The sequence below is a fragment of the Clavibacter rahimiani genome, assembly GCF_052654495.1.
In genome coordinates this window covers 777,860-834,312 of sequence record NZ_CP199790.1, presented here as the reverse complement: position 1 = coordinate 834,312, position 56,453 = coordinate 777,860, and the positions used below count along the sequence as shown (strand labels likewise).

General features: G+C 73.9%; 46 protein-coding genes and 3 tRNA genes (2 of these 49 running past the window's edge). 12 read left to right on the top strand and 37 right to left on the bottom strand.

What is annotated here, in order from left to right; translation table 11 throughout:
* On the bottom strand, window positions 1–700 hold the 5' portion of the coding sequence (locus ACT7CP_RS04120) for an ABC transporter substrate-binding protein (RefSeq protein WP_413964267.1). It extends 665 nt beyond the left edge of the window; 700 of the gene's 1,365 nt are visible here — the first part of the coding sequence; the start codon lies at window positions 698–700; its stop codon lies beyond the left edge, outside the window.
* A gap of 312 nt (window positions 701–1,012) precedes the next feature.
* Here ACT7CP_RS04120 and ACT7CP_RS04115 point away from each other — a divergent pair, with 312 nt between their 5' ends.
* Entirely contained in the window at window positions 1,013–2,038 is a 1,026-nt protein-coding gene (locus ACT7CP_RS04115) for a LacI family DNA-binding transcriptional regulator (RefSeq protein WP_445443483.1), read from the top strand.
* Window positions 2,039–2,095: 57 nt separating this feature from the next.
* On the opposite strand, the gene ACT7CP_RS04110 is transcribed toward ACT7CP_RS04115, so the two are convergent.
* Both ACT7CP_RS04110 and ACT7CP_RS04105 read right to left on the bottom strand, forming a co-directional pair.
* Window positions 2,096–3,328: an MFS transporter gene (locus ACT7CP_RS04110; RefSeq protein WP_445443482.1), complete on the bottom strand. Its 1,233-nt coding sequence runs from the start codon at window positions 3,326–3,328 to the stop codon at window positions 2,096–2,098.
* A 54-nt stretch (window positions 3,329–3,382) separates the two neighbouring features.
* Window positions 3,383–3,856 carry a MarR family winged helix-turn-helix transcriptional regulator gene (locus tag ACT7CP_RS04105; protein ID WP_445443481.1) on the bottom strand — a complete coding sequence of 158 codons (474 nt, stop codon included), beginning with the start codon at window positions 3,854–3,856 and terminating at the stop codon, window positions 3,383–3,385.
* A 164-nt stretch (window positions 3,857–4,020) separates the two neighbouring features.
* Here ACT7CP_RS04105 and ACT7CP_RS04100 point away from each other — a divergent pair, with 164 nt between their 5' ends.
* Complete coding sequence (locus tag ACT7CP_RS04100) at window positions 4,021–5,652, top strand: LuxR C-terminal-related transcriptional regulator (RefSeq protein ID WP_445443480.1); 1,632 nt, start codon at window positions 4,021–4,023, stop codon at window positions 5,650–5,652.
* A 76-nt stretch (window positions 5,653–5,728) separates the two neighbouring features.
* On the opposite strand, the gene rplL is transcribed toward ACT7CP_RS04100, so the two are convergent.
* From rplL to tilS, 20 genes are all read right to left on the bottom strand, one after another.
* A complete protein-coding gene (rplL, locus tag ACT7CP_RS04095; protein ID WP_307503170.1) occupies window positions 5,729–6,112 on the bottom strand; it encodes a 50S ribosomal protein L7/L12 in 384 nt (127 codons plus the stop codon).
* Window positions 6,113–6,186: 74 nt separating this feature from the next.
* Entirely contained in the window at window positions 6,187–6,702 is a 516-nt protein-coding gene (rplJ, locus tag ACT7CP_RS04090; RefSeq protein WP_087196496.1) for a 50S ribosomal protein L10, read from the bottom strand.
* A 303-nt stretch (window positions 6,703–7,005) separates the two neighbouring features.
* Complete coding sequence (locus ACT7CP_RS04085) at window positions 7,006–7,983, bottom strand: aldo/keto reductase (protein WP_445443479.1); 978 nt, start codon at window positions 7,981–7,983, stop codon at window positions 7,006–7,008.
* A gap of 10 nt (window positions 7,984–7,993) precedes the next feature.
* Window positions 7,994–8,881: an NAD-dependent epimerase/dehydratase family protein gene (locus ACT7CP_RS04080; protein WP_445443478.1), complete on the bottom strand. Its 888-nt coding sequence runs from the start codon at window positions 8,879–8,881 to the stop codon at window positions 7,994–7,996.
* A 159-nt stretch (window positions 8,882–9,040) separates the two neighbouring features.
* A complete protein-coding gene (locus ACT7CP_RS04075) occupies window positions 9,041–11,551 on the bottom strand; it encodes an ATP-dependent Clp protease ATP-binding subunit (RefSeq protein ID WP_307503178.1) in 2,511 nt (836 codons plus the stop codon).
* A gap of 161 nt (window positions 11,552–11,712) precedes the next feature.
* Window positions 11,713–11,895, bottom strand: coding sequence for a hypothetical protein (locus tag ACT7CP_RS04070; RefSeq protein WP_413964260.1), 183 nt, complete (start codon window positions 11,893–11,895; stop codon window positions 11,713–11,715).
* 21 nt (window positions 11,896–11,916) lie between these two features.
* Entirely contained in the window at window positions 11,917–12,042 is a 126-nt protein-coding gene (locus ACT7CP_RS04065) for a hypothetical protein (protein WP_268904803.1), read from the bottom strand.
* Between the two features lie 6 nt (window positions 12,043–12,048).
* On the bottom strand, window positions 12,049–13,584 hold the full coding sequence (lysS, locus tag ACT7CP_RS04060) for a lysine--tRNA ligase (RefSeq protein WP_445443477.1): 1,536 nt from the start codon (window positions 13,582–13,584) through the stop codon (window positions 12,049–12,051).
* 182 nt (window positions 13,585–13,766) lie between these two features.
* Entirely contained in the window at window positions 13,767–14,645 is an 879-nt protein-coding gene (gene panC / locus ACT7CP_RS04055) for a pantoate--beta-alanine ligase (RefSeq protein ID WP_445443476.1), read from the bottom strand.
* A gap of 42 nt (window positions 14,646–14,687) precedes the next feature.
* Window positions 14,688–15,449, bottom strand: a complete 762-nt coding sequence (locus ACT7CP_RS04050; protein WP_413964257.1) for a Rossmann-like and DUF2520 domain-containing protein — start codon at window positions 15,447–15,449, stop codon at window positions 14,688–14,690.
* Entirely contained in the window at window positions 15,446–17,245 is a 1,800-nt protein-coding gene (locus ACT7CP_RS04045; RefSeq protein ID WP_445443475.1) for a PH domain-containing protein, read from the bottom strand. The genes ACT7CP_RS04050 and ACT7CP_RS04045 overlap by 4 nt, the downstream gene beginning before the upstream one ends.
* On the bottom strand, window positions 17,242–17,730 hold the full coding sequence (locus tag ACT7CP_RS04040) for a PH domain-containing protein (RefSeq protein ID WP_445443474.1): 489 nt from the start codon (window positions 17,728–17,730) through the stop codon (window positions 17,242–17,244). Before ACT7CP_RS04040 ends, ACT7CP_RS04045 begins: the two co-directional genes overlap by 4 nt.
* Before the next feature lie 28 nt (window positions 17,731–17,758).
* Window positions 17,759–18,241 (bottom strand): DUF3180 domain-containing protein, encoded by a 483-nt coding sequence (locus ACT7CP_RS04035; protein WP_307503198.1) that lies wholly within the window; start codon window positions 18,239–18,241, stop codon window positions 17,759–17,761.
* Window positions 18,238–19,149: a 2-amino-4-hydroxy-6-hydroxymethyldihydropteridine diphosphokinase gene (gene folK / locus ACT7CP_RS04030; protein ID WP_445443473.1), complete on the bottom strand. Its 912-nt coding sequence runs from the start codon at window positions 19,147–19,149 to the stop codon at window positions 18,238–18,240. Before folK ends, ACT7CP_RS04035 begins: the two co-directional genes overlap by 4 nt.
* A complete protein-coding gene (locus ACT7CP_RS04025) occupies window positions 19,143–19,853 on the bottom strand; it encodes a DUF3592 domain-containing protein (RefSeq protein ID WP_445443472.1) in 711 nt (236 codons plus the stop codon). The genes folK and ACT7CP_RS04025 overlap by 7 nt, the downstream gene beginning before the upstream one ends.
* Window positions 19,854–19,857: 4 nt before the next feature.
* Window positions 19,858–20,712 carry a dihydropteroate synthase gene (gene folP / locus ACT7CP_RS04020; protein WP_445444011.1) on the bottom strand — a complete coding sequence of 285 codons (855 nt, stop codon included), beginning with the start codon at window positions 20,710–20,712 and terminating at the stop codon, window positions 19,858–19,860.
* A 38-nt stretch (window positions 20,713–20,750) separates the two neighbouring features.
* Window positions 20,751–21,335: a GTP cyclohydrolase I gene (folE, locus tag ACT7CP_RS04015; RefSeq protein ID WP_445443471.1), complete on the bottom strand. Its 585-nt coding sequence runs from the start codon at window positions 21,333–21,335 to the stop codon at window positions 20,751–20,753.
* A gap of 4 nt (window positions 21,336–21,339) precedes the next feature.
* Complete coding sequence (ftsH, locus tag ACT7CP_RS04010) at window positions 21,340–23,340, bottom strand: ATP-dependent zinc metalloprotease FtsH (RefSeq protein WP_413964251.1); 2,001 nt, start codon at window positions 23,338–23,340, stop codon at window positions 21,340–21,342.
* 157 nt (window positions 23,341–23,497) lie between these two features.
* Window positions 23,498–24,049, bottom strand: coding sequence for a hypoxanthine phosphoribosyltransferase (gene hpt, locus ACT7CP_RS04005; RefSeq protein WP_445443470.1), 552 nt, complete (start codon window positions 24,047–24,049; stop codon window positions 23,498–23,500).
* Between the two features lies 1 nt (window position 24,050).
* Entirely contained in the window at window positions 24,051–25,076 is a 1,026-nt protein-coding gene (gene tilS, locus ACT7CP_RS04000) for a tRNA lysidine(34) synthetase TilS (RefSeq protein ID WP_445443469.1), read from the bottom strand.
* A gap of 54 nt (window positions 25,077–25,130) precedes the next feature.
* Here tilS and ACT7CP_RS03995 point away from each other — a divergent pair, with 54 nt between their 5' ends.
* Complete coding sequence (locus ACT7CP_RS03995; RefSeq protein ID WP_413964248.1) at window positions 25,131–25,658, top strand: inorganic diphosphatase; 528 nt, start codon at window positions 25,131–25,133, stop codon at window positions 25,656–25,658.
* An 84-nt stretch (window positions 25,659–25,742) separates the two neighbouring features.
* On the opposite strand, the gene ACT7CP_RS03990 is transcribed toward ACT7CP_RS03995, so the two are convergent.
* Entirely contained in the window at window positions 25,743–27,164 is a 1,422-nt protein-coding gene (locus ACT7CP_RS03990) for a C40 family peptidase (RefSeq protein ID WP_445443468.1), read from the bottom strand.
* 13 nt (window positions 27,165–27,177) lie between these two features.
* Window positions 27,178–28,473, bottom strand: a complete 1,296-nt coding sequence (locus ACT7CP_RS03985) for a peptidoglycan DD-metalloendopeptidase family protein (protein ID WP_445443467.1) — start codon at window positions 28,471–28,473, stop codon at window positions 27,178–27,180.
* A 425-nt stretch (window positions 28,474–28,898) separates the two neighbouring features.
* Between ACT7CP_RS03985 and ACT7CP_RS03980 the strand changes: the two genes are divergently transcribed.
* From ACT7CP_RS03980 to ACT7CP_RS03970, 3 genes are all read left to right on the top strand, one after another.
* Window positions 28,899–28,974: transfer RNA gene (locus ACT7CP_RS03980), tRNA-Glu, on the top strand.
* 19 nt (window positions 28,975–28,993) lie between these two features.
* Window positions 28,994–29,070 (top strand) — tRNA-Asp (locus ACT7CP_RS03975).
* A gap of 69 nt (window positions 29,071–29,139) precedes the next feature.
* Window positions 29,140–29,215 (top strand) — tRNA-Phe (locus tag ACT7CP_RS03970).
* A gap of 79 nt (window positions 29,216–29,294) precedes the next feature.
* On the opposite strand, the gene ACT7CP_RS03965 is transcribed toward ACT7CP_RS03970, so the two are convergent.
* Entirely contained in the window at window positions 29,295–29,828 is a 534-nt protein-coding gene (locus tag ACT7CP_RS03965; RefSeq protein ID WP_413964245.1) for an O-acetyl-ADP-ribose deacetylase, read from the bottom strand.
* Between the two features lie 265 nt (window positions 29,829–30,093).
* Here ACT7CP_RS03965 and ACT7CP_RS03960 point away from each other — a divergent pair, with 265 nt between their 5' ends.
* Window positions 30,094–31,929 carry a glycoside hydrolase family 15 protein gene (locus ACT7CP_RS03960; protein ID WP_413964244.1) on the top strand — a complete coding sequence of 612 codons (1,836 nt, stop codon included), beginning with the start codon at window positions 30,094–30,096 and terminating at the stop codon, window positions 31,927–31,929.
* Between the two features lie 48 nt (window positions 31,930–31,977).
* On the opposite strand, the gene ACT7CP_RS03955 is transcribed toward ACT7CP_RS03960, so the two are convergent.
* Window positions 31,978–32,718, bottom strand: coding sequence for a YqjF family protein (locus tag ACT7CP_RS03955; protein WP_445443466.1), 741 nt, complete (start codon window positions 32,716–32,718; stop codon window positions 31,978–31,980).
* A complete protein-coding gene (locus ACT7CP_RS03950) occupies window positions 32,715–33,200 on the bottom strand; it encodes a MarR family winged helix-turn-helix transcriptional regulator (RefSeq protein ID WP_445443465.1) in 486 nt (161 codons plus the stop codon). The genes ACT7CP_RS03955 and ACT7CP_RS03950 overlap by 4 nt, the downstream gene beginning before the upstream one ends.
* 75 nt (window positions 33,201–33,275) lie before the next feature.
* Between ACT7CP_RS03950 and ACT7CP_RS03945 the strand changes: the two genes are divergently transcribed.
* Window positions 33,276–34,091 carry a TspO/MBR family protein gene (locus tag ACT7CP_RS03945; protein WP_445443464.1) on the top strand — a complete coding sequence of 272 codons (816 nt, stop codon included), beginning with the start codon at window positions 33,276–33,278 and terminating at the stop codon, window positions 34,089–34,091.
* A gap of 51 nt (window positions 34,092–34,142) precedes the next feature.
* Here the strand turns inward: ACT7CP_RS03945 and ACT7CP_RS03940 are convergent, their stop codons facing one another.
* Window positions 34,143–35,189, bottom strand: coding sequence for an NAD-dependent epimerase/dehydratase family protein (locus tag ACT7CP_RS03940; RefSeq protein WP_445443463.1), 1,047 nt, complete (start codon window positions 35,187–35,189; stop codon window positions 34,143–34,145).
* A gap of 251 nt (window positions 35,190–35,440) precedes the next feature.
* Between ACT7CP_RS03940 and ACT7CP_RS03935 the strand changes: the two genes are divergently transcribed.
* Together ACT7CP_RS03935 and ACT7CP_RS03930 are read left to right on the top strand one after the other, a co-directional pair.
* Window positions 35,441–36,736, top strand: coding sequence for an endo-1,4-beta-xylanase (locus ACT7CP_RS03935; RefSeq protein ID WP_445443462.1), 1,296 nt, complete (start codon window positions 35,441–35,443; stop codon window positions 36,734–36,736).
* A 140-nt stretch (window positions 36,737–36,876) separates the two neighbouring features.
* Window positions 36,877–38,616 carry a sensor histidine kinase gene (locus ACT7CP_RS03930; RefSeq protein WP_445443461.1) on the top strand — a complete coding sequence of 580 codons (1,740 nt, stop codon included), beginning with the start codon at window positions 36,877–36,879 and terminating at the stop codon, window positions 38,614–38,616.
* Window positions 38,617–38,638: 22 nt separating this feature from the next.
* Here the strand turns inward: ACT7CP_RS03930 and ACT7CP_RS03925 are convergent, their stop codons facing one another.
* The 4 genes from ACT7CP_RS03925 to ACT7CP_RS03910 form a co-directional block, all read right to left on the bottom strand.
* Window positions 38,639–40,198, bottom strand: a complete 1,560-nt coding sequence (locus ACT7CP_RS03925) for a lipopolysaccharide biosynthesis protein (RefSeq protein WP_445443460.1) — start codon at window positions 40,196–40,198, stop codon at window positions 38,639–38,641.
* Complete coding sequence (locus ACT7CP_RS03920) at window positions 40,195–41,409, bottom strand: Coenzyme F420 hydrogenase/dehydrogenase, beta subunit C-terminal domain (protein ID WP_445443459.1); 1,215 nt, start codon at window positions 41,407–41,409, stop codon at window positions 40,195–40,197. The genes ACT7CP_RS03925 and ACT7CP_RS03920 overlap by 4 nt, the downstream gene beginning before the upstream one ends.
* Window positions 41,406–42,479 carry a polysaccharide pyruvyl transferase family protein gene (locus tag ACT7CP_RS03915; RefSeq protein WP_445443458.1) on the bottom strand — a complete coding sequence of 358 codons (1,074 nt, stop codon included), beginning with the start codon at window positions 42,477–42,479 and terminating at the stop codon, window positions 41,406–41,408. Before ACT7CP_RS03915 ends, ACT7CP_RS03920 begins: the two co-directional genes overlap by 4 nt.
* A 169-nt stretch (window positions 42,480–42,648) precedes the next feature.
* Window positions 42,649–43,698, bottom strand: a complete 1,050-nt coding sequence (locus ACT7CP_RS03910; RefSeq protein ID WP_445443457.1) for a glycosyltransferase family protein — start codon at window positions 43,696–43,698, stop codon at window positions 42,649–42,651.
* Between the two features lie 138 nt (window positions 43,699–43,836).
* Here ACT7CP_RS03910 and ACT7CP_RS03905 point away from each other — a divergent pair, with 138 nt between their 5' ends.
* The gene (locus ACT7CP_RS03905) at window positions 43,837–45,804 is read left to right on the top strand and encodes a glycosyltransferase family 2 protein (RefSeq protein ID WP_445443456.1); all 1,968 of its coding nucleotides are present in this window, start codon (window positions 43,837–43,839) and stop codon (window positions 45,802–45,804) included.
* A 220-nt stretch (window positions 45,805–46,024) separates the two neighbouring features.
* Window positions 46,025–46,669, top strand: a complete 645-nt coding sequence (locus ACT7CP_RS03900) for a hypothetical protein (RefSeq protein ID WP_413964234.1) — start codon at window positions 46,025–46,027, stop codon at window positions 46,667–46,669.
* 76 nt (window positions 46,670–46,745) lie between these two features.
* On the opposite strand, the gene ACT7CP_RS03895 is transcribed toward ACT7CP_RS03900, so the two are convergent.
* The 4 genes from ACT7CP_RS03895 to ACT7CP_RS03880 all read right to left on the bottom strand — a co-directional run.
* A complete protein-coding gene (locus tag ACT7CP_RS03895) occupies window positions 46,746–48,137 on the bottom strand; it encodes a tyrosine-protein kinase domain-containing protein (RefSeq protein WP_445443455.1) in 1,392 nt (463 codons plus the stop codon).
* On the bottom strand, window positions 48,134–49,489 hold the full coding sequence (locus tag ACT7CP_RS03890) for a hypothetical protein (protein WP_445443454.1): 1,356 nt from the start codon (window positions 49,487–49,489) through the stop codon (window positions 48,134–48,136). Before ACT7CP_RS03890 ends, ACT7CP_RS03895 begins: the two co-directional genes overlap by 4 nt.
* Window positions 49,490–49,650: 161 nt before the next feature.
* Window positions 49,651–55,548 carry a PKD domain-containing protein gene (locus tag ACT7CP_RS03885; RefSeq protein ID WP_445443453.1) on the bottom strand — a complete coding sequence of 1,966 codons (5,898 nt, stop codon included), beginning with the start codon at window positions 55,546–55,548 and terminating at the stop codon, window positions 49,651–49,653.
* 50 nt (window positions 55,549–55,598) lie between these two features.
* A protein-coding gene (locus tag ACT7CP_RS03880; RefSeq protein ID WP_445443452.1) for a glycosyltransferase family 4 protein crosses the window boundary here: on the bottom strand, window positions 55,599–56,453 show its 3' portion. The gene runs 387 nt beyond the window's last position; only the last 855 of its 1,242 coding nucleotides appear in the window; its start codon lies off the right edge, out of view — the gene reads right to left on this strand; it ends in the stop codon at window positions 55,599–55,601.

Sequence of the window (56,453 nt, the reverse complement as noted above, 5' to 3'; positions counted from 1 at the left end):
CGCCGGCCTGGCGGATGACGAAGCTCTCGACCCAGTCGGTGCCCGGCCAGCCGGTGGCGTCGCCGGAGCCGATGCCGACGCACCACGGCTTGTGGTCGCCCTCGGCCGCGATCTTCGCGGTGAGGTCCATGAGCTCGGCGGTCGACTTCGGGACCTCGTAGCCCTTCTCCTCGAACTCGCTCGGCGAGTACCAGACGTAGCCCTTGACGCTCGCCATGAGCGGCGCGCCGTAGAAGGTGCCGTCGACGGTGCCGTAGCCCTTCCAGTCGGCGGACCAGTTGGCGTCGACGTTCTCCTCGACCGCGGCGGGCGCGGCCTGCAGGTAGCCCTTCGACGCGAGCACGTTGAAGAGGCCCGGCTGCGGGATGATGCCGATGTCGGGAGCCGAGTCGCCCTCCGCGAGGACCGCGATCTGCGCCTCGAACTCCTTGGTGCCCTGGTAGTTCACGGTGATGCCCGTGCAGGTCTGGAAGTCCTTCCAGGACTCGACGAGGCGGTCGGCCTCGTCGTCCTGGATCGTGCCGCCGATGCTGACCTCGGGGCTGCCCTCGAACGTGCCGTACGACTCGTACGCCGAGCAGTCGGTGTCGGCCTTGTCTTCGGCCGCGATGTCGCCCGTGCACCCCGTGAGCGCGAGGCCGGCGATGCCGACCGCTGCGAGGGGTGCCGCGAAGCGACGTCGGAATAGGGCGTGGCCCATGTGCGTCTCCTCTTCATCGAGTGGATGCGGGCTGCCCCGCCGTCCTGTGCGTGCGGCGGCGGGTGAGGCGCCGTCGCCTGACCGGTGTGCTCCCGTAGGGAACCGGTTCCACAGGTCAATCTAGGGGAGCTCGCAGGGGACGGCAAGGCGGGTCAGGTAACGAAACGGTCTACCTTCCAGGCGATGCGCGTGCGCTTCCGGCGCGCATGGTCCATCATCGGACTCGGCCCCGCGCATCCCGGAACCTGGAACCGCTTCCAGTGCGCGCGTCCGGCGCGACGCGGCGCCGCGGGACCCGATGGAGGGAGCGCGATGAGCGCCATCGCCGACGTCGCCCGGCTCGCCGGCGTCTCGAAGGCCACGGCCTCCCGCGCCCTCAGCGGCCGGGGCTACGTCTCCCCCGCCACGCGCGCCCGCGTCGCCGAGGCCGCCGCCGAGATCGGGTACGTCGTCTCCTCGAACGCGTCGAGCCTCGTCACCGGCCAGTCCAAGAACGTGGGCGTCGTGCTGCCGTACATCAACCGGTGGTTCTTCGCGGAGCTGCTGGAGGGGATCGAGGAGGCGCTCATCGAGGCCGACTACGACCTCACGCTCTACCGCCTCACCGCCGACCCCGAGCAGCGCCGCAAGGTGTTCGAGTACTTCCTCGTGCGCAAGCGCGTGGACGCCGTCATCGCGGTGAGCGTCGCGCTGACGCCCGCCGAGGTGGTGCGGCTGCGCTCCCTCGACAAGCCGCTCGTCGGCATCGGCGGGCCGGTCGAGGGCATGAGCACGCTGAGCATCGACGACGAGGCCGCGGCGCGCCTCGCGACCGAGCACCTGCTGAGCCTCGGGCACGCGCGCGTCGTGCACCTCGGCGGCGACCTGCACGCCCAGATGGCGTTCTTCGTGCACGCGAAGCGGCTGGCGGGGTACCGCGCGGCCATGGACGCGGATCCCCGCGGGCTCGAGGCGCGCTTCGCCACGGCCGACTTCACGATCGACGGCGGCTTCCGCTCCGCGATGGCGCTGCTCGCGGATCCGCGGACCCGGCCGACCGCCGTCTTCGCGGCCTCCGACGAGATCGCCATCGGGACGATCCTCGCCGCGCGCCAGCTCGGGATCGCCGTTCCGGCCGAGCTCTCCGTGGCGGGGATCGACGGGCACGCGCTCGCGCCGCTGTTCGGGCTCACGACGGTGGAGCAGCACCCGCGGCTGCAGGGCCGGTCCGCCGTGGGCATGGTGCTCGAGGGGCTGGCGCCGGGCGGCGCCGCGGAGCGCACCGTGACCCTGCCCGTCGACTTCGCGGCCCGCGCCAGCACGACCGCGCCCCCGGCCCCGGCCCCGCCGGCACCGTGAGGGCGGGCGGGGGCGAGGGCGCGGGCGGGGGCGCGGGATCCGGCCGCAGGACGCGCGTCAGGCGTCGCCGGCCGTGACGGCCTGCGCCTCCTCGAGGGCGTCCACGGGGCGGGCGTCGACGCGGCGGAGCCACCGGTGCCCGGCCACCACGATCACGAGGGCGACGAGCACGGATCCGGCCGCCGCGTAGTACGGCGCGGCGTCCGAGAACAGCCGCGCGAGCTCCGTCGCGGCGGGCGGGGCGACGGCGCCGCCGAGGAACCGCACCGACGAGTACGCGGAGGACGCGACGCTGCGCGGGTGGTCCGTCGCCTCCATCACGCACTCGGTGAGGACGGTGTTGAGGACGCCGAGCAGGAGCCCGCCGACGATCACGCAGACGACGAGGCCGGCGGACGAGCGGACCACGAGGCCCGCCGCCGCGAGGTCGGCCGCGAGCAGCGGGAGCACCAGGCGGAGCACGGAGGTGCGGGCCATCCGACGGGTCAGCAGCGGCGCCACCAGCACGGACGTGATCGCGAGGCCCACGCCCCAGCCGAAGAAGGTGAGGCCGAGGCCGATGGCGTCGAAGCCGAGCGGGAACGGCGTGTACGCGAGCAGCACGAAGAAGCCGATGTTGTAGAACAGCGCGGCGGCCGCGAGCACGGCGAGCGCCGGGGTGCGCAGCGCGCGGAGCGGGGCGGAGAGCCGCATGGGCGTGCGCGGGCCGTCGTCCCTGCCGAGGAGGGCGGCGATCGCCAGGAATCCGACCGCCATGAGCGTCGCGGTGCCGAAGAACGGGCCGCGCCAGCTCCAGCTGCCGAGGAGGCCGCCGAGGAGCGGGCCGACCGCGATGCCGAGGCCGAGCGCCGCCTCGTAGAGCATGATCGCGGACGCCGTGCCGCCCGACGCGGATCCCACGATGGTGGCGAGCGCGGTCGAGATGAAGAGGGCGTTGCCGAGGCCCCAGCCGGCGCGGAAGCCGATGACCGACTCCACGTCCTGCGAGAGGCCGGCGGCGGCCGCGAACACGACGATGACGGCCAGGCCGATGAGCAGGGTGCGCTTGGCGCCGATGCGGCTGGAGATCCAGCTCGTGACGAGCATCGCGAGCCCGGTGACGAGCAGGTAGCTGGTGAAGAGGAGCTCGGCCTGGGTGGCGGTCGCGTCGAGGCTCTCCGCGATGGCGGGGAGGATCGGGTCGACGAGGCCGATGCCCATGAACGCGATGACGCACGCGAAGGCGACGGCGAAGACGGAGCGGGGCTGACGGAGGACGTCGCGGAGCGACGCGTGCTGCGGGGTGGACACGGGTGCGGTGTCGCCTCCTGGGATCGGTGCGGATGGGTGGGACGGGGATGCGGCTCAGTCGCCGTCGACGGCGGCGGCCCCCGCGGGCGGCGGCTCGCCGTCGACGCGGGCCATGACCAGCTCGACGGCCCGCGCCAGCAGCGCCACGTCGTCGGCCGGCAGGTCGGCGAAGCGCGGCACGAGCGCGGTCGCCAGGCGATCGCGCCAGTCGTCGAGGGCGGTGCGGCCCGCGGGCGTGATCTCGAGCAGCGTCGCGCGGGCGTCGGACGGATCCGTCACCTGCGCGATCCAGCCCTGGCCGACGAGCGAGCGCACGATCTTGGTGGTCGTGGGCTGCGCGACGCGGCTGCGCTCGGCGAGCGCGCCCAGGCGCATGCCGCCCGGCCAGGTGACGAGCACGGAGAGGGTCCGCCAGATGGCGGGCGAGCTCGTGCCGCCGACCTCGTGCGCGGCGAGGCGGGTGAGCCGGTGCCCGGCGGTGACGAGGTCGCCGAGGACGGCGCGGAGGTCCGGGTCGGGCGTGGTCATGGGTCGATCATATAGCCGAGCTATGGATCTGTCGAGCAGGCCGTGACGCCGCCCCCCCCCCTGAGCTGGGGGTGTCCGCACGCGGGGCGGGAGCGGACATCGACGCGCGGGCGTCCTAGCGTTGCACCCACCGGCCGCGCGCCGGTCCGGCCGCTGGAGGTGCCATGGCCGACGCCCTGACCGTCGAGGCCCTGGAGCGCGCCGTCGACGCGGCGCTGGAGCACGGCGACGCGACCGCGGCGGCGCAGGCGGTGGCGGACGCGTGGCCGCACCACGTCGACCTGCACCCGCACCGGATCCGCGCCCTGTACGACCGCATCGACGCCGCGGCCTGGGAGCACGACGCGTGGATGGTCGCCGGCATGGCCGCCACCTACCGCGGCACCTCCGAGATCGACCGGCGCGCCTCGCTCCCCTACCGCTCCGCCGTCGACCTGCTGCTCACCGCGGATCCGCCGCCCCCGCCCGTCGTCCGCGCCGGCGTGCTCGTGCACCGCGCCGCGGGCGACCGGCGCGTCGGCCGGCTCGCGGAGGCGCGCGCGTCCCTCGCCGAGGCGCGCACGCTGCTCGACACCGAACGCGGCCTCCCCCTCGGCGTCCGCATCTCCCTCCAGGCCGCGGTCGCGCTCCAGGACGGCCTGGTGCTCACGCACCTCGGGGCGTTCACGGCCGCGCGGGACGAGCTCCGGACGGCCGAGGCGCTGTCGGCGCGGCACCTGGTGCTGACCGACCGGCTCGAGTGCCGCGGCGCGCTGGCCTACGTGGCCTACTGCCTCGGGGAGGTCGAGGAGGCCCGCGAGCTCGTCGAGCGGGCGAGGGAGCTGCTGTCGGCCGAGGAGGCCGGCCCCGAGCTCGCGCGGAGCGGGTTCCGCGCGCCGGCCGAGATCGCGGCCACGCTCATCGCCGTCGACGGGACCCGCCGGGACCTCGCCCGCGCACTCGTCGACGACCTGCGCCCCGCCTGCACGGGCACCGACTGGGAGCTGCTCGGCCTCTACGCCGAGGCGACCGTGGCGGCGATCCGCGGGCTCCGTCTCGACGCGCTCGAGGATCTCCGTCGGCTGCACAACCTCGGGACGGCGTGGCACGAGCACGGGCCCCTGCCGGTCATGCGCGACACCCTGCGCGCGTCCCTGCTCGCGCACCTCGGCCAGACGGCGGCGTCCTGGGACCTCGTCCGCACGCTCGCGCCGACCGCGCACCACTCCACGTGCCCCGCCATGGTCGCGGGGCGCCTGCGCGTGCTCGCCGACGACCACGCGGGCGCGCTCGCCGAGATGGCGGACTGCCTCGCGCTGGGCGACGCCCACTCGGGCCGCACCCTCGCGGACGTCCTGCTCGTGGTCGCGGCCGCGCACAGCGGGCTCGGCGACCTGGCGCGGAGCGACCACGCCTACGACCGGGCCGCGCTCCACGCGACCTCGACCGGGATCCTCCGGCCGTTCGCGGTGTTCCCCGCCGCCGCGTCGTCGGCGCTCCTCGCGCGCGCCCTGCAGCGGGAGCAGCCGCCGGAGGTGCGCCGGATGCTCGAGGGCATGCGCGTCGACCGGGCGCCGGTCGAGGCCGTCGCGCCGGTGCGCGTCGACCCCCTGAGCGAGCGCGAGCGGGTCATCGTCGCGTGCCTGGCCGACGGGCTCACGGTCGCGCAGATCGCCGGCCGGCTCTTCATCTCCCCGAACACCGTGAAGTCGCACGTGCGGAGCGTGTACCGAAAGCTCGACGCGTCCACCCGCGCCGAGGCGGTCGACCGCGCGCGGGCGCTGGGCCACGACCTGCGACCGGGCACGTCCGCCTGACCGTCTCACCCGGGGACGACGCAGGGCGCCGACCCCCGGGGGGATCGGCGCCCTGAGCGCTGTGCGGTGGTACGAGCTACTTGACGGTGACCGTCGCGCCCGCGGCCTCGAGCTGGGCCTTCGCCTTGTCGGCGGCCTCCTTGTTGGCGCCCTCCAGGACGGCCTTGGGGGCTCCATCGACGAGGGCCTTCGCCTCACCGAGGCCGAGGCTGGTGAGGGCGCGCACCTCCTTGATGACCTGGATCTTCTTCTCGCCGGCGGCCTCGAGGATGACGTCGAACGCGGTCTTCTCCTCGACCTCCTCGGCGGGGGCAGCGGCGCCGGGGGCGGCGGCAGCGGCGACGGGCGCCGCGGCGGTGACCTCGAAGACCTCCTCGAACTTCTTGACGAAGTCGCTGAGCTCGATGAGCGTGAGCTCCTTGAAGGCCTCGATGAGCTCGTCGTTAGACAGCTTTGCCATGGTGTATCTCCTTGGGTTGGTGTGGTGTCTCGTGGATCAGTGCATCGCGCCCCGGGGATGGGACCCGAGGGGTGCTACTGAGCCGATTCCTGCTTCTCGCGCAGCGCCTCGACGGTGCGTACGGCCTGCGAGAGCGGTGCGTTGAACAGGTACGCCGCGCCGAAGAGCGAGGCCTTGAAGGCGCCGGCGAGCTTGCCCAGCAGCACCTCCCGCGACTCGAGGTCGGCGAGCTTGTTCACCTCGTCCGCCGTCAGGGGGTTGCCGTCGAAGTAACCGCCCTTCACGACGAGAAGAGGGTTGGCCTTGGTGAAGGTGCGCAGCGCCTTCGCGACGGCGACGGTGTCGCCGTGCACGAACGCGATCGCGGACGGGCCGACGAGCTCGTCGTCGAACGACGAGATCCCCGCCTGGTTCGCCGCGATCTTGGTCAGCGTGTTCTTCACCACGGCGTAGGTCGCGTCTGCACTGATGCTCTTCCGCAGCTGCTTGAGCTGGGCAACGGTGAGACCGCGGTACTCGGTGAGCAGTACGGCGTTCGAGCTGCGGAACTTGTCCGCGAGCTCGGCGACCGAGGCTTCCTTGTTCGCCATGGCACTCCTTATCACGTGGTTCCTCATCGCCACGGAAGCGGCGAGAGGTGCTGGCAGCCCCCGGCTGCACACATGAGAAACGCTCCGGCACAGGAGGCCGGAGCGGGAGTGGCGTGCAGGCCCTGAGGGCGATGCACGGTCCTTGCTTCGATCACCTGCGCGGGCCTTCACCTGAGTGAACCTTCGTCCGGCGCATCCCCTCACGGAGGCACGCCGACGACCAGCGGTCTGTGGCTCCGTCCAGAGTAGGGGGTCGGGGATCACCCGCGCAAGTCGGCGGCGCGGGCGATCCCCGGGCGGGCGCTAGAAGCCCGCGACCGCGTGCGGCACGTAGTGCTCCTCGAGCAGGGACACCTCGTCGTCCGTGAGGGCCAGGTCGAGGGACGCCACCGCGTCCTCGATGTGCGCGACCTTCGTGCCGCCCACGATCGGCGCGGTCACGACGGGGTTCCGCGACACCCAGGCGAGCGCCACCTGCGCGCGCGGCACCCCGCGCGCCGCGGCGACCTCCGCGACCGCTGCGGCGACCCGGCGGTCCGAGTCCTCCTGGGCGGCGTAGAGCGTCTTGCCGAACTCGTCCGTCTCGCTGCGGGCCGTCGACGCGTCCCAGTCGCGCGTGAGCCGGCCGCGGGCGAGGGGGCTCCACGGCAGGGATCCCACGCCCTCGTCGGCGCAGAGGGGCAGCATCTCGCGCTCCTCCTCGCGGTTGACCAGGTTGTAGTGGTCCTGCATCGTGACGAAGCGCGACCAGCCGTGCGCCCGCTGCAGGTGCAGCGCCTTCGAGAACTGCCAGGCGTGCATCGACGAGGCGCCCAGGTAGCGCACCTTGCCGGCGCGCACGAGGTCGTCGAGCGCCTCGAGGGTCTCCTCGAGCGGCGTCGCGGGGTCGAACCGGTGGATCTGGTACAGGTCCACGTAGTCGGTCCCGAGGCGGCGGAGGCTCTCGTCGATCTGCCACATGATGTGCTTCCGCGACAGCCCGCGCGAGTTCGGCCCCTCCCCCATGGCGCCGTGCACCTTGGTGGCGATCACGACCTCCTCGCGCCGCGTGTGCGCCTGGAGGGCGCGTCCGGTGATCTCCTCGCTCGAGCCGTCGGAGTACACGTTGGCCGTGTCGAAGAAGGTGATCCCGAGCTCGACGGCCCGGCGGATGAGCGGGATCGAGTCCTCCTCGGAGAGCGTCCACGCGTGGTTGCCGCGCGTCGGCTCGCCGTAGCTCATGCAGCCGAGGGCGATGGCCGAGACCTCCGTGCCCGTGCTGCCCAGGCGGACGTACCTCACGACGCCGCCGTCACGACGGGTGCCCGGCGACGGGGTCGTCGCCCGTGGTGGCCGGCGCGTGGTCACGCCACGTGTGCTCGGGCTCGTAGCCGAGGATCCGCCGGGCCTTGTCGATGGAGAGCAGCGTCTCGTGCTCGCCCAGCTCCTTCGTCACCTCGACGCCCGGGAAGACCTCCGCCGCGAGCTCCGCGCTGGAGCGGCTCATGACGGTGTCCGCGTTCGCGACGATGAAGCGGTCGAAGCCCTTCGCGTCGTGCTCGAGCGCCTTGCGCACCGCCTGGGCGCCGTCGCGGCCGTCGATGTAGCCCCACAGGTTCCACTTGCGCGCGAGCGCGTCCGCGTCGTATCCCGGGAACTGCTCGTAGTCCTCGACGTCCATGACGTTGGAGAAGCGGAGCGCGGTGACCTGCAGCTCCGGATCCCAGCGGCACAGCTCGATGGCCATCTGCTCCTCGAGGTGCTTCACGAGCGAGTAGGTGCTGTTCGGCTGCGCCGGGTACTCCTCGTCGACGGGGATGTACAGCGGCGGCACGTCGAACGGCAGGCCGAGCACGGTCTCGCTCGACGCGTAGACGATCTTCGTGATGCCCGCCCGGCGCGCGGCCTGGAAGACGTTGAAGCTCGTGAGCATGTTGTTGTGGAACGTGGTCACGTCGCTCCGGATCGCGGGGGCCGGGATCGCGGCGAGGTGCACGATGGCGTCGAACCCGTCGTGCAGGTCCTGGACGCCGAACAGCGCGTCGACCACCTGGCCGTAGTCGGTGGTGTCGACGCGGACGAAGCCGGATCCGCGCTCCCCCACCTGGTCGATGTTGGTGACTTCGTGTCCGTGGGCGCGCAGGTCGGCGACGACGTGTCGGCCGAGCTTCCCCGAGCCTCCGGTGACGGCGGTTCTCATCAGCGAGCATCTCCTTCGTGGGGCGGTTCCGCCCCCGTCCATCCTGGCCCGCGTGCCGCGCGCGCGGCACCGCGACCCGGCGGATCGGCAGCCCCCGGACACGGCGACGGCCCGCCGCCCCCTCTCGGGGACGACGGGCCGTCGTGGTGGTGCGTCGCGCTACTCGCTGGTGATGGCGAGGTCCGGGGTGGCCGGACCGGTGCCGATGCCGGCGCCGACCGTGAGCCCCTCGCGCTGCGTGGTGAGGAACGTGAACACGCCGTCCACGTAGTCCACGTGCACGTGGTCGCCCGCGTTGAGCTCGCCCTGCAGGATGCGCTCCGACAGGCGGTCCTCGATCTCGTGCTGCACCGCGCGGCGCAGCGGCCGGGCGCCGAGCGACGGGTCGAAGCCGACCTCGATGAGGCGCTCCTTCGCGGCGGTCTCGAGCGTGATGGTGAGGTCGCGGTCCATCATGCGGTCCGACAGGCGCTTCACGAACAGGTCCACGATCTGGAGCAGCTCGGGCTTCGACAGCTGCGGGAACACGATGGTGTCGTCCACGCGGTTGAGGAACTCGGGCTTGAAGTTCTTCTTCAGCTCCTCGCTGACCTTGCCCTTCATGCGCTCGTAGGAGTTCGCGGCGTTGTTCTCGACCTGGAACCCGACCGGGGCACCCGTGATGTCCTTGGTGCCGAGGTTGGTGGTCATGATGATGACCGTGTTCTTGAAGTCGACCACGCGGCCCTGGCCATCCGTCAGACGTCCCTCCTCCAGGATCTGGAGGAGCGAGTTGAAGATGTCCGGGTGGGCCTTCTCGATCTCGTCGAAGAGCACCACGGAGAACGGCTTGCGGCGCACCTTCTCGGTGAGCTGGCCGCCCTCCTCGAAGCCGACGAATCCGGGAGGGGCGCCGAAGAGGCGGCTCACGGTGTGCTTCTCGCCGTACTCGCTCATGTCGAGCGAGATGAGGGCGTCCTCGTCGTCGAAGAGGAACTCCGCCAGGGCCTTCGCGAGCTCCGTCTTGCCGACGCCCGTGGGGCCGGCGAAGATGAACGATCCCGAGGGACGGCGGGGGTCCTTGAGTCCGGCGCGCGTGCGGCGGATGGTCTTGGACAGGGCCGAGATGGCCTCCTCCTGGCCGATGACGCGCTGGTGCAGGGCCTTCTCCATGAAGACGAGCCGCGAGGACTCCTCCTCCGTGAGCTTGAACACGGGGATGCCCGTGGCCTGCGCCAGCACCTCGGCGATCAGGCCCTCGTCGACCTCGGCGGTGGTGCGGACGTCGCCCGAGCGCCACTGCTTCTCGAGGCGGAGTCGCTCGCCGAGGAGGTTCTTCTCCTCGTCGCGCAGGCTCGCGGCCTTCTCGAAGTCCTGGTCCTCGATCGCCGTCTCCTTGGCCACGCGGACCACGGAGATGCGCTCGTCGAACTCGCGGAGCTCCGGCGGGGCCGACAGGATCGACAGGCGCAGGCGCGCGCCGGCCTCGTCGATCAGGTCGATGGCCTTGTCCGGCAGGAAGCGGTCGGCGATGTAGCGGTCGGCGAGGTTCGCCGCCGAGACGATGGCGCCGTCGGTGATGGACACCTTGTGGAACGCCTCGTACTTGTCGCGCAGCCCCTTGAGGATGTTGATCGTGTGGGGCAGCGAGGGCTCGTGCACCTGGATCGGCTGGAAGCGGCGCTCGAGGGCCGCGTCCTTCTCGAAGTGCTTGCGGTACTCGTCGAGCGTCGTGGCGCCGATGGTCTGCAACTCGCCGCGCGCGAGGAGCGGCTTGAGGATGCTGGCCGCGTCGATCGCGCCCTCGGCGGCACCCGCGCCGACGAGGGTGTGGATCTCGTCGATGAAGGTGATGATGTCGCCGCGGGTGCGGATCTCCTTGGTGACCTTCTTGAGGCGCTCCTCGAAGTCGCCGCGGTAGCGGGACCCGGCGATGAGCGAGCCGAGGTCGAGCGTGTAGAGCTGCTTGTCCTTCAGCGTCTCCGGGACGTCGCCCTTGACGATGGCCTGCGCCAGGCCCTCGACGACGGCGGTCTTGCCGACGCCGGGCTCGCCGATGAGGACGGGGTTGTTCTTCGAACGGCGCGACAGGATCTGCATCACGCGCTCGATCTCCTTCTCGCGCCCGATGACGGGGTCGAGCTTGCCGTCGCGCGCCGCCTGCGTGAGGTTGCGCCCGAACTGGTCGAGGACCGTGGAGCCGGCCTGCTGGCTCTGCTGCTGCTCGCCGCCGACGGCGACGGCCTCCTTGCCCTGGTACCCGGACAGGAGCTGGATGACCTGCTGGCGCACGCGGTTGAGGTCGGCGCCGAGCTTCACGAGGACCTGGGCGGCGACGCCCTCGCCCTCGCGGATCAGGCCGAGCAGGATGTGCTCGGTGCCGATGTAGTTGTGCCCGAGCTGGAGGGCCTCGCGGAGCGACAGCTCCAGGACCTTCTTGGCTCGCGGCGTGAACGGGATGTGACCCGTGGGCTGCTGCTGGCCCTGGCCGATGATGTCCTGGACCTGTTCGCGTACGGCATCGAGGGAGATGCCGAGCGACTCCAGGGCCTTGGCGGCCACGCCTTCGCCCTCGTGGATGAGGCCGAGCAGGATGTGCTCCGTCCCGATGTAGTTGTGGTTGAGCATCTTGGCCTCTTCTTGGGCCAGGACGACGACGCGACGAGCGCGGTCGGTGAATCTCTCGAACATCTGTATCTCCCTGGGCACCGGGGCAGGGGGCCGGTGCCGATATGTAGAGAGTAACGACGGGTCCGGCGAGTGCATGCCCCTGTTCGCCGTGGGCGTGACGCGATGCGGGAGGCGGCGGATACGGGCCCGCGGCGGCGGCCATGCGGCGGGGACCGGGTGGGCTACCGGTCGGCGTCGGCGGCGGGCATGCCCATGCGGGCGCGCTCCTTCGCCTCGATGGCAGCGTAGGCCTCGCGCTCCTGCTTGTCCGCCTGGATGACCGCCCGCATGATGAACCAGAAGATCAGACCCACGCCGAGGGTGGGGAGGAGCGACCAGATCGCGCTCACCCAGAAAGCATCCATGCGAGAAGGATACGCCGCGCTCTACGTGAGGATGCCGACGAGGCCCTGCACGATGAACGCGACGGCGATGCCGCCCACGATGATCCACAGCGCGTAGCGCGCGGTGGTGGGCTTCTTGGGGTCGGTGCCGTTCGGGCCGAGGGGCATGGTCGCCTACTTCACTAGGGGGAACAGGATGGTCTCGCGGATGCCGAGGCCGGTGATGGCCATGAGGAGCCGGTCGACTCCCATGCCCATGCCGCCCGACGGCGGCATGCCGTGCTCGAGCGCGCGGAGGAACTCCTCGTCGAGCGGCATGGCCTCGTCGTCGCCGCGCGCCGACTGGCGGGCCTGGTCGACGAAGCGCTCGCGCTGCACGACGGGATCCACGAGCTCGGAGTAGCCGGTTGCCAGCTCGAAGCCGCGGATGTAGAGGTCCCACTTCTCGACGACGCCCTCGATGGAACGGTGCGCGCGCGTGAGCGGCGACGTCTCCACGGGGAAGTCGAGGACGAAGGTGGGGCGCTCGAGGCCGCCCTTCACGAAGTGCTCCCAGAGCTCCTCGACGAGCTTGCCGTGCGTGCTGAGCGGAACGACGACGCCCTCGCGGTCGGCGATGGCCTGCAGCTCGTCGACGGACGTGGCGGGGGTGACCTCGACGCCGGCCGCCTGGCTGAGCGAGCCGTACATGGAGATGCGGTCCCACTCGCCGCCGAGGTCGTACTCCGTGCCGTCGGCCCACGTGACGACGTGGCTGCCGGCGACCGCCAGGGCCGCGTCCTGCACGAGGGTCTGCGTGAGCTCGGCGATGGAGGTGTAGTCGCCGTAGGCCTCGTACGCCTCGAGCATCGCGAACTCGGGGCTGTGCGTGGAGTCGGCGCCCTCGTTGCGGAAGTTGCGGTTGATCTCGAAGACGCGGTCGATGCCGCCGACCACGGCCCGCTTGAGGTACAGCTCGGGCGCGATGCGGAGGTACATCTCGGTGTCGAAGGCGTTGGAGTGCGTGACGAACGGGCGCGCGGAGGCGCCGCCGTGCATCACCTGGAGCATGGGCGTCTCGACCTCGACGTAGCCGCGCTGGCGGAACGTCTCGCGCATGGACGCGTTGACCTTCGCGCGGTCGAGGACGTTCTTGCGCGCCTGGTCGCGGACGATGAGGTCGAGGTAGCGGCTGCGGACGCGGGTCTCGTCGGAGAGCTCGGAGTGCAGGTTCGGCAGGGGCAGGAGCGCCTTGCTCGCGATGCGCCACTCGCTGGCCATGATCGACAGCTCGCCCTTGCGGCTCGCGATGACGCGGCCGGCGACGAAGACGTGGTCGCCCAGGTCGACGAGCTCCTTCCACGCCGCGAGCGCGTCCTCGCCGACCTCGGCGAGCGAGATCATGGCCTGGATGCGCGTGCCGTCGCCCGCCTGGAGCGTGGCGAAGCAGAGCTTGCCGGTGTTGCGGAAGTGGACGACGCGGCCGGCGATGCCCACCACGTGGTCGGTCTCCTCGCCGGGCTCGAGGTGGCCGTGCTCCGCGCGGACCGCCGGGATCGTCGTCGTGACGGGGACGTGCACGGGGTACGCGCCGTCGCCGGGGCCGCCCTGGGCCTCGAGGCGGGCCCGCTTGGCGAGGCGCACGGCCTTCTGCTCGGCGATGTCCTCGACGGACTCCTCCACGGCGGCGGGCGTCGGGGTGGTCGCGGGCGTTGACGGGCTGTCGGTCATGTGCGGGCGGATCCTCGCGGGTCGAAGGGGCGTGCGGCCGAGCGGCCTCCCCACGATTCTCGCAGGTGCGGGCGGGGGCCCGGGGACGCGGGGCGGACGGATGCCGCGAGGCCGGCGCTCGGGGACCGGCACGCCGGTCGCCGGGGTGACGGGGAGGCCGGCGCGCGGGTGCCGGACGCGGGTCAGGCGATGACGACGGCCTGGTTGTCGATGAGGCGCGTGCTGCCGACCCGGGCCGCGATGACGGCGAGGGCGACGCCGCGGAAGCCGTCGTCCACGGACTCGAACGTCGTCGGGTCCACCACCTGGAAGTAGTCGAGCGCGACGGCGGGTTCCCCCATCACCACCGACTGGGCGGCCGCGATGACGGCGTCGATGCCGCGGGAGCCGGCGCTCTCGGCGGCCTCGAGCGCGGCCGGGATGACGCGCGCGGCGCGGCGCTCGCGGTCGTCGAGGTAGCGGTTGCGGCTCGACAGCGCCAGGCCGTCGGGCTCGCGCACGGTCTCGAGGTCCTCGATGCGGACGGGGAGGTCGAGGTCCCGGACCATGCGGCGGACGAGGTGCAGCTGCTGGGCGTCCTTGCGGCCGAAGGTGGCGACGTCGGGCGCGCAGATGTGGAGGAGCTTCGCCACGACGGTGAGCATGCCGTCGAAGTGGCCGGGGCGGGAGCGGCCCTCGAGCGTGAGGCCGACGGATCCGCCCGTGACGCGGATGCGCGCGGGGCCGTCCGGGTACATCTCGGCCGCGGACGGCGCGAAGACGAGGTCGACGCCCGTGGCGGCGAGCGCCTCGACGTCGGCGTCGAGCGTGCGGGGGTAGGCGTCGAGGTCCTCGCCGGCGCCGAACTGCAGCGGGTTGACGAAGATCGACACGACGACGAGCGAGCCGAGCTCGCGGGCGCGGCGGGCGTGGGCGAGGTGGCCCTCGTGCAGCGCGCCCATGGTGGGCACCAGGACGACGACGGCCTCGTCGCCGGCGGCGGTGCGCGCGGCGCGGTGCTCGCGGACGCGGGCGCGCAGCTCGGCGATGCCGGTGACGACGGTGGGCGCGGGGATCGTCATGCCTTCGGTGCTCCTCGGGGCTCGGGACGGGGACGCATCAGGTTAGTGCGCGTCGGGATCCTCGTCCGTCGGCAGGGGCACGTCCCGTGTGGTGAGGCGCGCGCCGCCCGCCGGGGAGGAGCGGCGGAGCGCGTCGTCGACGGCCGAGCGGATCAGCGGGCCGAGCACGCGGCCGGGCTCCTCGACGCCGATGCCCGCGAGGAGGCCCGTGGCCTGGTCGACGATGGCGGTGGAGAAGGTGGTGGCGGTCGCGATGGCCTCCGCGTAGGCGGCGCGGTCCCGCTCCTCCACGACGACGGGCTCACCGCCCATCTCCACCACGAGCACCTGCGCGATGGGGAGGACGGGCGCGGGCGCGGTCACGGCGAACCAGCTGTCCACCATGCGGCTGAGGTCCATGCTCGTGCCGGTGAACGACATCGCCGGGTGGATGGCGAGCGGGATGATGCCGGCGGCGAACGCCGGGGCCAGCACCTGGATCCCGTGCGCGGCGGACGTGTGCATCACGAGCTGGCCCGCCTGCCACGCGCCGGTGGCGGCGAGGCCCTGGACGAGGCCGGGGAGCTCGGCGTCGGGGACCGCGAGGACCACGAGCTCGCTGCGCTCGACGATCTCGGGGATGTCGAGCACGGGGACGTCCGGCAGCATCGCCTCCGCGCGCTCGCGGCTCGACTCGGACACCGCCGAGATGCCCGTGATGGCGTGGCCCGCACCCGCGAGCGCCATGCCGATGACGGGGCCGACGCGACCCGCGCCGATGATCCCGACGCCGAGGCGGCCGGAACGCTGGGACGGGACGGTCATGCGGGGTCCTCCGGGGTGGAGCGGTGGCGGGGGGTGTCGGGGGGTGTCGGCGCGGGCGGGGCGGCCGAGGCGTCGGGAGCGGCGGCCGCATCGGGGGCGGGTGGAGCGGCCGCGGGTGCGGATCCGGGCGCCGGCCAGCTCGCGCTCTCGGCGCCCCAGCGCGCGGACGTGTCCGAGCCCGCGGACGCCACGGCGGCCTCGACGAGCCGGGTCGCGAGGTCCACGCCCGTGGCGCGGTCGATGGCGCCGAGGCGCGTGTCGACGGGACCGGCCACCGTGGCCGCGCGCACGGACACGAGGTCGAGCCGGCGCTCGATCGGGCCCTGGCCGAGGTCGACGCCCTGCGTGCGCGCGTGGGGCACCACCACGAGCCGACGCCAGATCACGCCGCGGCGCACGAGGAACGCCGAGTCGTCGACCGCGAAGCCGGTGCGGCGCCAGGAGAAGGGCCGGAGGAGGCGCGCCCGCCGCGGCGAGGTGGTGAAGCCGTCGTCCGCGCCGCCGCGGCCGGTCATCCCGGTCTCGATGAGCGCGAGCGCGTCCTCCCCGACCAGGTGCGGGAGGACGAGGCCGAGGACGCGGTCGACGTCGCCCCGGTCGCCGACGGGGAGGATCGACGTGTTCTGCTGGCCGGCCGCACCCGGCGCGGAGGAGTGCGAGGCGCGCGTGATGCGGATCTCCCACCAGCCGGCGGCGCGCCACAGGAGCGGCTGCACGACCTCGACCGCGTGGATCCGACCCGGCGGGATCGTGTCGTTGCTCGTGGACAGCAGGCCGAACCCGACGCGCACCCCGTCGGGCGTGCCGGCGACGCTGTAGCGCAGCGAGCGGGTGATGCGGCGGACGAAGAAGCCGGCGGATCCGAGGAGGGTCGGCAGCAGCGGCACGAGCAGGTACCAGGCCTCGAAGCGCACGATGAGCGGGATCCCGACCACCACGAACAGCACGAGCAGCACGGTGGGCGCGGACAGCAGCACGGCGCCGACGAGGCGCGGGAGCGGGATCCGCACGACCGACTGCGGCGGCGCGGCGTCGGGGTCGAGCTCGGGCGCGAGGAAGTCGTCGACCCGGGAGCCCACGAAGCCGCGCGCGGCGGCACCGGGCGCCGCGGGGGCGGATCCGGCCGCCTCGGCCCGGGCGCCCGACGCGAGGCGGAGGACGCGCAGCCGGAACGCGTCGGCGTCCCGCGAGCGGAGGTACTGCAGCGGGAGGTTCGCGTCGTTGCCCGCGACCTGGATCTCGAGCTTGGCCGCCCCGATCAGCCGCGCGACGAGGGGGCGGGTGATGTTGACGCCCTGGATCCGGTCGAGCCGGGCCCGGCGGTTCGTGCGCGACAGGATGCCGCTGCGCACCTCGACGGTCTCCTCGGTGACGCGGAAGGTGTGCATCCGCCACGACAGGTAGGAGACGCCGACCGCGAGGAGCGTGAAGGCCAGGAGGGCGAGGAGCACCCAGATCAGGCTGCCGGACTCGACGAGCCACGGGAGGAGGTCGCCCTCCCCGTCGCCCTGCTCCCGGCCGGGGACGAAGCGCTCCACGAGCTGCTCGCGGAGCGATGAGACGAGGAAGCCGATGGCGACGATGAAGACGACGCCGCCGCGGAGGACGGGCGTGGCGGGGTGGAGCCGGTGCCAGCCGCCGTCGGTGAGCTCCTCGGCGACGCGGGCCTCGGCGGCGGGGACGGCGGGGACGGCGGCGGCCTCCGTGGCGGCGCCGCCGGCGGGATCGCCCGCGGGCGACGCGCCGTCCGGCACGGGGCCGTCGAGCCGGGGACCCTCGGGCGCCTGGTCGGTCACAGCCCGGCCCGGCGCGTCTCGGCCAGGGCCACCAGGTGGTCGCGGAGCTCCTCGGCGTCCTCGACGGTGAGGCCGGGGATCTGGATGCTCGCGGACGCCGCGGCGGTCACGAGCTTGAGGTCGGCGAGGCCGAGGAGGCGGCCGACGGGGCCGCGCGTGATGTCGACCAGCTGCATCCGGCCGTAGGGCACGGCGACGATGCGGGTCCACATTATGCCGCGGCGGAAGACGAGGTCGTCCTCGCGCAGCTGGTACCCCATGGCGCGCACGCGGCGCGGGACGACGACCAGGGTCAGCACGAGCTCCAGGAGCGCGGCGGCGCCGAGCACGATGGGCAGCCAGACCGGCGCGTCGACCGAGGCGAGGAACGCGGCGACGCCGCCGAGGACGAGGGCGGTGATCACCCCGCCCACCAGCTCGACGCCGACGAGGCGCGGGGAGACGCGGCGCCACTGGACGCCGTGCGGGTCGACGTTCGCGGTCACGGTGCTCCTCGGATGGTGCTGCGGCGGACTACGAGAGCTCGCGCGCCGGATCACCGGGGCGCGGGCCGTCCCGGTCGTCGGGCGGGACCGTGCACCAGTGCTCGGCGACCAGCCCGGCGACGAGGAGGACGACGGCTCCCACCGTACCGGCCACCGCGAGCCCGACGGAGGACGCGCCGGGCAGCACGGGCCGCGCCAACAGGAAGGCGAGCACGCCGCCGGTGACCCCCGCGAGCAGCGCCCCCGCGAGCGCCGACGCCTTGGCGAGCAGCACCACGCGGGTGGCGCGGAACGGGTCGACGCGGCCGGGGGTGCGGCCGAGCGTGGAGCGGCGGATGGGCCGGGCGAGGGCCAGCAGCACGATCCCGACGATGAGGAGGGTCGCGCCGAGCGTGAGCGGCGGGACGAGGAGCGGCCGGCCGCTCATGACGAGCGCGTTCTCGGCGAACCAGCCGACGGCGGCGCCCGCGATGAGGAGGGCGATGAGGGTCGTGGTGCGGGTGCGGGTCATCGGGGCGCCTCCGGGGAGGCGGCGCGGGCGGCCGTGCCGGCGTCGTCCCGCTCGAGGGCGGCGAGCAGCGCGTCGACGCGGCCGAGGCCGGGCAGCTCCGCGTCGCGATCCGCCTGCAGCCAGGGGCCCAGCACGAAGGCGCGCTCGGCGGCGCGCGGGTGCGGCACGGTGAGGCGGTCGTCGTGGATCCGCGCGTCGCCGTACGCGACGAGGTCGAGGTCGATCGTGCGGTCGCCCCAGCGCTCGGCGCGCACCCGGCCGAGGTCGCGCTCGATGCCGGCGAGCGCGTCGAGGAGCGCGTGCGGGCCGACGGCGGCGTCCACCAGCGCGACGCCGTTGAGGTACCCGGGCTTCGTCGGGTCCTCCCCCGCCTGCGTCACGGCGACGGACTCCACGAGCTCGGAGGCGCGCACGACGCGGAGGCCGGGCACGCGGTCGACGAGCTCGAGGGCGCGCGCGATGGTCGCCCGCCGGTCGCCGAGGTTGGCTCCCACGGCCACGACCGCGCGCACGCTCGCGCCGGGCGCGGGCAGGGTCGACGCGCGCTCGATCACCACGGCGACGTCGTCGAAGGGCACGGTGATGGGCGCGTCCGGCTTGTGGACCGTGACGCGCACGGAGCGCGCGACGGGATGCGCGAGCACGACGCCGGCCACGCGCTCGGCGAGCGTCTCGATGAGGTCCACGGGATCCCGCTCGGCGGCCGCGGCGACCTCCTCGGCGAGCTCGCCGTAGTGCAGCGTGCGGGCCAGCTCGTCGCTGCCGCCCGCGGGCGCGAGGTCGAGCGCGACCTCGAGGTCGATCACGAACGGCTGGCCGTCGCGGCGCTCGGCCGCGAACACCCCGTGGTGGGCGTGGACGCGGAGCCCGGTGAGGAGGATGCGGTCGCGCGGGACGGACGTCACCATGAGCGGCCCACGACGATGGACGGGAGGTCGCCCGGGTCGGCCGGGTCGTACCAGAGGGGCAGCTTGCCGCCGACGGAGGGCAGCAGGCGGTCGGCCGTGGTGACCGTGCGCGTGACGTGGTGGTCGCGGCCGTCGGCGTCCGTGAAGGCGACCGTGAGGCGCGCGCGGACGGCGTCGCCGGATCCGTCGAGCCGCTGCACGGCCGTGACGATCGCGGAGGTGCGGCGGCCGGTCTCGGTGACGCGGCGGGCGGTGGCCGCGAGACGGGTGACGCGGCGCTGGACCACGGCCCAGGCCACGGCGGCGGCGATCCCGAGCACGGCCAGCACGGCGGCCACGACGCCGAGGACGGCGTGCGACGCGTCGCCCTCGACCGGGGCGGAGGAGAACGGCAGGGCGCCCACGATGCCGAGGGCGGTGCCGAGCAGCACGACGGCGGTGGGCCACAGCACGGCGCCCACGGTGGTGAGCACGGTCGACAGCAGCACGACGGACGCGTAGACGCTGCCGAGGGATCCGACGAGCCCGAGCACGACCGCGGCGACCTTGGCGACCACGAGGCCCGCGCCCGCTCCCGCGGCCAGGTCGGCCGGGACGGTCAGCCCGACGCCGAGCACGACGGACGCGACGAGGGCCGCGACCGCGATGCGCACGAGCACCGCCTGCGGGGAGACGACGACACGGTCCTGGCTCACGGCGCTCATGCTCCTACTCTGACAGACCGGCGACGGCCGTCGGTCCGGCGGACGCGTCGGCGGATGCGGCGGCGAGCGCCGCGGCGCGGCCGCGCGCCCACGCCTCCTCGACCGCCAGCGCGGCACGCGTGGACGCGACGTCGTGCACGCGCACGGCCCACGCCCCGGCGCGCGCGGCGAGGGCGCTGACGACGGCCGTCGGCACGTCGCGGTCCTCGACGGCCGCGCCCTCCGGCAGCAGCCGGCCGAGGAAGCGCTTGCGGGAGGCGCCCACCAGCACGCGGTGGCCGAGGCCCGTGATCGCGTCGAGGGATCCGAGGAGCTGCCAGTCGTGGGCGGCGTGCTTCGCGAAGCCGAGACCGGGGTCGAGCACGAGGCGCGCCGGATCCACGCCCGCCGCCACGAGCGCGTCGATGCGCGCGCGCAGCTCGTGCCGCACCTCGCCCACCGCGTCGACGTATGTGGCGCGCGTCGCCATCGTGTCGCTGTGCCCGCGCCAGTGCATCGCGACGTAGTCGACGTCGGCGCCCGCCACCACGGCTGCCATGCGGGGATCCGCGAGGCCGCCGGACACGTCGTTCACGATCCGCGCGCCCGCCGCCGCACAGGCCTCCGCGGTCGCCGCGCGCATGGTGTCGACGCTCACGGCGACGCCCTCCGCGGCGAGCTCCCGGACCACGGGCAGCACCCTCGCGAGCTCCTCGGCGGCGTCGACGCGTTGCGCGCCGGGTCGCGTGGACTCGCCGCCCACGTCGACCAGGTCGGCCCCCGCCGCGACCATCCGCCGGGCGTGCGCGAGCGCATCCTCGAGGGCGAGGTGGCGCCCCCCGTCGCTGAAGGAGTCGGGCGTGGCGTTGAGGATCCCCATCACGAGCGTGCGGGGCGGCAGCGGCGGCACGGCCACGGTCAGTCCCGGCCGCCGACGGCGGGCAGCAGGGCGAGCACCTCGGCGCGCGCGGCCGGCTCCGCGAGCGACCCGCGGGCCGCGATGGTGATGGTGGTGCTGCCGGCCTGCCGGGTGCCGCGGGAGGTGACGCAGCCGTGGGTCGCGTCGAGGATCACCGCGACCCCGCGCGCGTCGAGCCCCTGCTCGAGCGCCTCGGCGATCTGCTCGCCCAGCCTCTCCTGCATCTGCGGCCGGGAGGCGAGGTCGTCGACCACGCGCGGCAGCCGGCCGAGGCCGACGATGCGGTCCCCGGGCACGTAGGCCAGGTGCGCGACGCCCGTGAAGGGCAGCAGGTGGTGCTCGCAGATCGAGCGGAACGCGATTCCGGTGACGATGACGGGCTGCGGCGCCGCGTCCGTCTCGGGGAGCGGGAACGTCTCGCGCAGGTGCCGGAGCGGATCCGCCCCGACGCCCGCGAAGAACTCGCCGCACGCCTCCGCCACGCGCGCCGGGGTGGTGCGGAGCCCCTCCCGCGCCGGGTCCTCGCCGATGGCGAGGATCAGCTCAGCGACGGCCGCCTCGATGCGCGCCCGGTCGACGCCCACCGCGTCAGGCCGTCGCGGGGCGCGGGAAGGGCGAGCGCTTGGGCTTGCCGGCCGGCGGCTCCGAGTCGACCGCGCCGTCGACGACGCCCTGGTCGATGGGCGCCTTCTGCGGCATCGCCACGGGCGGGAGGTCGGACAGCGGGCGCTTGTCGCTCGAGAGCCACTGGGGGCGCGGCGGCAGCTTCTTGACGTTCGCGAAGATCGCCGCGAGCTGGTCGTGGTCGAGCGTCTCCTTCTCGAGGAGCTCCGTCGCGAGGTGGTCGAGCACGTCGCGGTTGTCGTTGATGACCTGCCACGCCTCGTCGTGCGCGCCGTCGAGGAGCGCGCGCACCTCGGCGTCGACCGTGAGGGCCATGTCCTCGGAGTAGTCGCGGCTGCCGCCGAGGTCGCGGCCCAGGAAGGGCTCGCCGGAGCTGGAGCCGAGCTTCACGGATCCGACCTTGGCGCTCATGCCGTACTCGGTGACCATGCGGCGGGCCGTGGACGTGGCCTTCTCGATGTCGTTGGACGCGCCCGTGGTGGGGTCGTGGAACACGATCTCCTCCGCGACGCGGCCGCCCATGGCGTACGCGAGCTGGTCGAGGAGCTCGTTGCGCGTGACGGAGTACTTGTCCTCGAGCGGCAGCACCATCGTGTAGCCGAGGGCGCGGCCGCGCGGCAGGATCGTGACCTTCGTGACGGGGTCCGTGTTGTTCATGGCCGCCGCCGCGAGCGCGTGGCCGCCCTCGTGGTACGCGGTGATGAGCTTCTCGTGGTCGCGCATGATGCGGCTGCGGCGCTGGGGCCCGGCCATGACGCGGTCCACGGCCTCGTCGAGCGCGCGGTCGTCGATGAGCTGCGCGTTGGAGCGCGCCGTGAGGAGCGCGGCCTCGTTGAGGACGTTGGCGAGGTCGGCACCGGTGAAGCCGGGGGTCTTCCGCGCGAGGACCTCGAGGTCGACGCCCGAGGCGAGCGGCTTGCCGCGCCCGTGCACCTCGAGGATCTGCTTGCGGCCCTGGAGGTCCGGCGCGTCGACGCCGATCTGGCGGTCGAAGCGGCCCGGGCGCAGGAGCGCGGGGTCGAGCACGTCGGGCCGGTTGGTGGCCGCGATGAGGATGACGTTGGTCTTGACGTCGAAGCCGTCCATCTCCACCAGGAGCTGGTTGAGGGTCTGCTCGCGCTCGTCGTTGCCGCCGCCGACGCCGGCGCCGCGGTGGCGGCCGACCGCGTCGATCTCGTCGACGAAGATGATGGCCGGCGCGTTCTGCTTGGCCTGCTCGAAGAGGTCGCGCACGCGGCTCGCGCCCACGCCCACGAACATCTCGACGAAGTCGGATCCGGAGATCGAGTAGAAGGGCACGCCCGCCTCGCCCGCGACGGCGCGCGCGAGCAGGGTCTTGCCGGTGCCGGGAGGGCCGTACAGCAGCACGCCCTTGGGGATGCGGGCGCCGACGGCCTGGAACTTCGCGGGCTCCTTGAGGAAGTCCTTGATCTCCTCAAGCTCCTCGATGGCCTCGTCCGACCCGGCGACGTCGGCGAACGTGACCTTCGGGGAGTCCTTGGAGGCGAGCTTCGCCTTCGACTTGCCGAACTGCATGACGCGGTTCCCGCCGCCCTGCATGCCGGAGAACATGATCCAGATGAAGAAGCCGATGAGCAGGAGCGGCAGCAGGATGCTGAACGCCGACAGGAGCCAGCTGGGCTGCGGCACCTGGTCGTCGAAGCCCTCGGCGGGGTTCGCCTCCGTGATGGCCGCGACGATCTCGCCGCCGCGCTGCGCCACGTAGTTGAACTGCACCATGGTGCCGTTCTCGCCGTCCGGCGACGCGAGCGTGAGGTCGACCCGCTGCTCGCCGTCGATGATCTTGGCGGAGGCGACCTTGCCGTCCTGGATCAGCTCGAGGCCGTGCTGCGTGGTGATGGTGCGGTAGCCGGATCCGGTGATGAGGCTGAAGCCCACGGACACCACCACGATGGCGAGGACGACGATGAGGATCGGGCTGCGGAGGAGTTTCTTGAAGTTCATGAGCGTAGGGGCGCGGGCCCGACACCTTTCTGCCCGTGCCGCGCCGTACGGCGACGAGATGTCTCGAGGATACAAGCGGCTGTCTGGGCGTCGCCGCGGTGTTCGCCGCCAGCCGAACGAGCGGCGGCCCGCAGCGGGATGGGAGGAGAGGGGCGCGTCAGCTGTAGACGTGCGGCGCGAGGACCGCGACGTCGCGGAGGTTGCGGTACCGCTCCGCGTAGTCGAGCCCGTAGCCGATGACGAAGTCGTTCGGGATCTCGAAGCCCACGTACTTGACGTCGACCGCGATCTTCGCGGCCTCGGGCTTCCGGAGCAGCGCGCACACCTCGACGCTCTCCGCCCCGCGCGAGCGCAGGTTCGCGAGCAGCCAGGAGAGGGTGAGGCCGGAGTCGATGATGTCCTCGACGATGAGGACGCGGCGGCCGGACAGGTCGGCGTCGAGGTCCTTGAGGATCCGGACGACGCCGCTCGACCTGGTGCCGGAGCCATAGGAGCTCACCGCCATCCAGTCCATGTGGATCGGCAGCGCGAGCTCGCGCGCGAGGTCGGCCATGACCATGACCGCGCCCTTGAGGACGCCCACGAGGAGGAGCTCCTCCCCCGCGTAGTCCCGCTCGATCTCGCGGCACATCTCGGCGATGCGGCCGTGGATCTGCTCCTCGGTGTGCAGGACCTCGGTCAGGTCGTCGGCGATGTCGGTGGATCTCATGTCACTCTTCCGTCGTCCTGGCGCTGAGGACGAGGAGTCCGTCCTTGCGTACGACCCTAACGCCCGGGAGGTCGACCGGTCCCTGCCCGTGCCAGTCGGTCACGAGCCGCGCGACCTCCACGACGTGCGCGCGGGAGAGGTGCGCCGCGAACTCCTCGCGCGCGGCCAGGCGGATCAGCCGGTGCCGGAGGGCGGGCGGCGCGGCGAGGAGCGAGGCCACCTCGAGCGAGATGCCGGCCTCGGCGTGGTCGGCGATCTCCTCGATCATCTCGGCCGCGAAGTGCTCCAGCGCGTCGTCGTCCTCGCGCAGCTGGTCGGCCGTGCGGGCGAGCGCCTCGGCGACGCCCGGGCCGAGCTCGCGCTCGAGCACGGGGAGGACGTCGTGGCGGACCCGCACGCGGCGGTAGGCGGGATCGGCGTTGTGCGGGTCCTGCCACGGGTCGAGGCCCTGGTCGGCGCAGGCGGCGCGCGTGACGGCGGCGCGGATCCCGAGGAGCGGCCGCAGGTAGACGGCGTCGGCCGTGCGCGCCGGGGCGGAGCGCGCCATCCCGTGGAGGCTCGTCGCGCCGGATCCGCGGGCCAGCCCGAGCAGGACGGTCTCCGCCTGGTCGTCGAGGGTGTGGGCGAGGAGGAGGGCGCGGGATCCGGTCGCCCGGAGCGCGTCGTCGAACGCGGCGTAGCGGGCGGCGCGGGCGGCGGCCTCGGGGCCGTCGGCGCCGGGATCCACCCGCACGCGCGTCACGAGGACGGGGTCGAGGCCGAGTGCCCGTGCGGCGTCGGCGGCCCGGGCGGCGACCTCCGCGGATCCGTCCTGGAGGCCGTGGTCGACGACGACCGCGCCGGCCGCGACGCCGGCGCGCGGCGCCTCGAAGGCGGTCGCGGCGGCGAGGGCCAGGGAGTCGGCGCCGCCCGAGAGCGCGACGAGGACGGGTCCGGCCGGCGCCCCGGGGAGCGCGGCGAGCGCCTCGCGCACCGCCCGACGGAGGTCCGCGACGGCGGGGGTCAGACGGGGGCGCTCGGAGGGCATCCACTAACGTTATGGCAGCGATCCGCCCACGGCAGAACCACGAGGAGCACACGCATGGCCAGCTACGACGTCGTCGTCGAAATCCCCAAGGGGTCCCGCAACAAGTACGAGGTCGACCACGAGACGGGCCGCGTGTACCTCGACCGCGTGCTCTTCACGTCGTTCGTCTACCCCACCGACTACGGCTACTTCGAGAACACGCTCGGCCTCGACGGCGACCCCGTCGACGCGCTGGTGCTCCTCGAGTACCCGGTCTTCCCGGGCGTCGGCGTCGCCGTCCGCCCCGTGGGCGTGTTCAACATGAGCGACGAGGCCGGGATCGACTCCAAGGTCATCACCGTCCCCGCGAAGGACCCGCGCTGGGCCCACATCCAGGACATCGAGGACGTGCCGCAGCAGGTCCGCAACGAGATCGAGCACTTCTTCGAGCGCTACAAGGACCTCGAGCCCGGCAAGTGGGTCAAGACGGAGGGCTGGGGCGACGCGGCCGAGGCCGAGCGCATCGTGCAGGCCGGCTTCGAGAAGCTCCAGGCCGAGGGCGGCCACGACGGCCACGCCGGCGAGCCGGACGAGGACGCCTGATCCCCGTCATCCCCTGACACGACGACGCCCGCCCCCGCAGCAGATGCGGTGAGGCGGGCGTCGTCGTGTGCGCCGGGCGCGGGATCAGCCGGGTCGGCCGACGTAGGGCATGAGGTCGCTGCCGCCCCAGAGGCCCTGGATCTTCACCACGTCGCCGGGCTTGGGCGCCGCGATGATGGTGTCCCCGCCGAGCGAGATGGCGTCGTGGTAGAACCCGCCGCCGCTCGCCCAGAACACGATGTCGCCCGCCTGGCGCTGCGAGAACGGGACGAGGCGGCCCTGCGCCTTCATGGTGTTGTACTGGCTGCTCACCGAGTGGCTGCCGACGTCGATGCCCGCGGCGCGGTACGACATCATCACGAGGCCGGAGCAGTCCCACTGGTTCGGGCCGGCGCCGCCCAGGACGTAGGGCTCGCCCAGCTGGGACTTCGCGAACGCGATGGCGACCTGCGCCGCGTTGCCCGAGGGCGCGGGGGCCGGGGCGGGCGCGGGGGCGGGAGCCGGCGCGGGGCGCGAGGGCTGCTGCGGGGCGGGCGCGGGAGCGGGGGCCGGAGCCGGAGCCGGAGCCGGCGCCGGGCGCGACGGCTGCTGCGGCGCGGGCTGGGCCGGGGCGCTGGATCCGCCGCCGGAGGAGGATCCGCCACCGGAGGACGATCCGCCACCGGAGGAGGACCCGCCTCCGGACGCCAACCCGCCGCCGGACGAGCCGGACCCCGAGCCGCCGCCCGCCGCGGGCGACGCCGCCGGGATGGGCGGCTGCGTGATGCTCTGGATGTACTGCGCCTCGATCTCCGACGTGGAGTCCTTGAGGAGCGCCAGCTGCGCGATGAGCTGGTCGCTGTTGCGCGTCTGCTCGGCGACCGCCGCCTCGGCCGTCGCGGCGGCGGCGTTCGCGGCGGCGAGCGACTCCTGCGCCTCGTCGGCGAGACGCGCGAGCTCGTCCTTCGCGACCTGCGCCTGGTCGCTGAGGGACGCCGCCGAGTTCCGGTCCGACAGCGCCTGCTGGTACACCGTCTGCGTGCTCTCGGAGAGCTTCGACATGGTGCCGAGCGAGCGCAGCAGCTCCTCGGCGTCCTCGCCGTCGGAGGCGAAGAGGCTCGCCGTGATGTCCTGGCCGCCGGCGCGCGCGAGGTGGCTGGCGAGGAGCCCGGCGCGCATGCGGCTCGTGAGGGCGGCGGCCTGCGCATCGTCGGCCTTCTGCTGGAGGCGCGCCAGCTTGTCGGCCTGCGCGTCGCGGGCGGCCTGCGCCTGCGCGTACCGCTCGCCGGCGATGAGCGCCTCCTTGCCCGTCTCGTCAGCCGCGACCTGCAGGCCCGTGGCGAGCTCGGTCACCCGGTCGACGGCGGCCTGCGTGTCGGCCTCGTTCGCCTTCGCCGCCTGGACGTCGGCCCACGAGGGGTAGTCGGTGGCGGCGAACGCGGTCTGCGCGGCGACGCCGCTGGAGACCGCGATGACGCCGACGGCGATCGTGGAGATGACGACCGTGGTCGGGCGGAGGTGGCTCATGTCGTTCCTCATGTCAGTGCGTGCTGGTGATGGAGACGCCCTGGCCGTGCATGAACGCCACCGGGTCGGTGGGGTTCCCGTTCAGGCGGATCTCGAAGTGGGAGTGGCAGCCGGTCGAGCCGCCGGTGGTGCCGGTGATCGCGATGGGCTGGCCGGCGACGACCTGCTGCCCGTTGCGCACCAGCGTGCCGCCGTTGGCGATGTGCCCGTAGGCGGACGAGACGCCGGCGCCGTGGTCGATGCGGATGTAGTTGCCGTAGCCGCCGTTCCATCCCGCGAACACGACGGTGCCGGAGTGCACGGCGTACTGGGTCGTGCCGCAGGTGGCGCCGCGGACGAGGTCCTCGCCGGCGTGGAAGATCATGCGGTGCTGGATGGGGTGGAAGCGGGGCCCGTAGTAGCCGCTCGTGTACGCGCCGGGGAGCGGCGCGGTCCAGCCGGACGCGCTGATGGCGCCGGGCGAGACGTCGCCGCCCGCGCGGCCCTGGCTCGCGGCCAGCGCGTCGGCGTCGGCCTGGCGCTTGCGGACGCCCGCCTGGTAGTCGTCCTCGGTGGCCTCGCGGTCCTCGGCCATGACCGCGAGCTTCGCGTCGGCGTCGGCCTTCTGCACGGTCTGGTCCTCGAGCGCCTGCTCCAGGTCGGCCTGCGCCTGCGCGGCGTCGGCGAGGAGCTGCTCGGCCTTCGCCTTCAGCACGTCGAGCTCGGCGAGCGCGACCTGCGCCTGGTCGCTGAGGGACTTCGCGGCGTTGCGGTCCTGCAGGGCGATCGCGTAGATCTGGTCGGACTTCTCGGCGACCTTGCTCATGGTGCCGAGCTTGTCGAGGAGGTCGTCGGTGCCGTCGCCCTCGCTGAGGAGGAGGGTGCCGGAGAGGTTCTGGCCGCCGGAGCGCATGAGCTGCTTGGCGAGCCCGGCCGCCTGCTCCTGCGAGCGCGTGGCCTTCGCGTCGGCCGCGTCGACCTTCTGCTGGAGCTGGACGGTGTCCTCGTACTTGTCGTCGGCCTTCTGCTGCGCGGCGTCGTGCTCCTCGCCGCGCTTCGTCACGAGGTCGCGGGCCTCGGTCACACGCTGCTCGAGGGACGCGATCTCGTCGGTGATGCTCTGCACGAGCGCCTGCTGCGCCTGCTCGTCGCCGCGCGCCTTCTGCACGTCCTCCCACGAGGCGAAGGTCTCCGCGTGGGCGGGCGCGGCGATGGATCCGGTGAGGAGGACGGCCGCGATCGCGATGACGGCCTGGAGGCTGCGGAGGGAGCGGAGGCGCGGTCGGGCGGCGCCTGCGTCGCGCGCGCTCCGGTGGAGGTCGTGGTCCATGGTGTTCCCGATCATCGTGTCGCCCGGCTGGCCGGCTGCGCCTCCCCGCGGGTCCGGTGCCTGCCGCGGATCACATCCGCCACACGGGCACCGGCTCTCACAGTAACAACGGGGATCCGCGGCGCACAGCGCGCGGATGCGGGGATCCGACGGGGATCCCCTCTCCCGGGAGGGTCGAGCGAAGGCTAACCCCGGGGAAGGTGGCCGCCCGGGCAGCGCGCGGACCGTGTCGTGAACCCGGGAGGAGGCCGGGAGCGCGCCGTCGCGGAGGCGCCCGCGGGTGTGCGGGGAGGCCGCGACACGCCGTCGGATCCGCATGCTGGCGGGCGACGGCACCTCGCGCACCCGGCCGATTTGAGTCCTCGCCCGGAGTGCGGTTATGCTGACGTGTCGGTTGCTGCGAGGCCTGGGAGATCAGGGCTAGCGGCCCCATCGTTTAGCGGCCTAGGACGGCGCCCTTTCACGGCGCTAACACGGGTTCGAATCCCGTTGGGGTCACCACGCAGCCATCGACACGCAAGGCCCTGTAGCGCAGCTGGTTAGCGTGCCGCCCTGTCACGGCGGAGGTCGCGGGTTCAAGTCCCGTCAGGGTCGCCACGGATGGGAAGCCCTCTCACACGAGAGGGCTTCTGTCCGATGTGGGCGTCTTCTCGAAGTCGCCCGCTCGCCTGGGTAGCTCAGTTGGTAGAGCGTTCGACTGAAAATCGAAAGGTCCGCGGATCGACGCCGCGTCCAGGCACCACCGCCGGTCCCCCGTCCTCGACGGCAGGGCCGGCGTCCTGCTTCCCGGGCCCGTTCCGCGGGCGCCTCCGCGCGGCGCCTCAGGCGTCGGACGCGAGCGCCGCCGTGAAGGCCGCGAGCACCTGATCCGAGAACAGGACGAAGCGCACCAGCTCGATCCCGTCGCCCGCGCCGTCCGCGAGCGCCTCGCGCACCGCGGAGACCGCCACGCGCGCCGCGTCGTCGACCGGCCAGCCGTAGACCCCGGCCGAGACCGCGGGGAAGGCGATGCTGCGGACCCCGAGGCCGGCCGCGACCTCGATCGAGCGGCGGTACGCGCTCCGGAGCACCGGGGCGCGGTCGTCCGAGGGCGACCAGACGGGGCCGACCGTGTGGATCACGTGCCGCGCGGGGAGCCGGAAGCCGGGCGTCGCGACGGCGTCGCCCGCGGGCAGGCCGTCGGGGAGCTCGTCGGCGCGGATCCGGCGGCAGGCCGCGAGGAGCTCGGGGCCGGCCGCGCGGTGGATCGCGCCGTCCACTCCCCCGCCGCCGAGGAGCGACGAGTTCGCCGCGTCCACGATCGCGTCCACGTCCTGGCGGGTGATGTCGCCGCGCACGGCCTCGAGATGCGTCATGGCTCCAGCCTGCCCGGTCGCGACGGGAGGGGAGGATTCCGCGGGGACGACGCTGTCCCGCGGGCCGCGGCCGGAACGGCTCGGGTTCGCTCCGGGCACATCAGCCCTATTCGGAGCCCGGGGAAAATCGGATTGCAGAGATCTCCGCCCAGCGTGGAGCTCCCGGTCGCCCGTCATCCCCGAGCCGGCCGCGGAGGGCACGCGGAGGCGGCGCGGGGATACTGGAGGGGTCGGTGATCCTCCTGCCGACGTCGACAGGAGTCCCATGGCCACGCCCCCCTCCCGCCCCGCACCCGAGCGCGTCGACGGCTACATCGCCCTCCGCAGCTACGCCGCCATCGGGGACGGTCGCACCGTCGCGCTCATCGCCGAGGACGGCGCCGTCGACTGGCTGCCGCTGCCCGACCTGCACACGCCGCCCGCGTTCGCCGCGCTGATCGACGCGCCGCACGGCGGACGGATCACGCTGCGGCCCGACGAGGACTTCGAGGTCGCGCGCGCGTACGTGCCCGGCACCAACGTGCTGACGACGACGTTCACGACCGCCTCCGGGAGCGTGCGGGTCACCGACGCGCTCGTCACGGGCGTCGCCGGGCGGCTGCCGTGGTGCGAGCTCGCACGCCGGATCGAGGGGCTCACGGGCGAGGTCGCGATGAGCTGGCAGGTCGCCCCCGGCACGGCGCTCGGCACCTCGTCGCCGTGGGTGCAGGCCACGCACAACGGGCCGGTGATCCGCGTCGACGGCGTGACCCTCGCGGTCGTCGGGCTCGAGCACGGTCCCGCGGAGCCCGGCACGCAGTCGCTCGCGGGCGCGTTCACGACGAGCGAGGGGTCGCGGCACGTGATCACGCTCGTGGGCACCGAGCGGGAGCCCGTGCGGATCCCGAACCCCGAGATCGTCGACCAGGGCATCGACCGCACCATCCGCAACTGGGAGAACTGGAGCGCGGAGTTCCGCTACGAGGGCGAGTGGGCCGACGCCGTGCAGCGCAGCGCCCTGGCGCTCAAGCTCCTCGTGCACGCGCCCACCGGATCCATCGCCGCGGCCGCCACGACCTCGCTCCCCGAGCGCATGGGCGGTGGCAAGAACTGGGACTACCGCTTCGCCTGGGTGCGCGACCTCGCCTACACCGTGAACGCGCTCGTGCGCTTCGGCCTCCGCGAGGAGACGCACGCGGCGGTGTCGTGGATGCTCCGCACCATCCGCGACAACGGCCCCGACCTCCACGTCTTCTACTCGCTGCAGGGCGGCGTGCCCGAGGGGAGCACGACGCCCGAGGTGCCGGGCTGGCGCGGCGTCGGCCCCGTCGTCGACGGCAACGACGCGCAGGCGCAGCTGCAGCTGGGCGTCTTCGGCGACCTCTTCGACGTGGTGCGCACGTACGTCCGCGACGGCAACGTGCTCGACGCCGACACGGGGCGGCTCCTCGCGACCTTCGCCGACCGCGCGTGCGACATGTGGCAGCGGCGGGACGCGGGCATGTGGGAGCTCGAGGACGAGCAGCACTACACGACCAGCGCGCTCGGCTGCTGGCAGGCGCTCGACTGCGCGGTCGAGCTCGCGGAGGTCGGCCAGATCCCCGGCGTGCCCGACCGGTGGCGGGAGGAGCGCGAGCGGATCCGCGCCTGGGTCGAGGAGGAGTGCTGGGACGAGGGCCGCGGCGCCTACGTCATGCACCCGGGGAGCCAGCGGCTCGACGCGAGCATCCTGCTGCACTCGATCTCCGGCTTCGACCGCGGCGAGCGCATGTCGTCCACGCTCGACGCGCTCCGCTCCGAGCTCGGCCGGGGCCCGCTCCTCTACCGCTACTCCGGCATGCCGGAGGAGGAGGGGACCTTCACCGCGTGCGGCTTCTGGATGGCGGGCGCGCTCGCGTGCGTCGGGCGCATGGACGAGGCGCGCGAGCTCATGGACCAGCTCGTCGCGCTCGGCAACGACGTGGGGCTCTACTCGGAGATGATCGACGCGGACGACGACGCGTTCCTCGGCAACCTTCCGCAGGGGCTCAGCCACCTCGCGCTCGTCAGCGCCGCGCTGACGATCGACGAGCTGTCCGGCGGCGAGTCGCGCTCGACGCGGACGCCGCGCGCGGACCGGTAGGAGGGCGGCGCCGCCCTCCTCTGGCCGTGGGCGATCAGTCGCGCGGGATCAGCCGCGCGGCCGGAGCGGCCCGGCGAACTCCGTGCGGACGCCGCGGGAGAAGAGCACCGAGTCGGGCGCGCGGTCCACGATCCCGGGGAGGCCGGCGGCCGCCACCAGCTCGTCGTCCAGGCCGACGAGCTCGGCGCGCTCGAGGGTCCAGGCGTCGTGCGTGTTCGGCCAGTAGCGCGTGACGCCGCCGCGGGCCACGTGCATTCCCCAGCGCGCGGTGAGGAAGTCGGCGAGCGGATCCCCCTCCACCTCCTCGCCGAGCGGCCGGACGGCGATGCGGGACGACGGGCGGGATCCCGTGCGGCGCCGCGACGTGTAGGTGACGACACCGTCGCGCTCCTCGTGCGTCATGGACGCCCACATGTACGGCAGGCCGAGGCCGACGCGCGCGCCGAGGACGGGCAGGAGCTTCGCGGCCTCGAGCGAGCGGAAGACCACGCCGCGGCGGCCGTCGTCGCCGACGCTGTAGAGCCGGACGTTGAGCTCGGCGAAGGTGCCGGCCCACGGCACCGCGGGCAGAGGCGGGAAGGCGCTGCGGGACAGGACGAACGGGATGAGGCCGACCCAGCTGGACCCGTCGTGCACGTCGGGGCGCGTGCCCGGCGGGAGGAGCGGGGCGATGCGGGTGGGATCCACGCGCCAGTGCACGAAGGCGAGGTCGCTCCAGACCTGGCGGATGACCGCGCGGCCGGGGAGGTCGGGCGCGGCGGGCGAGACGGGATCGGCGGGACGGGTCATCGGGTGCGCTTCCCTGCGGGGGCGGATGGGGCGGTGGAGGGTGGGGCGGGGGCGGCGGGCGCGGGCCGGGCGGCCGCGCGGATCACCTCGATGAGGCCGCGGCGCATCTCCTCCGAGCGCGTGAGCTCGGGGAGGACGTCCTGCTCGAGGGCCTGCGCGCGCACCCAGGCGTCGGCGCCGGCCTCGGTGCGGGCGACGACGTGGCGGCGGCGGTCGTGCGGATCCGCCGCGCGGGACACGAGGCCCTCCCGCTCCAGCCGCTCGAGCGTGCGCGACATGGTCTGCGTCTCGACGTGCGCGGAGCGGGCGAGCTGGATCTGGCTGAGCGGTCCGTCGCGCAGGAGGTGCAGCGCGATGAGCCCCGCGTGCGTGACCCCGAGGGTCGCGAGCGCCTCGGCCCACGCGTGCTCGACCGCGCGCGCCGCCGTCGACAGCAGCCGTCCGGTGGGCCAGCTGGCGAGCTCGTCCTCTTGCACGGGCACCTCTCCTGGTACGGTGATCGTCAGCAGGCTTACCATCCGCCTGCTGACGTTTCCCATCGTAGAGGGGCAGGCCGCATGGGCACCGTGAAGGACGTCGTCCGCCAGATCGTCGTCGTCGTGAGCATGGTCGTCGCGATCGTGGGCTCCGCCTTCGGGTCCGGCGCGTTCGGCGGCGCGACCATCCCGACCGCCTCGAGCGGCGCCCTCAGCGCGAGCTACACGCCCGTCGCGCCCGCCGGTCCCGCCTTCGCGATCTGGAGCGTCGTCTACCTCGGGCTCCTCGCGTACACGGTGTGGCAGGCGCTCCCCGCGCAGCGCGCCGACGCCCGGCAGCGTCGCGTCGGCTACCCCGTCGCGGTGACCCTCGTGCTCAACGCCGCGTGGATCCTCACGGCGCAGGCCGGGCTCCTCGTGCTGAGCGGCGTGGTGATCGCGGTGCTGCTCGCGACGCTCGTGGGGACGTTCCTCGCGCTCCTCGCGACCCGGCCCCGCGGCCTCGTGGAGTCCGTCGTGCTCGACGGCACGATGGGCCTCTACCTCGGGTGGGTGAGCGTGGCGACGGTCGCGAACGTGGCCGCCATCCTCGCGTCGTCAGGCGTCCGACCCGGCGAGGCGGGACGCGACGCGACCACCGTCGTGGTCCTGCTGGTGGTCGGCGCGATCGGCGCGCTGCTGGCCGTGCGCGACGGCGGACGGCTCGCGCCGACCGCCGCGATCGCGTGGGGCCTCGCCTGGATCGCCGTCGGCCGCCTCACGGGCGAGCTGCTGTCGACCCCGGCCGCCGTGGCCGCGCTCGTCGCGGCCGGGCTCGTGGTGGTCGTGACGCTCGTCGTGCGGATCCGCGTCGGGTGGACCGGGCGGGTCGCGCCGCGGGAGGCCGTCGCGCGCTGATCCGCGGGGACGGCCGGACGGCCGGCACGCCCGTCCGGCCGGTGCCGCGCCCTACCGCTCCGCGCCGGCCGCCCGGTACGCGTCGTCGGCCGCGTGCTTGGCGGCGACCAGCCGGGAGATGCGGCGGTCGGTGTCCGCGTCCGGGCGGGTGAGCCCGGGGTGCGCGGCCCGCCACGCGACGATGTCGCGGACCGCCAGGTGGAACGGGATCCGCGGCTGGAAGGCCGGCACGAGCCGGCGGATCCGCGTGGTGTCGAAGACCGCGCTGTGCGACAGGTCGCCGAGCACGAGCTCGGACCAGCCCCAGTCGGGCTCGACCACGGGGAACTGCTCGGCGGGCACGTGCACGAGGCGCGCCTCGATGCCGAGGGCGTCGGCGACGAGGTGGTGGATCCGGTCCCACGTCATGACGTCGTCGCTCGTGATGTGCAGCGCCTCGCCCGTGGCGCGCTCGTCGCCGAGGATGCCGACGAGGCCGACCGCGAAGTCATCGGCGTGGGTGAGGGTCCAGAGCGACGTGCCGTCGCCCGGGACCACGACCTCCTCGCCGCGCGCGATGCGGTCGACGACGGTCCAGTCGCCCGCGAGCGGCGGGCTCGCCTCGTCGTAGGTGTGCGACGGGCGGACGATCACGACCGGGAAGCCGCTCGCGGCGTGGTGGCGGAGGAAGGCATCCTCCATCGCGATCTTGTCGCGCGCGTAGGCGAGGAACGGGTTCGCGCGGAGCGTCGACTCGGTGATGGGCGTCTGCAGGGCGGGCTTGCGGTAGATCGACGCCGAGCTGATGGCGACGTACTGGCGGGTGCGGCCCTGGAACACGCCCACACGGCGGTCGGCGCCCGCGGCGTCGAAGCACAGGAAGTCGACGACCGCGTCGAAGGAGCGGTCGCCGATCGCGGCGCGCAGCGCGTCCGGATCCGTGACGTCGGCGACGAGGGTCGTGACGCCCGCGGGGACGCCGCGCCCCTTGGAGTCGGCGCCGCGGTTGACGACCGTGACGTCCATCCCGGCGGTGACGGAGGCCCGGACGCACGCGGCGCTGATGGTGCCCGTCCCCCCGAGGTAGAGCACGGACAGGGCGGCGGCGCCTGGGGTCATCGGGTCCTCGTCATCGAAGCGGGGGCGCCGGTCGGATCCGCGCCCTGCGTGCACGCTACGCCCGCGCGCGGCCCCTCCCCACCCGTCCGCGCGGGGAAAGCTTTCGGACATCCGCCGCCGCGTTGACCCTCCTCGGACGCGCCGCGTAGGTTCCGGACGACCGCACCGACGCCCTCGCCCGTCGTCCGCGTCGCCCGCGCGCCCCGGCGCCGGACACGACGGATCGCCCGGCGCCCGACCGAGAGGGAGCCATGGCCCCCACCGCACCCGACGCCCGCATCCCCGCAGCCCGCATCCCCGATGCCCGCCGCGCCGAGGCCGTGATCACCGTCCGCGACGCCGACGGGCGGCCGCTCGCCGACGCGGACGTCGTCGTCGAGCAGGTCCGCCAGGACTTCGCGTTCGGCAACATCGGCTTCGACCTCATCCCGCTCGCGAACGGCGAGACGGATCCCGAGGAGGCCGGCATCGAGACCTTCGGCGGCGCGCGGCTCGAGGGCCTGGAGCGGCTGGCCGAGCAGTGGGCGGCCGTGTTCAACACCGCGACGCTCCCCTTCTACTGGGGCCGGTTCGAGCCCGTGCGCGGCGAGCCGGACACCGAGCGCCTGCTCACGACCGCGCGCTGGCTGCGCGAGCGCGGGATCGCCGTGAAGGGGCACCCGCTCGTCTGGCACACCGTCGCGGCGAAGTGGCTGCTCGACCTCCCGGTCGACGAGGTGGAGCGCGTGCAGCGGGAGCGGATCCGGCGCGACGTCGGCGACTTCGCGGGGCTCATCGACACGTGGGACGCCATCAACGAGGCCGTGATCATGCCCGTGTTCGACCGCGAGGACAACGGGATCACCCGGCTCGCCGCGGCCCGCGGGCGCCTCGCGATGGTGCGCATGGCGTTCGAGGAGGCGCGCGCCGCGAACCCGGCCGCCACGCTCGTGCTCAACGACTTCGACCTCTCCCCCGCCTACGAGGAGCTCATCGAGGAGGTGCTGGGCGCGGGCATCGAGGTGGACGCGATCGGGCTCCAGACGCACATGCACCAGGGCTACCGCGGCGAGGAGCAGGTGCTCGCGATCGTGGACCGGTTCGCGCGGTTCGGGCTGCCGATCCACATGACCGAGACGACGCTGCTCTCGGGCGACCTCATGCCGCCCGAGATCACCGACCTCAACGACTTCCAGGTGGCGGAGTGGCCGTCCACGCCCGCGGGCGAGGAGCGGCAGGCCGACGAGGTGGAGCGGCACTACCGGTCGCTCGTCGGGCACCCGGCCGTGCAGGCGATCACCTACTGGGGCCTCACCGACGACGGCATGTGGCTGGGTGCGCCCGGCGGCCTGGTGCGCGCGGACGGCACCCCGAAGCCGTCGTACGAAGCGCTGCGCCGGCTGATCCGCGAGGAGTGGTGGCTCGCGCCGACGACCGTGCGGACCGACGCGGAGGGACGCGCCCGCGTCACGGCCTTCGCGGGCGACGTACGGGTGGCGCACGCCGGGCGCGTGGCCGAGACGGCGGTCGCGGCCGGCGCCGCGGAGGCGGACGTGACGCTGGCGTAGCGATCGGCGCGGGGCCCGGGCGTCGTCCGCGCACCGCCCGGGCGGCGGCCCGCGGCCCGCGCCCTCCTAGGATGTGGCGGAGGCGTGCGGCCCGCGGGACCGGGTGGTCGCATCCGGGACGTCGGGGTTCGGGGGAGATCATGGCGCGTGCCGTCGAGCGGGACGCCGTCGCGCGCCCCCGCCTGCACCGCGTGATCCAGGGCCTGATCGCCGTCGTCGTGCTCGCGAACGTCGTCTACCTCGCGGTCCTGCTCCTGCCCGGCGAGACCGGCAGCGTGCTCGTGGACGTCGTGCTCGCCCTCGCCCTCCAGTGGGTCCCCGTCGTCGTCTTCTGGCTGGTCGCCGCGCGGACCGGCTCCCGTCGCGCGGAGGTGGTGCTCGCCGCGGCGGCCGTGACCGCGAACGCGGCGGGCGACACGATCTACGTGATCGGCATGGACGAGTCCGGCGTGCTGCCCTCGCCGTCCGTCGCCGACGTCGCGTACCTCCTCTTCTACCCGCTGATGCTGCTCGCCCTCGTCGTGCTCGTGCGGCGCCGCTCGCGCCGCACCACGAACGCCGTGTTCCTCGACGCGGGCCTCGCCGTGCTCGGTTCCGCGGCCGTGCTCGCCGTGGTCCTCGGCCCGGTCCTCTCGGACGCGACGAGCGGCACGACCGTCCTCGCCGGCGCCATCGATGCCCTCTACCCCGCCTTCGACATCGTCCTCGTGGCCGTGGTCGTGGGGATCGCCGCCTCGCCGGTGCTGCGGATGGGGCCCGGCTGGCAGTACCTCGTCCTCGGGCTCCTCGCCATCACGGGAGCGGACATCGCGTACGCGCTGCTGATCCGCGCGGGCGACTACGGCGACGGGACGCCGCTCGACGTCGTCTGGACCGCCGGGATCGCGTGCCTCGCCCTGTGGGTCGAGGGCGTGGACCGCGCGCCCGCGGACGCCCCCGAGCCCGCGCGGCCGACCGCCCGGCTGCTGCCCGTCCCCGCGGTCGCCGTGCTCGCGGGGCTCGGCGTGCTCCTCGTCGCGACGCGCACGCCCGTGCCTCCGCTCGCGCTGGTCCTCGCGGCGAGCGCCGTCGCGCTGTCGGCGCTGCCGGTCATGTTCCGCCAGGCCATGCTCACGCGCATGCTCGACGACCAGGAGCGGGTCGTCGCCCGGCTGGAGGCGCTCGACCGGTCGAAGAGCGACATCATCGGCACCGTGAGCCACGAGATGCGCACGCCGCTCACCTCCATCTCCGGCTACGTGGAGCTGGTCCTCGACGGCGAGGGGGGCGACATCCCGGACGACGCGCGGGACATGCTGGGGGTCGTCGACCGCAACGCCCGGCGGCTGCAGTCGCTCGTGGCCGACATGCTGATGATGACGCGTCTCGACTCGGGTGAGCGGCCCGCCATGGCGCCGCTCGACGTCGCGACGCTCGTCCGCCGGGCCGCCGAGTCCCTCCGCCCCTTCGCCGACGCGCGCCACGTGGACCTGGCGGTGGGCGACGCCGTCCCGACGACCGTCGAGGGCGACGCGGGGCAGCTCGAGCGCGTGCTCACCAACGTGATCGAGAACGCCGTGAAATTCACGCCGGCGGGCGGCACGGTGTCCGTCGGGGTGCACGCGGCGACCGGCCCCGCGGGGCGCCCCGCGGTCATGGTCGTGGTCGCCGACACGGGCATGGGGATCCCCGCGGACGCGCTCCCCCACGTGTTCGACCGGTTCTTCCGCGCCGCCAACGCGCAGAGCGAGGTGGTGCCCGGCACGGGCCTCGGGCTCGCCATCGTGCGGGAGATCGTGCAGGCGCACGGCGGCGAGGTCACCGTCTCCTCCGTGCTCGGCGAGGGGACGGCCTTCCGGATCGCGCTCCCAGCGCAGCGGGGCACGGGCGCGCGCGGGTGACGGATCAGGCGCGGGTGCCGCGCTACGGAGAGCGTGGGGAGACGGTCGGGCCCGGAGCGTCCGAGTCACCGTACGCCTCAGGGGCACCGGGCGTCGTCTTGGGCGCGCGCGCCTGCGGGATCATGCGCACCAAGCCGACGATGCCGTGCACGTCGCGACGCACCGCGGGTACCGCTGCCACGGCGAGCCCGTACGCGAGGAGCGTCACCCCGAGCCCGATCAGCAGGTCGAGCACGGACGAGCCCGTCGGAGTCAGGTGGAGGACCGCACCGGTGATGAGACCCGTGGTCCCGACCACCGCGAGGATCCGCCCCGCGCCGGCGTAGAGACGACGGGTCGGGATCGGCGCGCGGCGGGATAGCCACCAGATGGAGATGGGCCAGGAGAGCGCCGGCGCGACGGCATAGCCGATCGCGATGCCGAGGACGCCGCCCGTGGACCCGATCAGGATGCACGCGATCTTGATCGTCGCGCTCACGAGCGAGTACCGGAAGAGATCGCCCGTCAGGCCGCGGGACACGTAGACCCAGTAGCCGACGAAGGCGAGCGTCTGGAAGACGCCGGCGATCGCCAGGAGTCGGAGGATCGGAGCCACGCTCTCCCATCGCTCCCCGAGGAACACGTCGGTGATGGGGACGGCGGCGCTCGCGACGAGGCCGAGCCCGGCCACGAGCGTGTAGCCGAGCGCCAGTTGCCCGCGGGCCACGAAGTCGGCGAAGCGCCGCTCGTCGGTCGCGAGGCGTGAGAGGACCGGCAGCGCGACCGTGGTGAGCGGGCTCCGGATCTGGTTGAGCGGGGTCATCAGGAGCTGGAAGGCGCGGTTGTAGATGCCGAGCGAGCCCGCGCCGAAGCGCAGGCCCACCAGGAACGTGTCGACGTTGTTGCTCACGTAGCCGACCATCTGGCTGGCGACCATGTTCCAGCCGAAGCGGAGCAGGTCGCGCATCGGCACGTCGCGGCGCGGGAACCGCGGGATCCAGCCGGCGAAGGACGCAGCCATCACCAACAGGACGAGGGTCTGCAGGATCTGCTGCGCGACCAGCGCCCAGTAGCCCCAACCGAGCGATGCGCCCCCGATCGCGACCACCAGCGCGATGGCGGGAGCTGCTACGTCGGCCGTGGCGAGCGCGACGAAGCGCAGGTTCCGAGTCAGGTCGGCCCGGTACTGCGTCGCGAGGCCGTTCATCACGAAGGTGATGCTGAGCGCGTGCGCGATCGGGATCAGCTCGTCGTGGCCGAAGACGGCGGCGAGCGGCCAGGCGGCCCCGAAGACGAGGACGGCCAACACCACGCCGATCCCGCTGTTGATCCACCACAGGTTGTCGCGCTGGGCCCGGCTGAGGTCGCGCGCCTGGATCGCCGCGGAGCTGAGCCCGAAGTCGCGGAAGATCTCCCCGACGCCGATGATGGCGAGCACCATCGCCAGCAGGCCGTAGTCGGTGGGCGTGAGCAGGCGCGCGAGCACGACGACGGAGACGACCTGGATGAGGATGCGGACCAGCTGCGCGCCGATCGTCACGACGGCGCCCCGGGCCGCCCGCGCGCCGAGCCCGCCGGTGGCCTCGGCGACGGTCCGGGTCATGCCGACCGCCGCGTGCGCACCCGACGGTAGGTGCCCTTGGCGGTGCGGTAGGTCTCCCGCGCGCGTCCGGCGGCGAGCCGCACGAGGCCGAAGCCCCGGTAGCGCGGCACGGCGGCGCCCGCGAGACGGGCCCCCGCGAGGCGTCCGGCGAGCGTGGATCGACGCTGCCGCTGCAGCGGCTGGATCGCGGCGACGTCGTCGATGTCGATCGGGACGGCCTCGATGACGCCCGCGGCGACGGCCCGGACGATGAGGTCCTGGCCGCGCCGGGTGCGGGCGATGAGCGCGCTGACGCCTGCGCCCTCGGCGAAGTCGGGGTAGCCGCGCGCGTCGGTGCGCCAGAAGTCGCCGGCGGTGACGTCGGAGCTCTCCCCGATCCCGTCGGGGCAGATCTTGCAGCGCCACTGCACGGCGGGCCCGAGGTGCGCTCCCCAGGAGTCGTCGTAGCTCGCGCTCACGGAGGACCCGTCGAGGCGCTCGGCCGTGAACCGGCCGGGCCATCCGCGGCCGCGGTACCAGAGATCGCGCACGGGCTCGTCGTGCGGGATGCCGAGCTCGGCGACGAGGTCGTCGGTCGCCTGCTGGCGGGGCGTGCCCGCGCAGAAGAAGGAGAGCAGCAGCGGCGCGTCGGCGCGTCCCTCGGAGGTCGCGAGCGCGCGCAGCGCGGAGGCCTCGCAGGGCTTGCCCACGATCGCCGCCGAGGCGTCGCGGGCGGAGGGGTCGGCGGCGGCCGAGACGGGCGCGTACCGGGATCCCGCGGACGCCAGCGCCTCCTCGCGCGTGGTGATGCGTACGCTCACGGTGCGGCGCGGCGCGGCCGGGTCGGCGGAGGCGCCGAAGACGCCGGACGCCTCGCCGGTCTCGACGAGCCAGGCCGACAGCGCGGTGAGGGTGCCGCCGCTGGATCCGCGCTCGCGCATCGCCGGGTCCACCGCCCACGCCTCGAACGCCTGGACGACGGGTCCCATGAGGGGATGCCGCACGGCGCCCTCCGGGTCGTGCGCCGTGACCCGACGCCCCGGGCAGGCGCGGTCGAAGTGCCGCGCTGCCGAGGGCACGGCCTCGCCGGCGTCGCGACGGACGGGACGACGGAAGCCGTCCGCATCCTCCATGCGGATCCCCGTGTCGAGCAGCGCGCACATGCCGCAGCCGGAGCAGTTCCCCCCGTCGACGACGGCCGTGATCCGACGGTCCAGTGCGGCGGCGGTCATAGCGCCCTCAACGCGTCCTCGGTGACCCGGAGGCCGGCGTGCGCGCGCTCGACGACGCCGCGCACCTCATCCGCGAGATCGGGGACGGCGAGCTCGCGGAGGACGTCGGCGGCCGGGTCCGCGGCGGTGCGCAGGTCGACCGTGTGGGCCCAGCCGAGGTCGGCGAGGAGCGGCTCGAACTTGCGGCTGTAGGCGAGCGGGACGGCGGGCGTGCCGACCGAGAGCGCGTTGAGGCACGCGTGCATGCGGGATCCGATGACGACGCGCGCCGAGGCGACCGTCCGGCGGACGTCCTCGAGCTGCACGGGGATCACGAGCTCGGCGTCGGGCGCCGCGGTCGCGGCGAACTCGCGCATGGCCGGCACGTCGTTGTCGGGGTTCGACGACTCGAGGACGTGCGCGAGCAGCGTCACCGAGCGGCCGTCGGCCACGAGGCGCGCGTGCAGGTCGACGAGGGTCCGACGGTAGGCGCGGTGGTCGACGTGCGGGTTCTCGTTCCAGAGGAGGCCGGACACGTTGAGCACGACGTCGCGGGTGCGCTCCACCTCGGGCACCGGCAGCGCGAACACCACGTCGGTGGTCACCACGTCGGGCGCGTGCCCGAGCTCCGACGCGTGGCGCGCGCTGATCGTGTCGCGCGCCATGACGAGGCGCGCGCGGCGGAGCGAGTGCCGGCCGATGGCGCGGCCGCGCCGTGTGTCGAACGGGCCGATGGTCTGCGGGCCCAGGACGACGGGGACGCCGGCCTGCGTCGCGAACTCGGAGACGGTGGACATGACCGCGAGGCGGTGCATCCCGTAGATGTCGGTGAAGCTGTCGCCGGAGCGGGTGTCGACCACGAGGTCGAAGGACCCGAGCCACTCCTGCATGCCCCGCGTGCCCGTCATGCGCTCCTTGACGAGCGACCGGACGCGGCCGAAGGGCAGCCGCGGGTCGCGGAAGCCGTAGTTCTGGAAGGTGATGTCGGCATCGGGGTCGATGCGGCGGATGATCGCCGCCGTCCCGTGGCCGAGGGCGCGGACGCCCAGGTTGGGTGAGGCGTCGTCCGCCCACAGCACGAGTGCATGCATGGAAATGAGAGCTCCGTCGTCGGGTCGCGGAGAAGAACGGGAGGTGGGTGTGGCCGCGGGTGACGGCCGCCCCCGTCATTCGGGAGAGGTGGTCCGGAGGACGGACCGGTCACGAGCCTATCCAGCGCCCGTCGCCCGGCAATCCCCAGAACGGGTGGCGCGGGGCCGCTCAGCCCCGCTCGACCCCGCGGACGATCCGGAGCGCGCGGCGGTACGCGGACGCGTGCGCGGTGCCGGCGCGGTCCCAGTCGCGGCCCGCGAGCTCCGGCGACGCCGAGCGCGCGCCCGTGCGCACGGCCTCGGTGGCGCGGAGGAGCTCGTCGGGGGTCAGGTCGCCGTCGAAGAGGTGGATCCAGCCCGGGCCGACCTCCTCCGCGAGGGCGCGGTTGACCGCGTTGTCCGGCACGAGCACGGGCCGGTCGAGCGAGAGCGCCGCGAGGGTGCCGCCCGAGTTGTGCATGAACCGGTACGGCAGCACGACGAGCTCCGAGCCCGTGACGATCTCCACGAGCTCGGCGTCGGACAGGAAGCGCAGGTCGAGGCGGATCCGGTCGTCGCCCGCGGCGAGCGCGCGGATCGTGTCGGCGAGCTCCGCGGTCGACGGGTTGCCGCCGATGCGCAGCGACAGGTCGGCGCCCGCGTCGCCCGCGCCGCGGAAGGACGCGACGAGGTCCTCGACGCCCTTGTACCGACGCACGAGCCCGACGTAGCCGAGCCGGCCGGGCACGACCTCCTCGCGCGGCTGATCCCGGAACCAGTCGCGGTAGTGGCCGTGCAGGATCGTCGCGTGCGGCTGCTCCGCGGGGATCTCGGTGAGCGGGTTGACGCGGATCCGCAGCGTCGTCCTCCGCTCCATGAGCGCGAGGAGGAGCGTCTCGCGCCGGCTGATGCCCTGGGGGCGCTCGAGGTTGTGCACCGTGCGGACGATCGGCGTGCGCCGGATCGCGAGCCGCGCGAGGAACGCGACGGTGAGCGCCTGCCGCACCGCCTTCTTCAGCGGGCTCTGGCCGTCCACGAGGATCTCGGGCCAGTGCACGTGGAAGACGTCGTAGCGGCCGAGGAGCGCGGTGCGCCAGCTGAAGTGCAGGGGGCGGACGCCGGGGGTCTCGGCGAGCGCGCGCCCGAGCATCACGATGTACGGGTTCGTCGTGGGACGCGGCGCCTGCGAGGACTGCAGCACGACGAGGTCGCGGCCGGGCGGGCGGGAGGGGACGGTCATGGCGCTCCTGGGCGGGACGACCGGCGGCGGGTCGTCGGGCGCGACCCAGGGGGTCGTCGGTCGAGGAAATAGACTATGCCACCACTCGCCCGTGCCCGCCGGCGAGGCCCCGCGCACGTGCCCGACCGATGGGATCCCATGCCCCGCCCCGCCCTCCTCGCCGTCGTCGTCGTCAACTACGGATCCGCCGACCTCGTGCGCGAGAACGTGCTGCCGCTCATCGAGCGGCTCGACGACGCGCTGCTCGTGATCGTCGACAACCGCACGACCGACGCGGAGCGGGAGCGCGTGCGCGCGCTCGCCGCGCACCCGTCGGGCCGCGTGCACGGCGTCTACCCGGACGGCAACACGGGCTTCGGCACGGGCATGAACATCGGCGTGGACGCGGCCCGCGGCCTCGGCGCGCGCGAGTTCCTGCTGCTCAACCCGGACGCGACCATCGAGCCCGACCAGCTCGCGGTGCTGCGCCAGGCGGTGGCGGCGGATCCGCTCGCGCTCGTGGCCCCGCTCATCCTCCGGCCCGACGGGAGCACGTGGTTCCGCGGATCCGACCTGTACCTCGCCGACGGCCGGATCCGCTCCGCCGCCCGCCGCGCGCAGCACCCCGGCCTCGCGGTCGAGCCCTGGCTGACCGGCGCGTGCCTGCTCGTGACCGACGAGCTGTGGACGCGCGTGGGCGGCTTCTCCGACGACTACTTCCTGTACTGGGAGGACGTCGACCTGTCGCGCAAGGTCGTGGAGGCCGGCGGACGCCTGCGGGTCGTGGAGGAGGCCGTGGCGGTGCACGCCGAGGGCGGCACGCAGAGCGCCGGCCACGCGAGCGCCGGGCAGGCCAAGTCGGGCACGTACTACTACCACAACGTCCGGAACCGGCTCCTCTACGGGGCCCGCCACCTCGACGCCGCGGCCCTCCGCCGATGGCGTCTGCTCACGCCCGTGATCGCGTACGAGGTGCTGCTGCAGGGCGGGCGGCGGCAGTTCGCGCACCCGGTGGCGCCGGTGTCCGCGGCCGTGCGCGGGATCCTCGACGGGTACCGGCTCTCCGGCGGCTGGCGCGCCGTGCCGTCGCCCGCGCCGACGGCCGGCGGTCCCGCGTCCGGCGCCGCGCCGACCGGGCCCGCAGCCGGACCCGCCGCCGCGCCCGCCGCGTCGCTCGTCGTCGCGATCCTCACCTACCGCCGGCCCGACGACATCCGCGCCGTGCTCCCCCTCGTGGCCGCGCAGGCCGCCGAGCTGCGCGAGGCCGCCGAGGCGGATCCCGCGCTCCCCCGCGCCGTGCGGATCGTCGTGGTCGACAACGACCCGGCGGGCGGTGCCGGCGCAGCGGTGGAGGACGCCGCGGCCGTCTCCCCCGCGCCCGTCGCCTACGTGCACGAGCCCACGCCCGGCATCTCCGCCGCCCGCAACCGCGCGCTCGACGAGGCCCGCGACGACGACCTGCTCGTGTTCCTCGACGACGACGAGCGGCCGGATCCGGGCTGGCTCGCCGCCCTCGTGCGCGCCCGCCAGGCCACGGGCAGCGCGGGCGTCGCGGGTCCCGTGCGGAGCGAGTACGAGGTCGAGCCCGACGCGTGGGTGCGCGCGGGCGGCTTCTTCGTCCGCCGCCGTCCCGCGACCGGCGCGCGCCTCGAGGTCGCCGCGACCAACAACCTCCTCCTCGACCTCCGCGCCGTGCGCGCCGCCGGGCTGCGCTTCGACGTGGACCTCGGCACGCAGGGCGGCGAGGACACCCTGTTCACGCGCCAGCTCATCGCGTCCGGGGGCCTCCTCACCTGGTGCGCGGAGGCGGGCGTCGTCGACGTCGTGCCCCGGGCCCGCACCACACGGCGCTGGGTCGTGCTGCGCGCGTTCAGCAGCGGCAACTCGTGGAGCCTCACGTCCGTGGCGCTCGCGCCCGCGACGCCCGCGGCCCGCACCCGGATCCGCGCCGAGGCCACCGCGCGGGGCCTCGTGCGCGCGCTCGGCGGCACCGGGCGGATCGCCGTCGGCGTCGCCACCGGCAGCCTCGCCCACCGCGCGAAGGGCACGCGCACGCTCGCCCGCGGCGCCGGCATGGTGGCGGGCGCGTTCGGCTGGTCGTACCAGGAGTACGCGCGGCGCGACTGAGCGGCCCGCGACGCGCATCCGCGCCGCGCATCCGCGCCGCGCGCTCGGCGGCTCCCCCTGGACGGGGGGCTCGTCCCCGCGCCCCCGCGGACGTACGATGCGAGGGCAGAAGACCCGGAATCCTGCGTCGCGCGACCACCCATCGCCCGCCCGCACCGCGCCGCCGACCCGCCCTGGTCGTCGGGCTCGTCTTCGCCGTACCCGAAGAGCGAAGAAGGCCATGCCCGTACCCGAGAGCACCCCGTCCGACCTGCGTCCCCGCCGTGAGCGTCGCGCCCGCAGCCGCCGCACCACCGTCGCCGTCATCGGCGCCGCGTCCGTCCTCGTCACCGCCGCCGTCGTCGGCACGGTCGTCGTGAACGGGTCCGGATCCGACTCCCCCGCGGCCGCCGCGGACACGAAGGACTGGTCCGACGTCGCCCCCACCGCCGGCGCGACCGAGGCCCCGGCGCCGCTGCCCGAGGGCGACACGTCGCTCGGCCAGGAGGTGTCGACGACCGTGGGCCTCGACGAGACCGCGACCTTCCCCGGATCCATCCAGGCCCGCATCGTGTCGGTCACCCCGACCAGCACGGACGGCGGCCGGGTCGGCGAGCTGAGCGGCGACGCGGTCGACGTGCGGCTGGAGCTCGTCAACGTCACGGGCGAGGCCGTCGCGGTCGACGCCGTGGCCGTCAACCTCTTCTACGGCGCCGACCGCACGCCCGCGACGCCGGCCGACTCCGACACGGTGATCCGCGGCTCGCTCGAGCCCGGCGCCTCCGCCACCGGCGACTACGTGTTCAGCGTCCCGGCGGCCTCCGCCGACGCGATCAGCGTGGTCGTGGCGCGCGACGCGGGCTCGCCCGTCGTCGTGTTCCAGTAGCGCGCACGCACCACCCGCGACGACACGAGGGGCGCGGCCGGGATCCCGGCCGCGCCCCTCGTTATCGTGCCGCGGGTCAGCCGGCGGCCGCGGACGCCCGTCGCGCCCTGCGGGCCGCGCGGCCGGTCTCCGGCTCGGCGGCGCGGTAGTACGCGCGCTTGTCCTTCGTGGGCCGCACCTTGTTGAGCACGACGCCCAGCACGGATCCGCCGGACTTCTCGACCGCGTCGAGCGCCTCGGAGAGCTGGCCGCGGTGGACGCGCGTCTGGTCGGCGACGACGATCGCGCCGTCCGTCATGCGCGCCACGAACGCGGCGTCGGCCACCGCGATGAGCGGGGCGGTGTCGATCACGATGACGTCGTAGGCCTCGCGGGCCCGCGTCACCAGCTCCTCCATGCGCGCGGACGCGAGGAGCTCGCTCGGGTTCGGCGGGATCTCCCCCGAGGTCAGCACGTGCAGGGTGCCGTCGCCCAAGGGCTGGACGACATCCTCGAGGACGGCCTGCCCGACCAGCACGGTCGTGAGGCCCGCGTCGCCCTCGAGGCCGAGGTACCGCGCCACGACCGGGCGGCGCAGGTCCGCGTCGACGAGCAGCACGCGGCGCCCGCCCTCGCTGAGCGACAGCGCGAGGTTCGCGGCGACCGTGGACTTGCCCTCGCCGGGGATCGACGACGTGACGACGATGCTCGACGACCGCTCGCCGAGGAGCACGAAGCGGAGGTTCGCCTTCAGCTGGCGGAAGCCCTCGGCCGCGGTCGACAGCGGGCGGAGCGCCATGGCGAGGCCGGTCACGCCGCGCTCGCGCTCGAGCGAGCCGAGCAGCGGCGCCGTCGTGAGGTGCGCGACGGACTCGGCCGAGCGGACGCGCGTGTCGAGCAGGCGCACGAGCACGAGGCCGAGGAGCCCGACGAGGAGGCCGAGCAGGAGGCCGGCGAGCGTGTTGGTGCGTCCGTTGGGAGCGGATTGGAACTCGGGCTCCGGCGCCTCCTGGATCACGCGCACCGAGACCGAGGGCGAGCCCTCGGCACCCGTGGGCGCGTACGCCTCCGCGGTGTCGCGGAGGCTCCTCGCCACGGCATTCGCGATGTCCGCGGCCTCCGTGGGCGAGGGCTCGGTGACGCTGATCTCCATGATCACGGTGTTCTGCGGCGTCGTGACCGTGACGGCGCGCGCCAGCTCCTGCGGCGTCACGTCGAGGCCGAGGCGCGTGATCACGGGCTCCAGCACCGCGGGCGACTCCGCGAGCTCGCCGAAGGACAGCATCTGGCTCTGCGTGTAGGTGGCGCCCTGGTTGAGGTCGCTCGCGCTCGACCCGCTGCTCAGCGAGAAGTACAGCCGGGACTGGGCGGTGTAGACGGGCGTCGCGAGCTGGGAGAGGCCGAACGCGACGCCTCCCCCGACGAGCGTCGCGGCGACGACCACGTACCAGAGGCGGCGGAGCAGGGCGGTGAACTCGTGGAGCGTCATCGTGAGGGGGTTCTCTTCCGTGGAGGCGCGAGGGCGGTGGTGCGGGTGGGATCGTGGAGGTCTTCGGAGTGGGCTGCGTCCCGGACGGGATCGGGCTCCGGCCGGGCGGGCTCGCGCCGGAGGATCTGGCTGGTCGCCGCGACCCCGGCGAGGAACCAGACGAAGATCGAGTACTGCGTGATCAGCGCCACCGACGCGAGCGCGGGGATCTGGGCGACGAGGGCGATGGTGGCCGCGGTGGCACGGCCCCGCAGCACCAGCACGACGCCGACGGCCAGCGCGATGAGGACGCCGATCGCGGACAGGATCCCGAACGTGAGCCCCGTGAGCACGAGCTGGCTGTCGATGGAGCGGAACCCGCCGTAGAACACGCGGCCGTCGGTGCCCCGGTAGGCGGACGCGGCGAGGCCGAGGACCTGCATGCCGGGGATGAGGCCGTACAGGTCGCCGCGGTAGTCGGAGCTGTTGGTGGCCTCCGTGCCGGCGTCGTCGAAGACGGTCCGCACGAACGGGGCGATGGCCACGACGACGACGACCACGACGGCGGTCACGGTCACGCGCACGCGGAGGGAAATCGCGTCCCGGAGGAAGACGATCGCGAGGACGAGGCCGAGCAGCGCCCCGAGCATGCCGACCCGGCTGAACGTGAGCACCGCACCGACGACCATCACGGTCGTCATCGCGAGCCGGGCCGGGAGGCCGAACCGGGACGCGAGGGTGAGCGGGATCGCCATGGCGAGGCTGGATCCGAGGGCGATGGAGTGCCCGAACGCGCCCTCCGCGCGGACGATGCCCCCGCGTCCCTGCAGCGTGCCCCAGAGGGCGCGGAGGCCGCCGTTGCCGGGCAGCGAGATGAACGGGTTCACGTGCGTCGCGAACTCCACGACCGCCAGCGCGCCGACGACGGTGAACGCGATCGCGACGATGCCCTGGAGGGCGGGCATGCCGATCCGGTGCGCGGCCAGGCGCCCGAGGAGGTAGCCGGGGACGCCGTAGCTGATGAAGGTCACGAGCGTCGTCAGGCTCGCCTTCTCGTCGGAGCCGAGCAGGAGCCCCGCCAGCGCCGACGCGCCCATGAGCACCACGAGGGCGTCGAGGGGGGAGATCCGGAAGCCGGGCACGGGCGACACCGCGATGATCACGAGGATCGCGGCGAGCGATGCCGCGGGGAGGTGGATCCCGCCGGCGGAGACACCGGTCCACACGGGGAGCAGGCAGAGCGCGGCGAGCCAGACGGACACCGCGACCCGGGGCATCCGGCGCAGGACCAGGAGCAGCAGGACCCCGCCGACGAGGCCGACGGCGCCGGCGAGGAGGGTGAGGACCCCGGATCCGGCGAGGAGGGCGCTCACCAGCGGACCGCCGCCCCGAGGACGCGCGCGCGCGATCTCCGCATGGCTCCCCCTCTTCTCCGTGCCCCCGGCCGTCCGGCCTCAGTCGATCATGTCAGTGCGACGCCCGGCGGACGGATCCGTGGAGGATCCGCCCGCCGGGCGTCATCGGGCGACCGCGGTCAGCGGACGCGCCCGTCGGTGACGAGCAGGTCGTCGATCCGGGTCGTGACGGAACCGGTCGCGGAGCTGGACAGGTACGTCTGGATCCCGATCGTGCCCGCGACCTGCAGGGCCGAGGCCGTGCCGGTCGTCGTCGCCGTCCACGCGGTCGGCTCGGCCTGGCCGGCCGGCCACACCTTCGCCTCCAGCGTGGTGGGCGCGGTGCCCGTGGTCCGCACCCGGACCTGGAGCTGCTGGCCCGCGGTGTAGGTGAGACCCGGGACCACCGTCGTCCTCAGCGCCGCGCCGGCCTCGGACTGGAGGATGACCACCTGGCCGGTCGACTTGACCCAGACCTGCGTCTGGTACGACGCCGTGCCGACCTGACGCGAGATGACCCGCGTGTAGTCGCCGCCGCCCGTGGGCACCTTGTCCAGCGCGAGCGTGAACGCGATGTCCGAGGCGACCGTGGAGACCTGGGCGAGCGACATCGTGCGGGTCGAGCCGATGCCCGACGCCACCTGGCCGACGCCGTCCCTGACGGAGACGATGGAGGCGCTGCCGCCCGCGACGGTCCAGGGACCGCCGGTCTCGGCCGTGCCCCATCCGTTCGCCGCGGTGCGCTCGAAGGCGTCCCGGGCGAGCACGCCGGCCGCAGGGACCGGGGCCGGGTCGCTCACCGTGACCGACCCGTCCTTCTTCGCCGAGACGAGGCCCTTGTCATCCGTCACCGTCAGCGACACCTGGTAGGTGCCGACCGAGGCGTAGGCGTGGTCGACGTTCCGACCCGTACCCGTGGTCCCGTCCCCGAACGCCCAGGCGTACGAGGCGACCGTGCCGTCCGCGTCCGTCGACGTGGATCCGTCGAACGAGGCCGTCAGGTCCTTGGCCGTCGACGTGAACGCCGCCGTCGGGGCCTGGTTCGCCGGGGTGACGACCGGGGCGGTCACCGTGACGGTGCCGTCCTTCCGCGCCGAGGCGAGGCCCTTGTCGTCCGTCACGGTGAGCGACACCGCGTAGGTGCCCGCGGCGGCGTAGGCGTGGTCGACGTTCCGCCCCGTGCCCGTGGTCCCGTCCCCGAAGGCCCAGGCGTAGGTCGCGACCGTGCCGTCCGCGTCGGACGACGTGGAGCCGTCGAACGAGGCCGTCAGGTCCTTCGCGGTCGACGTGAACGCCGCCGTGGGGGCCTTGTTGGCCACGGGCGTCGGGTTCGGTGCGGCCTCGCCGGAGCTGACCGCCACGTCGTCGACGGTGGTGGTCACCGCCGCGGTGGCCGAGCTGGACAGGAAGGTCTGGATCCCGAAGGAGCCCGCCGCCTGCAGCGCCGCCGACGTGCCGGTCGTCGTCGCCGTCCACGCGGTCGGCTCGGCCTGGCCGGCCGGCCACACCTTCGCCTTCAGCGTCGTCGGGGACGTGCCCGTCGTCTGCACGCGCACCTGGAGCCTCTGGCCCGCGGTGTAGGTGAGGCCCGGGACCACCGTCGTCCTCAGCGCCGCGCCGGCCTCGCTCTGGAGGATGGCGACCTGGCCGGTCGACTTGACCCAGACCTGCGTCTGGTACGACGCCGTGCCGACCTGCCGCGAGATGACCCGCGTGTAGTCGCCGCCGCCCGTGGGCACCTTGTCCAGGGAGAAGGTGAGCGACGCGTCGGAGGACGTGGTGGAGACCGCGTTCAGCATCATGCTGCGGGTCGAGCCGATGCCCGATGCGACCTGGCCGACGCCGTCCCTGACGGACAGGATCGAGGCGCTGCCGCCCGTCACCGTCCAGGCGCCGCCGACCTCGGCGGAACCCCAGCCGTTGGTGGCGCTGCGACCGAACGAGTCCTGCGCGAGCACGCTCGCGGCGGGGGCCCGGACGGTCACCGGGGAGGTGGTCGTCGTGGCGAGGCCCTTGTCGTCCGTCACCGTGAGCGCCACCTGGTAGGTGCCGGCCTGGGCGTAGGCGTGGGTCGTGGTGCGGCCCGTGCCCGAGGTCCCGTCGCCGAAGGCCCAGGACCAGCCGGCCACCGTGCCGTCGGGGTCGGTCGACGCGGAGGCGTCGAGCGAGGCGACGAGGTTCGCCGCGGTGCTCGTGAAGCGGGCGACGGGCGCCTGGTTCACGGGCGGGGCGGTGACCGTGACGCTCACGGTCGTGCGACCGGTCGCGCCCTTGTCGTCCGTCACCGTGAGGGCGACCGTGTAGGTGCCCGCCGTGGCGTACGGGTGGGCGATGGAGGGGCCCGTGCCCGTCGTGCCGTCGCCGAACTCCCACGCGTAGGACGCGATCGCGCCGTCCGGGTCGGAGGAGGCGCGGCCGTCGAGGTTCGCGACCAGGTCGGTCGTCGTCGAGGCGATGACGGCCGTGGGCTCCCGGTTGACCGGGGGCGCCGTGACCTGGACCTGCGTGGACGCGGTGCCGGTGAGGCCCTTGTCGTCCGTGACCGTCAGCGCCACCGTGTAGGTGCCCGCCGCGGCGTAGGCGTGCGTCGGCGTCGGGCCGGTGCCCGTGCTGCCGTCGCCGAAGTCCCACGCGTAGGAGGCCACGGTGCCGTCGGCGTCCGTGGAGGCGGATCCGTCGAGCTTCGCGGTGAGGTCCGTGGCGGTGGCCGTCACGACGGCGGTCGGCGCGATGTTGGCGGGGGCCGCCTTCACCGTGATCTCCTGCTGCGTGCGGTTCGTCGCGCCCCGGTCGTCCGTCACCGTAAGCGTCACCGTGTAGGTGCCGGCCTCGGCGAAGGCGTGGGACTGCGTCCGGCCGGCCGCCTGGACGCCGTCGCCGAAGTCCCAGTCGTAGCCCGTGAGGGTGCCGTCGGCGTCGGTCGAGCCGGTCGCGTCGAACGCGGCCGTCAGGAAGTCCGCCTGCTGCGTGAACGCGGCCTTCGGGGCCTGGTTCGGCACGCGGCCGCTGGTCCCGAGCGAGAAGTGCGTCGCCACGGCGTCGGCCGTGAGGACCGACGGGTACACCGCGACCTCGTCCAGGCGGCCCTCGAAGGTGCCGCTGGAGGAGCCCCAGGTGTTGTCGCCGCCGATGCGCCAGTAGCCGTCGTAGCCCTGCGCCTGCGTCTGGCCGTTCTGGCCGACGAGGTCGCCGTCCACGTAGAGCTTCAGGCCGTCGGAGCCCTGCGACGCCACCATGTGGTGCCACGTGCCGTCGTTGTAGGCGCGGTCGGAGCTCGCGAGGTTGGTCTGGTCCGTCCACGTGCCGAACTGCAGGCGTCCGTCGTCCTGCATGTAGACGTGGCGGTCGTAGCTGCCGGAGAAGTTGAACGGATCCGGGTTGTCGCCGAAGCCGATCAGCTTGCCCCCGCGGGTGGTCGTCGTCTGGAACCACATCTCGAGCGAGTAGGTCAGCGGGTTCGAGATCCGCTGCTGGCTCACCGCGATGCTGTCGGAGAACGCGGCCGCCTGGCCGACGGGGCCCGAGAGGGCGCCCGCCTGGCCGAAGCGCACGTTGCGTCCGACGTTGGCGCCGACGTCGTTCTGGCCCGCGTCCTTCAGCGTCGACGCGCCGTCGGCGTCGTCGAGGCGCCAGTAGGACGACGGGTCGGCCGCGTAGACGGCCTTGCCGTAGGCGTCCGCGGGCGCCGCCGGGATGGGCGACGTGCGACCCGAGGCGACCAGGTGGTCGACCACGTCGGCGCGCGTGAGGGCGGTCGGGTAGAGGGAGACCTGCGCGATGTCACCCTGGAGGTAGTAGTTCCGGGGCTGGTTGGGCCAGCCGCCGAGGTTGTCGCCGCCGATGCGCCAGAAGCCCTGGTAGTCCTGGCCGCGGGTGGTGTCCGCGCGCTGGCCGACGAGCTTGCCGTCGACGAACAGCTTCATGCCCTGCGGGCCCATGGTCGCGACGATCTGGTGCCACTGGCCGTCGTTCAGGCCGGGGGCCGAGTTCACCGTCTGGGTCGAGCCCGTGTAGACGCCGAAGAACGCGCGGCCGTCGTTGTCGAGGTAGACCATGCGGTCGTAGTTGCCCGACGTGCCGGTGCTGCTGCCGCCGAAGCCGACGATCTTGCCGCCCGAGGTCGAGGTCGTCTTGACCCACGACTCCACGCTGAAGGTGTCGGGCGCCTGCACGGCCTGGGGCGTGACCGCGAAGGACCCGTCCTGGCCGGAGAAGGTGGTGGCGGTGGATCCGTCGAGGGGCCCGGTGGCGCCGCGCGTCGCGTTGTCGACGCGGAGGTCCTCGAAGCCGACGTGGTCGAGGCCGGACGTGCCGTCCTTCTCGTCGAGCGGGTAGTACGCGGTCGCGCCGTCGTCCTTCACGCTCGCGGCGTACGCGTCGCTGCCGGTCTGGTCGGTGATCGTGACCGTGTTGCCCAAGCGGTTGATCGTGTTGCCGAACGAGTCGGAGACGTACACGCGGTAGGTGTGCGTGCTGCCCGGTACGAGGCCCTTGTCGATGAAGCCCATCGAGGGCCGCTGCCAGAACGTCGAGTCCTGCGTCATCGTGTAGACCGGCGTCGCCGTCCTGCCGTCACGGACGACCTTGTACGTGAGCCGCGTGTTGTCGCGGTCGAAGGTGGCCTGCCAGGAGACGCGGGCTTCGCCCTTCGTGTACGAGAGCACCTTGGGGACGAGCGTGTCGTTGGAGTTCGGGCCGATCTTGTTGGGCGCGTCCTTCGCCGTCGCGTAGCGGACGAGACCCTGCTGCGCGGTGGTGTTCACGAAGGGGAACTCACCGCCCACGACGACGTAGTCCTCGTTGCCGTTGACGCTCCAGGCCGCCTGGCCCTGGCCCGTGAAGGAGCCCGTGACGTACTTCGGGAACCAGTTGAGCAGCGACGGGGACGGCGTGCCGGCCCAGTTGTGGTAGCCGTACGGGTCAGCGGTGGCGGTGCCGGTCGCGTCCTTGCTGAACGCGAGGCTGTGCTGGAAGGTCCAGGGGTCGGTCTGCGGGAAGCCGCCGATGTTGCCGCAGTAGTGCGGGTGGCCGGCGACGTAGGCGACCGTGCTGGTCGCGAACACGGAGTAGCTGTCACCGTGGCAGTCCTCGACCCACTTCACGACGCCCGTGTTGGGGTCGGCGGAGAACGCCCCCTCGAGGTTGCCTCCGGCGCCGAACGTGTAGCCGGTTCCGTAGATCCGGTCATCGGTCGCGTAGAGGCTGTTGATCGACGCCTCCTTGCCGGCGTTCTTGACCTGCTGGTTGGCCGCCCAGGGGAGCGAGGCGCCGGATGCGGGGTCGACCGCGCCGAGGCCGTAGGTCGCGACGCCGCTCAGCTGCGCGAACCGGCCGCCGACGATGAGCTTCGACGCGTCCTTCGTGAGCGTTAGCGCGTCGACGACGGTGTCGGCGTCGGCGACGAACGGCGTGGTGCTGCCGTCGGTCGCGGAGACCGCGGCGAGGAAGGACCGCGCGGCGCCGTTGACGCTGCGGAAGGTCCCGCCGAGGTACACGGTGTCGTTCGTGGCGCTCACCGCGCGGGTCTGGCTGCCCATGATGGGGCGGAAGGACGGGATGATCTTCCCCGTCGCGGTGCTGAACGCGGCCGCGCGGTAGAACCCCTGGCCGTCGATGTCGGTGAAGTCGCCGACGACGTAGACGCGCGAGCCGTCGGGCGACGCCGTGACCGACAGCGCCTGCGCGTTGAGCTTCGGCGCGAAGGTCGTGATGAGCGCGCCGGTGCGGATGTCGTAGGCCAGCAGGTTGCTGCGGGGCGTGAGGTTCGTGCCGGCCGCGGCGCCCGCGGGGCGCGCGTTCTGGAACTTGCCGGCCACGTAGACCGTGTTGCCGACCACGACCTGGGACCAGGCGACGCCGTCGATCTGGGTCGTGGGCAGCGGGTCGGCGGTGACCGTGACGGGCGACTTCGGATCGGTCGGGTCGACCGGGGCGGAGTCCGCCATGGCCGGCTGCGCGACCACGACCGCGGACAGGATGACCGCGGCGGCCGCGGTCATCGCGGCCAGGCGACGTCCCGCGGAGGAGAGGATGCTCATTGTGTCCTTGCTTCGGGTGGGTGGAGCGTGGTGAGGAGGAGTGCCGGTGGTCAGCGGGCGCTGGCCGGTCGGGGGCTGCCGACGCGCCTCGGGGCGCTGAGCATCGTGCCCACCGACCGCGCGATGCGCTGCCGGTAGAGCTCGGGTCCGTGCCGGTGCTCGGCGCGGAAGCGGTCGCGGGCGGCCCGGGCGCGGTACGCGTCCCAGTCCGTCGCGATGTCCTGGAGGGCGTCGGCGAGCGCGGCGGGGTCCGACGGCGGCACCAGGCGCGCCGACTCGTACCCGCCGGCGGCCTCGCGGAGGCCGGAGGTGTCGCTCACCACCACGGGCCGCGCGGCCAGCAGGGCCTCGACGGCCGTGTTGCCGAACGGCTCGTCCACCCGGGAGGGCACGACGCACGCGTCGGCGGCCGCGAGGAACGGGGCCACGTCGGCGTGGAAGCCGTGCATCGTGACGAGGTGCTGGAGGTCGAGCACGCGGATGGTCGTCCGCAGCTGCTCCTCGTACGCCTCGTAGCCGGGGAACACGGCGCCGACGATGTCGAGGGTCGCGGGCACCCCGCGGTCGCGGAGCTCCACCAGCGCCTCGACGGCGACGTCCACGCCCTTGCGGTCGGAGAGGCGGCCGACGTAGAGGATCCGGAGGCCCCCCTCGAGCGCCGCGCGAGCGGGCACGACCTCGACCGGTCCGGGGACACCGTTGTAGACGACCTCGGTGCGGCGCGCGACCCGCGGGAGGGCCTTCCCGAGCACGTCGACGCTGTACCGGCTGTTCGCGACGACGCTCGTGGCGAGCGCGAGCGGCAGGGCGAGCGCCGTGCCGACCGCGCGGGACGCGGACCCCTCGGCCTCGTGCACGTGGCAGAGGACGGGGCGGCCGGTGAGGCGGCCCACGAGGATCCAGAG

What these genes read in the sequence shown, in the direction of transcription:
- ACT7CP_RS03990 (WP_445443468.1), bottom strand. Translation starts at nt 27,164, where the DNA reads ATGAGCCACCTCCGCCCGACCACGGTCGTCATCTCCACGATCGCCGTC.
- ACT7CP_RS03965 (WP_413964245.1), bottom strand. Translation starts at nt 29,828, where the DNA reads ATGACGCATCTCGAGGCCGTGCGCGGCGACATCACCCGCCAGGACGTG.
- hpt (WP_445443470.1), bottom strand. Translation starts at nt 24,049, where the DNA reads ATGAGATCCACCGACATCGCCGACGACCTGACCGAGGTCCTGCACACC.
- ACT7CP_RS03895 (WP_445443455.1), bottom strand. Translation starts at nt 48,137, where the DNA reads ATGACGCTCCACGAGTTCACCGCCCTGCTCCGCCGCCTCTGGTACGTG.
- ACT7CP_RS03905 (WP_445443456.1), top strand. Translation starts at nt 43,837, where the DNA reads ATGCCCCGCCCCGCCCTCCTCGCCGTCGTCGTCGTCAACTACGGATCC.
- ACT7CP_RS04070 (WP_413964260.1), bottom strand. Translation starts at nt 11,895, where the DNA reads ATGGATGCTTTCTGGGTGAGCGCGATCTGGTCGCTCCTCCCCACCCTC.
- ACT7CP_RS03900 (WP_413964234.1), top strand. Translation starts at nt 46,025, where the DNA reads ATGCCCGTACCCGAGAGCACCCCGTCCGACCTGCGTCCCCGCCGTGAG.
- ACT7CP_RS04115 (WP_445443483.1), top strand. Translation starts at nt 1,013, where the DNA reads ATGAGCGCCATCGCCGACGTCGCCCGGCTCGCCGGCGTCTCGAAGGCC.
- rplJ (WP_087196496.1), bottom strand. Translation starts at nt 6,702, where the DNA reads ATGGCGAACAAGGAAGCCTCGGTCGCCGAGCTCGCGGACAAGTTCCGC.
- ACT7CP_RS03920 (WP_445443459.1), bottom strand. Translation starts at nt 41,409, where the DNA reads ATGACCGCCGCCGCACTGGACCGTCGGATCACGGCCGTCGTCGACGGG.
- ACT7CP_RS03985 (WP_445443467.1), bottom strand. Translation starts at nt 28,473, where the DNA reads ATGGACCACGACCTCCACCGGAGCGCGCGCGACGCAGGCGCCGCCCGA.
- panC (WP_445443476.1), bottom strand. Translation starts at nt 14,645, where the DNA reads ATGACGATCCCCGCGCCCACCGTCGTCACCGGCATCGCCGAGCTGCGC.
- lysS (WP_445443477.1), bottom strand. Translation starts at nt 13,584, where the DNA reads ATGACCGACAGCCCGTCAACGCCCGCGACCACCCCGACGCCCGCCGCC.
- ACT7CP_RS04100 (WP_445443480.1), top strand. Translation starts at nt 4,021, where the DNA reads ATGGCCGACGCCCTGACCGTCGAGGCCCTGGAGCGCGCCGTCGACGCG.
- ACT7CP_RS04035 (WP_307503198.1), bottom strand. Translation starts at nt 18,241, where the DNA reads ATGACCCGCACCCGCACCACGACCCTCATCGCCCTCCTCATCGCGGGC.
- rplL (WP_307503170.1), bottom strand. Translation starts at nt 6,112, where the DNA reads ATGGCAAAGCTGTCTAACGACGAGCTCATCGAGGCCTTCAAGGAGCTC.
- folP (WP_445444011.1), bottom strand. Translation starts at nt 20,712, where the DNA reads ATGGGGATCCTCAACGCCACGCCCGACTCCTTCAGCGACGGGGGGCGC.
- ACT7CP_RS04105 (WP_445443481.1), bottom strand. Translation starts at nt 3,856, where the DNA reads ATGACCACGCCCGACCCGGACCTCCGCGCCGTCCTCGGCGACCTCGTC.
- ACT7CP_RS03940 (WP_445443463.1), bottom strand. Translation starts at nt 35,189, where the DNA reads ATGACCCCAGGCGCCGCCGCCCTGTCCGTGCTCTACCTCGGGGGGACG.
- ftsH (WP_413964251.1), bottom strand. Translation starts at nt 23,340, where the DNA reads ATGAACTTCAAGAAACTCCTCCGCAGCCCGATCCTCATCGTCGTCCTC.
- ACT7CP_RS03910 (WP_445443457.1), bottom strand. Translation starts at nt 43,698, where the DNA reads ATGACCGTCCCCTCCCGCCCGCCCGGCCGCGACCTCGTCGTGCTGCAG.
- ACT7CP_RS04075 (WP_307503178.1), bottom strand. Translation starts at nt 11,551, where the DNA reads ATGTTCGAGAGATTCACCGACCGCGCTCGTCGCGTCGTCGTCCTGGCC.
- ACT7CP_RS03925 (WP_445443460.1), bottom strand. Translation starts at nt 40,198, where the DNA reads ATGACCCGGACCGTCGCCGAGGCCACCGGCGGGCTCGGCGCGCGGGCG.
- ACT7CP_RS04065 (WP_268904803.1), bottom strand. Translation starts at nt 12,042, where the DNA reads ATGCCCCTCGGCCCGAACGGCACCGACCCCAAGAAGCCCACCACCGCG.
- ACT7CP_RS03995 (WP_413964248.1), top strand. Translation starts at nt 25,131, where the DNA reads ATGGCCAGCTACGACGTCGTCGTCGAAATCCCCAAGGGGTCCCGCAAC.
- ACT7CP_RS03960 (WP_413964244.1), top strand. Translation starts at nt 30,094, where the DNA reads ATGGCCACGCCCCCCTCCCGCCCCGCACCCGAGCGCGTCGACGGCTAC.
- folK (WP_445443473.1), bottom strand. Translation starts at nt 19,149, where the DNA reads ATGGTGACGTCCGTCCCGCGCGACCGCATCCTCCTCACCGGGCTCCGC.
- ACT7CP_RS03955 (WP_445443466.1), bottom strand. Translation starts at nt 32,718, where the DNA reads ATGACCCGTCCCGCCGATCCCGTCTCGCCCGCCGCGCCCGACCTCCCC.
- ACT7CP_RS03945 (WP_445443464.1), top strand. Translation starts at nt 33,276, where the DNA reads ATGGGCACCGTGAAGGACGTCGTCCGCCAGATCGTCGTCGTCGTGAGC.
- ACT7CP_RS04080 (WP_445443478.1), bottom strand. Translation starts at nt 8,881, where the DNA reads ATGAGAACCGCCGTCACCGGAGGCTCGGGGAAGCTCGGCCGACACGTC.
- ACT7CP_RS03885 (WP_445443453.1), bottom strand. Translation starts at nt 55,548, where the DNA reads ATGAGCATCCTCTCCTCCGCGGGACGTCGCCTGGCCGCGATGACCGCG.
- ACT7CP_RS04025 (WP_445443472.1), bottom strand. Translation starts at nt 19,853, where the DNA reads ATGAGCGCCGTGAGCCAGGACCGTGTCGTCGTCTCCCCGCAGGCGGTG.
- ACT7CP_RS03930 (WP_445443461.1), top strand. Translation starts at nt 36,877, where the DNA reads ATGGCGCGTGCCGTCGAGCGGGACGCCGTCGCGCGCCCCCGCCTGCAC.
- ACT7CP_RS04050 (WP_413964257.1), bottom strand. Translation starts at nt 15,449, where the DNA reads ATGACCGTCCCGTCCCAGCGTTCCGGCCGCCTCGGCGTCGGGATCATC.
- ACT7CP_RS03935 (WP_445443462.1), top strand. Translation starts at nt 35,441, where the DNA reads ATGGCCCCCACCGCACCCGACGCCCGCATCCCCGCAGCCCGCATCCCC.
- tilS (WP_445443469.1), bottom strand. Translation starts at nt 25,076, where the DNA reads ATGCCCTCCGAGCGCCCCCGTCTGACCCCCGCCGTCGCGGACCTCCGT.
- ACT7CP_RS03915 (WP_445443458.1), bottom strand. Translation starts at nt 42,479, where the DNA reads ATGCATGCACTCGTGCTGTGGGCGGACGACGCCTCACCCAACCTGGGC.